Below are 55,819 nucleotides of genomic sequence, written 5' to 3'. Positions count from 1 at the left end.
CCCGCTCTACAAAGCGAAAATCCGGAAATTCTTTCACTCGTTTGCCAGCCTGCCCCTTTCGCCGCCTTTTCCGTTGGAGAATCCAGCCGGGATGGATGATTATTCGCTCATCATCGTCGGCAGCGACGAGGTGTGGAACCTCCGCCATCCCTGGTATGGCGGGTATCCGGTGTTTTATGGAGAGGGCCTGCGATGCAGGCGCCTTGTCTCCTATGCCGCAACTTTTGGAAGCCTGACGTCATCGGAGCGGCTGGAGGGTTGGGCGGAAAAGCTGCGAAGGTTTTCTCATATTTCGGTCCGGGACCTCCATTCAGAGCGGATCATCCGCGAGACATTGGGACTGGAGCCAGAACTCGTTCTTGACCCGTGCCTGCAATTTCCGCAGATGCTGAACGCGAGCAGAGATGGCCGGGAGGCGGCATCATATATAGCCGTCTACGGGCATAGTTTCCCCACGTGGTTCCAGGATGCGATGCGCCGATGGGCACGAGACCGGGGCTATCCGCTTGTCAGCATCGGCTATCGGAACGATTGGGCCGACGAGCAATGGATTGATGCCGGGCCGGAGGAATTCGCTGGGTTCATCTCCGAAGCAAAGGCTGTCGTGACGAATTTCTTTCACGGGTGTGTGTTCTCGCTCATCAATGAGAAGCCGTTTGCATGTGTCCTCTCCGACTACCGCTCCAACAAGATTCGCGATCTAACGCAGCTCGTGCGAGCCGAACATCATGTGCTGACCGAAGATGCGATCCCGTCGCTAGACGTTATCCTTGGCAACCCGCTTCCTACGGGCATTTCGCAGCGAATATCCTCCCTGCGTCATAGATCCAGCGCCTATCTCAGCCATGCCTTGCAATAGCTCCGGTCAACATAGTCGGCTCGCGTCCGGTATTGCTCCCAAGGATATTATGGGCTCCGGCCTCTGCATCGGCTGCGGATCCTGCGTCGCAAAGTCAGCGCGACCTGATGTGCGCATGGAACTTGACCGATACGGCCAGATGAAGCCGAAAGGCCCGAGGACTTGGTTGCGGGGTCGCGATGAAGATTTGGCCCGAACCTGCCCGTTTTCCCCGGTGGCCCGGGACGAGGAGCAACTGGCGGCCGAATATTTTGCCGGCGCGAAAAACCAAGACCTTCTAGTGGGTCGTTACGAGGCTGCCTTGGTCGGCCATGTCGAGGAAGGGGAATACCGTTCCAACGGCAGCTCCGGAGGTATGGTCACCTGGGTGGCGGCGGAATTGCTGCGCCTGGGGCTCGTCGACTGTGTCGCTCACGTCAAGCAGAGCGATGATCCGCAATCGGAAGGGCGCCTGTTTCATTATTCGCTGTCACGTAATCTGCAGGAACTTCAGGCAGGCGCCAAATCTCGATATTATCCAGTCGAGCTTTCCGGAGTGCTTCAGTCCATTCGCGGGGCCCCCGGTCGGTATGCCGTGGTTGGCATTCCCTGTTTCATCAAGGCGGTGCGACTGGCCTGTGCCGACGACCCAATATTGAAGGAGCGAATTGCCTTCACGCTTGGGCTGTTTTGCGGCCATATGAAAAGCGCGCGCATGGCCGAGAGCTTCGCGTGGCAGATGGGCGAGGACATTCGGCACGTCAAACGCCTCGATTACAGGATAAAGTCTCCGGATCGGCCTGCGAATTGGTATCGGGCTCAACTGACGCTCGAAAACGGTGAGACGTGTGCCCAAGATTGGTGGCATCTGGCCGATGGGGACTGGGGTGCAGGCTTTTTTCAGAACTCCGCCTGCAATTTCTGCGACGACGTCGTTGCAGAAACGGCCGATATCGCTTTCGGGGATGCGTGGAAGGAGCCATACTCATCTGATGGAAGAGGAACGAACGTGGTGATCGTTCGCTCAAAAGCACTTCTAGATGTTGTAGAAGCGGGGATAGATCAGAAGAGGCTCGCGCTGTCGTCTGTCGACGCCGATTTTGTTATAGCTACCCAGGCTGCGGGATTCCGTCAGCGCCGCGAGGGCCTCTCATTCCGTTTGACCTGGCCTCGTAACGGTATGCGCCCGCGCAAGCGCGTCAGTGCCCGCAGCGATGGACTGTCTCGTCAGCGCAAGGCGGTCTACATCATGCGTTACGGGATCAGTCATTGGAGTCATCGCGTCTTTTCAATCGCCCAGTTCCTACATAGCCCCAGACTTTACATTCTGTGGGCTCGTGCTGCCTTGGCATGCTATCAGGGAGTGGCCTATTCCCGAGGACCGATCGGCAGGATAGCTCGGAGCCTGGGTTTAGCCGGCTCCGAGGGACGCACGTGATTCAAGACCCAGCAATCGGGCAGCTGATCTCGCGACGCGCGACACATATCCGCTATCCTGGCGGGGTGCATAACGTTCGACCATTTCTTCGCAGAAACCGGCGAATTCTTCGGGCACCAAGGGGGGACTGGTATGGTGCGGCGCGATACCCCGATGCTCCGGCGTGAAGCAGAATGTCACCGTTACGTCGAAGTCTTCGAGGGCCTGCATCTGTCGGTCGAACCAATCGAGAGCATTAGGCCGGAATCGGTCCGCCCAGGAAAGCCCAGTGCGCACAGATTTCACGCCCAGCCGTCTCATCCAGGCAGCCGCCTCCTCCAGTCGCGGGTCTTCGAAGTGGAACCATTGCACCAGCCCGAAATCCGGCGTGTGTTTGGCAAACTCCTCAAGCGCCGGCTTGGGCGTTCCGTCTTCGCGCAGAATTCCCATATAGTAGTGCCGATAGTAGGAGGAGCCTTCAGCTTCGCGATGGCGCGTTGTTGCCTCCCATGACCGGGGGAGGTCGTAGAGGCTGTACCATTGGCAGCGCTCGACTTTACCCTTGAGCAACTCGGCAGTTCGCTGCAGACCCCACAACTGCACTTCCTCCGCGCCGAAGGTCGAGACACCGACTTCGCTGACCCAGATGGGCAGATCTGTGACAGCGCGAATTTCGTTGATTTTCTCCGGCCACTCATGAATCTGCCACAGGTTCCAGTCGAGGGGGAAACCATGCAGCGCGACGGCGTCGAGGTGATCGAGCACGCCGTAATTCTTCATGCGGCTGATAAAGAAGGGGTCGATTGGAGATATTCCGCCGAGCACCTTCGTCAGTTCCGGATTCTTGGCTGCGATGGCATCGGCCGCGAGGATTGCCATCTGCGCAAACAGGCTCCATTCAGGATCGATCTCAGGATCCCAGTGCGATTTGTTGTTGGGCTCGTTCCAGATCATCGTAGCTTCGATCATTTGACTTCCCCGGAAAGGATTTAACGAACGGGTTATAAGGGCACTTCGTTGAGCGTGATCATTTTGGCGCCCCAGTCGCCGACTACAAACGTTGTGACGGAGGCGGGCGCGATATCAAATCTCGGCCAGGCATCGATCGGCAGTCCCAGAACATGACTCACGGCCGCCTTGATGACATCGGCATGAGACACCAGCGCAATGCGCCTATCGTTGCCGCGGCCGGCCAAAGTCTCTATAAGGCCGAAAATCCGAGCCTGGACGTCCAGCATCGTCTCGCCTCCGGGCGTGCGGGTGAGGCTGCGTGTGGTGTTCCAGCGGCGCCACAGGGGATCGTCATTGAGAACGTCGAAGGTCTTTCCGGACCAGTTTCCGAAATTCACTTCGTCCAAAGCATCGTCTGATTGCGGCAGAGACAGGCCACAGGCTGATGCTATACCGACTGCCGTCTCCCGTGTTCGTTCGCGCGGGCTGGTGTAGATCTCATTGATGTCCTCGCGGCGCAGCCTCTGCCCGAGCCGCTGAACTTGCGAGCGGCCGGCTTCGCCAAGCGAAACTCCAGCTGTGCGGCCCGCCAGGAAACTCCCGACATTGTCGTGCGCGGCGTGACGTATCAGGAAGAACGTTGCCGTCATTCCGCGGCTCCGCGCAGAACATCCTCCTGGTCATCGATGAAATCCTGCGTTCGGCGACGGGCCTCGTAATCGGTGAATTGTTGTGGGGGCGATTTCATGAAATAGCTCGACGGCCCTGTCAGGGCTCCGCCCACGCCTCGGTCGAGGGCCAGTTTCGCGCAGCGTATTGCATCGATGACAACGCCGGCGGAATTGGGGGAGTCCCATACTTCAAGCTTGAGCTCGGCATTGAGCGGCACGCCCCCGAAGGTAGTGCCCTCCAGACGAATATAAGCCCATTTCCGGTCGGTGAGCCATGGGACATGGTCACTTGGTCCGACATGTACATCGTCGGCAGGAAGCGGAATATCCAATTGGCTGGTGACCGACTGGGTCTTGGAGATTTTCTTTGATTCCAACCGCTCCCGCTCCAGCATATTGAGGAAATCGGTGTTTCCGCCGAAATTGAGCTGATAGGTGCGATCCACACGGACGCCCCGGTCGCGGAAGAGATTGACGAGCATTCTGTGGACGATCGTTGCGCCCACCTGGCTCTTGATATCGTCGCCGATGATCGGCAGCTTTCGAGCAGCAAACTTCTGCTGCCATTCCGGTTTGGAGGCTATGAATACCGGAATGCAATTGATAAACGCGCAACCTGCCGCCAGTGCCTGTTCGGCGTACCATTTCGTTGCTTCTTCCGAGCCAACCGGAAGATAGGAAACCAGCACTTCGGTCTTGGTTTGCCTGAGGATTTCGGTTACGTCCGTTGGGGGCTCCGGAGATTCCTCGATCCGATCCTGAAGATACCTCCCTATCCCATCCATCGTCCTGCCGCGTTTAACCTCGACTCCAATCGGGTCGACATCCGCGAAACGCTGTGTGTTGTTTGGCTCGGCGTAGATCGCTTCCGCGACATCACGCCCTACCTTTGAAGCCGCGACATCGAAGGCGGAGGATATTTCAATATCGCGCACGTGATATCCACCGAGTTCAATGTGCATGAGGCCTGGAACCGGCTCGTTTTCCCGCACGTTATCATAGTAGGTAAGTCCTTGAACCAATGACGAAGCGCAATTGCCAACTCCCACCAATCCAACGCGAATGGATTTTGAACGCATGGTTCCCTCCAGGGGCTGCTTGCTGAGGCATCTACAAAGCTAACAAGCGGGAACTGCAACGGTTCCCGGCCTTCCCGTTTTTTTCGACCGCGTCTGACGATGAGCAAACCAGCTCAGGCATTGTGGCAAGAAGGAGGACCGGATGCTGGTCTATGGTGATGTCGAACACATCGAGAGCGCAGCAGCAGTGCGCGCATCGATTTCAAGAATGATGATGGCCTGCATCGAAATGCAGCCTAGCCGGCAGCGCCACGAAACCCTGGTTCGAGCGTTCATTCTGACTGGAGAATTGGTTCAGGGACTGGCTGATCAGGAATTCGGGAAAATAGGCGCGGACGATCTGTCCGAGCTTCAGGACGCGGGCGCGAAACTTCTGCGAATGCAGGCACGGGAGATCATGCAATCGTGGCGAAACGGATTTGCCGGCAGTTTGTCCTTTCCAGAGGATTGGACAGCCAAACTCGCATCACTCACCAGCGCCGATCCGGTGCGGATGAAGCGTGCAGAGGGCTACGCCTTTTATGCTTTGTATCCCGAGAGCTATATCGAGGCGGCGTCGATCTCGAATTTGACGCCTAATACAGTCGTCATCGGGATACGAAGCATCGGGACCGGACTCGCGGCCCTGGTTTCCGCAGCCTTGGGTGCCGGGCCTGCCTATTCGCTGCGGCCAACTGGCCACCCCTTCGAGCGGCACGTGCGCGTCACACCGGCTTTGTCCCGGCGCATGCTTGCAGACCCTGAAACCGATTTTGCCATTGTCGATGAAGGGCCGGGTCTATCCGGGAGTTCGTTCGGCTGCGTAGGTGACTGGTTGCAGGCTAACGGTGTGGCGCATGATCGGCTTCATTTTTTCCCGAGCCACACAGGTGAGCCGGGCCCGCATGCAAGCGAGACGCATCGGACCCGTTGGCGAGATCGGCCACGCCATGTCGTCAGCTTCGACGATCTTATCCTCAGGGCTCGGAACCCAAGACATCGTCTGCATACATGGGCCGCCGATGTTGTCGGAGTTACCCAATCGTCCTGGCGCGACCTGTCCGGTGGCGCATGGCGCGGGGTTCGGTATCGCGATCCTTCACATTGGCCGCCGAGCTACATGCAGATGGAAAAACGGAAGTTCCTAATGGAAGGCGAAAGGGGTGCTTGGCAGGTCAAGTTTGCCGGGCTTTGCGGGAGTGACGTGGAGAAGGCAAGAAGAGGCTCTTTGCTGAGCGAAGCCGGCTTCATTCCAAAGATTGTCGGCACCTGTTACGGATTTATCATCGACGAATGGCTGGATGGAACGCCTCTCGGCCATAGCGGTGCAAGCAGGCGCGACATCGTCGATCACCTCGGGCGTTATCTAGGTTTTCGTGCCCGTCACCTGCCGGCACGAAACGGCGGAGCCTCGATCCAGAAGCTTTCCGAAATGGCTATTTTCAATATTGCGGAAGCGGCGGGATCGGACACAGCAGAAAAATTGAGGCGCATGATAGGCACGCCCGAGCGCCTGTCCGGACGATTGCGACGGGTCGATACCGACAACCGGCTTCACCCATGGGAATGGCTGACCACCACCAGCGGGCGCATCATGAAGACGGACGCACTCGACCATAATGCGGCCCATGATCTGATTGGGTGCCAGGACATTGCCTGGGACGTCGTGGGTGCTTGCGTGGAATTCGAACTCTCGAGCAAGGAGCGCGACCGTCTGGCCTATATCGTCGGGGGGAAGGGGGCTGCGATTTGCGCGACGATGTGCTCAAGCTTTTTGAGGCATGTTATCTCGGTTTTCAGATAGGTCTGTGGTCGCAGGCCAGGGTCAGTGTCGATGGTGCCGAGACGGAGCGGATTGAAAGCACCATCAAACGTTACCTGGACCGCCTGCCTCAATTGATCCGACCCTGACTTCGGGAAGCGGTCTGATCGGGAATTTGTCAGCAAAGTGACGGAGGCGGTTCCGCCATCGGGTGGCGTGTTCCACGTTCCACGAGATAGACCTCCCGTTCCGGATTAGCACGAATGACAAACCCAGCGCTTCTCAGCATCGCTTCGACAGCCGCCTTATTCGGAATGAACCAGTTGGATGGATCGCCGGCGTAACGTTCTTCCACGAAATAGACTTTCGGAAAGCCGCGCTGCTCGAAGATTGCCGTGTTGAAGAAGTCGTAATTTTCGCCAAGCGCCGGGACTTCCTCTTCACCCCGCTGCATGCATTGAAACAGCATCTGGCCGCCGACAACATGCTCATGCAGCAGGTCAAGTGCCAGCAGCGGATGCCGCAGGTGATAAAGGACGCCCATGAAAAGGACGAGGTCAAATCTCTCCCTGAGTTTTTCCACCTCGTACACGGACATCAGCTTGAACTCGATATCCTCACCTGTCTGTCTGGCTGCGAACTCGGCTTGCCTGAGATAATGCGGGTCGGAATCGATTCCCACGACCCGCCCGGCATTTCTTCTTTTCATTTCAAGCGAGTAGAACCCTGCGTTGCAGCCGATGTCCAGAACGCTGCACCCCCGGAGATCTTCAGGCACAACCTGCTGAAAGTGGGCCCATTTGAAGGACGGGTAGTCGCCAAGGAAATGATCCGGCGCGGTCTGAATCCCTCTAATTCGCAGATTGTGAAACCATGGCCTCAGGGCTGCGATGTCGCTTTCCAGTCGAGCCTTCTCGTTCATTCCGTACTCCGATCCGCAACGTCGATCATTCCTTCGACTGCGCCGACGAGTTGTGTGTTCGGTTACGTTTGAATTTTCTAATTGCCGAGCGTATCTGCTCGACGGAGCGGGGGCCGATCCCTGCGAGCTGCAGGAGTTCAGCGTTCTTCATGTCTACCAATTGGCTCATTCGGTGAATTCCACTTCTGGCGAGAGAACGGGCGATCCATCCAGGCAGACAGGTGGTCAATAAGAGATCTTCGGTATCTCCCCGTCCAATCTTCGTCCGCTTTTGAGATACCTGCGGCATGTTCAGCTTTAGCCGGGTTCGTCAGATTGTGGTCGAACCCTCTCGATGGTTTTCGGTTCCCGCTGGAGAAGAAAAATCCGGCAATCGTGTGCGAAATTCTCCATTGTCGGTCCACTTGAAACGCCCGGGAACCAACGCCCGCGATGAGCAGGTGTTCTCTATTCTTCTCTCGGGCATTGGGACACGAAGGAAGGAGGCCGGCGTTTTCGCCTGAAATCGCGACGGCGCCAAGACTCTCGCCGAACGCGGGGCGAAGCTGCGACCTTTATCGTTGCGCACTCACGGTGAGCCAGCGAGTTGGCTTGCCGTCGTATCCGCCGCCGTCGCTTTCCTCGACGGCGAGGTTGCGCCAGTCGCCCGCCGTCAGAAGCGTAGAGAGCCAATCGGCGGAGGGATAGTTGTAATAGCGCCCGAAGCCGTCGTGACCTTCGGCTTCTCCCGCCTTGAAGCTTGCGTGGAGGATGCCGTCGGTTCTGAGCGTGCGACGGATGCGGGCGAAGACGTCAGGCAGGTCCGACCTCGGAACATGGAGAAGGCTTGCCTCGGCCCAGACGCCGTCGAAAGCGGCTTCGGCGTTGAGATCTTCGAATAGCATGACCTTAACTTGCCTACCGATCCGCGCCTCGGCCTGTTTTGCGAGTTCAGGCGAGCCGTCGGTTGGCGTCACGTTGAAGCCTTGAGAGAGCATGTAGGCGCTGTCTTGGCCGCCGCCGCAGCCAAGTTCGAGAATAGCGGCGCCGGGCGCAAGTCGGGCAAGAAAAGCGTCGAGCTTCTGTTTCGGCAGGCTGCGCGCGCGGCTGGCGTATATCTCTGCGTTATTGTCATAGAAGGCGGAGGTGCTGTCATGGGGCATGTGGTGCGGCCGGTCCGGATCTTCGGTTAGATTGGAGATGTCTTTCGGCAAGCCGGTCGGCACCGATGATGTCGATGACGAGGATGCCGTCAGGTATTTCCCTGTAGAAGGCGACGTGGCGCATGTGGAGGAGGCGGCGAAGCCCGTTGCCGAGGTCGTCGCACTCGTCGCCCATGGAGGGCACGCGCGATAGAAGTATGAAAATCCGGTCCCAGTCGAGAAGATAGGCGTCCGCCTGCGATTCGCCAAAATGCAGGCTGGCATATTGGTCAATGCCTGACAGCACGGCGTCGGCCGTCCGGGTCAGCCTATAGGTGGTTGTCACGCAGCTTCGCCTTCGTTTCCAACAGGATCTCGGGAATGCGCCGGTCGCTGATGCCGCTCTCCTCGGCCTGCCTCAGCAGGTCACGCAGTTCCTCGTCGTCAAGTTTGCGATGGTTCTGGTCTTTAAGGACGAGCTCGGCCAGGAACGCGCCGGCGCTGCTATATCTGCCGCTTGCGACACGGCGCGCGACATATTCCGCCAGATTATCCGGAAGCGCGATCGTCAGTTTCGCCATTGAATTCGGTGCCGCCCGCTCATGCCGGTTTCAACTGTCCCTGATGTCGGATTACCATCTCCCACATCGTGATAGAACTGTTGTCCTTTCTCGTCGAGCGCTTGGGTCACATTCGAGATAGTCTTTTTATCGGTGGAGGACGCACCGGAGATCCGAAAAAGGCGCCGGATTTCGGTCGATGATCGAACGCTTTCACTGCGATGGCTATTTCGGTTACCGATAGTTTCGAATACAAGGCGCGGAACTTGTCACTGTGACAAGAAAATAGGTCAGTAATGTTGACATAAAATACGCGGCGTGATGTGCTGGCGGCAATAGAAAATACGAGGAAACCCCATGCTGAACTGGGAAACCATGTTTGCGTCGCGCTCATCGCGCATGCGCGCATCCGAGATCCGTGAGCTTCTGAAGCTTCTCGACCGGCCTGACATCATTTCGTTCGCCGGCGGCATTCCGGATCCGGCGCTGTTTCCGGATCAGGAATTCAAGCAGGCCTATGCCGATATCTTCGCAGGTGCCGCCGTCAATTCGGCGCTGCAATATTCGGTCAGCGAAGGTTACAAGCCGTTGCGCGAATGGCTGGTCAAGCAGATGGCCGCGCTCGGCATTCCGTGCGAGCTCGACAATGTCTTCATCGTCTCCGGCTCGCAGCAGGGGCTTGATTATCTCGGCAAGCTCTTTCTGTCGCCGAATGATACCGCGCTCGTGACATGGCCGACCTATCTCGGCGCGCTGCAGGCCTTCAACGCCTATGAGCCGGCCTATGACCAGCTGACGCCGAGCGGCAACCGGACGCCCGAATCCTACCGGGTGGCGGCTGCGGCTGCCGGCGGCAAGGTGAAGTTCGCCTATCTCTCCGCCGACTTCTCCAATCCGACCGGCGAAACCGTCGATCTCGCCGGCCGCAAGCGGGTGCTGGCGCTTGCCGAAGAGCTCGACATCGCTGTGATCGAGGACGCCGCCTATCAGTCGCTGCGTTTCGACGGCGATCCGATCCCGCCGATTCTGGCGCTGGAGATCGCCGAGAAGGGCCATATCAACGATACGCGTACGATCTATTGCGGCAGCTTCTCCAAGACGCTCGCGCCCGGTCTTCGCGTCGGCTTCATCGTCGCCAATGCGCCCGTCATCCGCAAGCTGGTGCTGATGAAGCAGGCGGCCGACCTGCATTCCTCGACGATCAATCAGATCGCGATCACCCATGTCGCCGAGCGCGGCTTCGATGCACAGGTCGCCAAGATCAAGGCCGCCTACAGCCATCGCCGCGACTGCATGCTGGCGGCGCTCCAGAAATATATGCCGAAGGGCACCAGTTGGACGAAGCCGGAAGGCGGCATGTTCATCTGGATCACTCTGCCGGAAGGCATGGACGGCGCCAAGCTTCTGGCGAAATCGCTCGAAACCGCCAAGGTCGCCTTCGTTCCCGGCAAGGCCTTCTTCGCCGACGGCTCCGGTGCCAACACCTTCCGTGTCAGCTTCTCCTGCGCCAACGAGCAGATGATCGAGGACGGCATTGGTCGGCTGGGCAAGCTGATTTTGGATGAGATTGGCGGGTGATTGCTTAGAGATGAGGAAACGCAGCGGCGTTTACCGCCCGTCCTCATTCCTGTGCTTGTCACAGGAATCCAGCCACGTCGCGTCCGCGTCGTGATTAACTATTACTCGTGAAAGCCTCTCTCGTGCCCAAGGACCTGGGCACCCTGGATTCCTGTGACGAGCACAGGAATGAGGGAGGTGAGGGAAGTGCTTCCATCTTCTCCAAAGGGAGGCATAGGCGGTCTATCCTCCCGTTGCCACGGTAAACAGCCAGGCAGAACCCCAATCAAAAGATCGTCGTCCAACCCTCGTTGGCCGTCTCGCTCTTGCCGTAGCCGACGCGGTCGGCGACTGCTCCGTCGGTGTTGAGCAGGATGATGTCGCCGCCGCGGTTGGCGAGCTGCGGGCCGCCGGCTTCGGCGTCGAGCGCAAAGGTGCGGATCTCGCCTGCGGCAAGCCTTCCAGACAGCGTCTGCGTCCGGCCGTTTTCGTCCTTCAACTTCCAGCCGTCGAGCGATACAGATATATCGGAGCGGTTGATGATCGTCACCGTCTCATTCTCGATGCCGCCTTCGCCGTTCACCGGGTTGATCAGCGCGGCGATGATGCGCAGCGACGAGGCGACGATCGGCTGCGGCCGGCGCGTGCCTTCGCCGCGACCCTGACCGCCGCGGTTTTCCGAAACCGGATGACCGGTCTCCGCATCGGTGTTCCAGTTCTGCGACTGGAAGCAGAGGAAGATCGCCGCCCATTCGTCGGTATCGGTAAAGTGGACGAGCAGCGCCCCGTCCTGGTTCGGGCCATTGGTGGCCTTGAAGCTGCCGCCGTCACCCTGGTTCATGTGGATGTCGTGGATACCGTTGCCCGGCTCGAAATCGAAATATTGGTCGGGCTTGTTGTGCTCCGGTCCCCAGGCTTCGCCGAAGGCGTAGAAATGGATATCGGGATTGGCAATGCCTTCCTCGACGATCGGCTCGATGAATTCGCGCAGATCGTTCTTCGGGCCGGAGAGCTGGAAGGGTGCGACGTCCATGTCCTCGCGCTCGATCAGGCCGCCGCGAACATAGTCGATCGCGAGCTCCGGACGGTCCTTGCGGATGTCGGTCAGGCCCATCGGCAGGGTTTCGAGCGCCTCCGTCAGCGCCCCGTGCTTGAAATCGACGATGTTGGCATAGAGCAGGTCGTGGGGCGATTGCTTGGAGCGGACGTTGACCGCAATGCGGTAGCTGACGCCATTCGCCTCGATGCGAATCTCGATATGCGGATCGTTGTCGTCATCGAGGGCGAGTGCGCTCGCCGTACCTTTCAGGACCTTGTAATTCTTCAGCATGGCGACCCTCCTGGCGATGCGGGATCTCACGCTAGCACGGTGAAGGTGCATCTTTTGTGACGTGTCACTTTCACCGCGCAATGCCGTTCTCGCGTCCGGGTCCTATTGCTGGAGATGCGGGCCGAAAAGCTCGAGGTCGGCTTCGCTCAATCGGTCGCTTGCCGTGTTCAGCTGGTGCCAATAGGGATAAATCACCGGCGGCAGGCTGACGGCGTCGAGGCGCTTGCGTTCCTCCTCGGTGAGTTTCAGCTCGGCGGAGGCAATATTGTCGCGGAATTGGGCTTCGGTGCGCCCGCCGATGATGACCGAGGTGACCGCCTTGCGGCCGATCAGCCAGGCAAGGGCCACTTGCGCGGCCGAGACGCCGCGCTCTTCACCAATCGCCACGAGCGTCTCGACGATGCTCCAGAGGCGGTTTTCGTCGCGGATCGGCGGTTCGGTCCAGCCGGCGAACTGGCGCGTGCCTTCGGGCGCGGCCTGGTTGCGGCGGTGTTTGCCGGAAAGCAGGCCGCCGGCGAGTGGGCTCCAGACCAGCACGCCGAGACCCTGGTCGATCGAGATCGGCAGCAGTTCGTATTCGGCATCGCGCGCTTCCAGCGTGTAATGGATCTGCTGGCTTACGAAGCGCTGGTAGCGGTGCTCGTTGGCAATGCCGAGCGCCTTCATGATGTGCCAGCCGGAATAGTTCGAGCAGCCGACATAACGCACCTTGCCGTGCCGGATCAGGGTATCAAGCGCCTCCATCGTCTCTTCGAGAGGCGTCTGGCCGTCCCATTCATGCACCTGGTAAAGGTCGATGACATCGGTCTTCAGGCGCTTCAGGCTCGCCTCGCATTCGCGGATCAGGTGGTAGCGCGACAGGCCGCGGTCGTTCGGGCCTTCGCCCATGCCGAAGCGGGCCTTGGTGGCGAGCAGCACGCCCTGCGGCCGCTTTCCCGCGAGGGCCTCGCCGATGATTTTTTCGCATTCGCCTGAGGAATAGACGTTGGCGGTGTCGATCAGGTTGACGCCGGCGTCGATACAGATGTCGATCATCTTCTTCGCCTCGGCGACGCCGAGATCGCCGACCATCTTCGCCCAGCCGACGCCGCCGAAAGTCATCGTGCCCATGGTCACAGTCGAAATCTTCAGGCCGGAACGGCCGAGCAGACGATATTCCATTGAAACTCCTCCTTCATTGAAACGGGATCGACGTACCTCAACGCGATAGAATCACAATGGCGGCGTGTTCACGCCTGCGTGAGGGGCGGCGAGATTGCGGGCGCCCTAGGCTAAGATCAATTGCGCGGGGCTGGGGCGCGGCAGATCGTACAATATGTGATCGGCTTGTCGACGGAAATCGTTCCGGCGTGGGGGCGGCCCGGCGGGTGGAGCCTCGCGTCAGCTCTCGTCCATGTTCTTCTTGTGAATGTTGTCGCGGAGCGACGCGATCGTATCGCGGATTTTGTTCACGGTTTCGGCGTCGAGTCCGACGGCCTTGCCGATGCAGTCGAACACATGGCCGGCACGGCTCTTGAGGGCCTGTCCCTTCTTCGTCAGGCGCAGAAGCACCTGGCGCTCATCGGCAGGGTTTCGGTTGCGGGTGACGAGGCCGACATTTTCCAGCCGCTTCAGCAGCGGGGTGAGGGTGCTGGAATCGAGGAAAAGCGTCTCGCCGAGATCCTTCACCGTGCGATCGTCACGCGCCCACAGAGCTGTCATGACGAGGAATTGCGGATAGGTGAGATCCAATTCGTCGAGCAGGGGACGGTAAAGCTGGTTGAAGGCGTGGCCGGCCGAATAGATTGAAAAGCAAAGCATTTCATCGATCTGTGGCACGGCGGCGAGATCATTCGATATGGTGTCTTTCATCACGCTCTCCTTTGGCTTCAATATAATTTGTGCGCGATCTGTTTGCAAGCTATTGACGCGTCGGAAGGGATGGCCTAGATAAATCGTGTACAAAGAAATTGCCTACAAATTAAATGACAAACTTAAGAGCCGAAAAGCACGTCAACCCCGCTTCGGCTCCTCTGACACTCAACCGACGAAAGGAAATGACCAATGTTCAAGTTTGCTGCTGCCGTCGCCCTGGCGGGCGCTCTGTTCTCCGGTGCTGCCGTTGCCCAGCCGGCCAAGCCGACCGTCGTCCTCGTCCATGGCGCCTTTGCCGATTCGTCCAGCTGGAACGGCGTCGTTGAAATCCTGCGCAAGGACGGCTTCCCGGTCGTGGCCGCCGCCAATCCGCTGCGCAGCGTTGCCAATGACGCTGCCTATGTCTCCGACGTCGTCGGCAGCATTGCCGGCCCCGTGGTCCTCGTCGGCCATTCCTATGGAGGCCAGGTGATCTCGACCGCCGCCAACGGCCATGACAATGTCAAGTCGCTCGTCTATGTCGCGGCCTTCGCGCCGGAGGCCGGGGAATCGGTTGCCGATCTCGCCGGCAAGTTTCCGGGCGGTACGCTGAGCGGTGCGCTGGCAGCCCCGGTAAAGCTTAGCACCGGCGGCGTTGATCTCTATATCGACCAGGCAAAGTTCCATGATCAGTTCGCCAGCGACGTGCCGGCCGAACAGGCGGCGCTGATGGCGGCCGGCCAGCGCCCGGTCACCGAGGCCGCGCTGACCGACAAATCTGGCGAGCCGGCCTGGAAGAAGCTGCCGTCGTGGTTCGTCTACGGCACCGGCGACAAGAACATCCCGGCCGCAGCTCTTGGCTTCATGGCCGAGCGGGCAGGGTCCAAGCGGACCGTCGTCGTCGATGGCGCCTCCCACGTCGTGATGGTGTCGCATCCTGACAAGGTCGCCGAACTGATCGAAGAGGCTGCGAAGTAACATTCGATCCAAGGACCACGGCGCGAGTGAGCCGTGGTCCGACAGCTGCAAGTCCATCATGGGCTTGAAAAGACCGCAGGCGTGCTCGCAGAATGCGCGTATGCTCAGAACCTCGGCCGACAAGCTCAAAGATCACATTCATGGTCGTCTCCTTTCGCGAAGCGAGGGGCCAGCCTGGAAGAACCTGCTTGTGCATCTCCTGTCGCATAGCGGGCGGGAGGAGGGGCTGATCGTTCCCGCCGTTGCCGAGCCGCTGCTGGTCTTGATCGTTTCAGGCTCGGCCGTCATAGAAGAGCGCGAATTCGCCGGTGAGTGGCAGGCTGCCCGAGCCGATGTCGGCGATTTCTACCTGACCAATTCGGCGACGCCCTATGAGATGCGCTGGACCTCCATTTCAGCCGAACCGTTCCGCGTGATGCATGTCTATCTCGGCCTGCCGCTGATCGAGGCGGCGGCCGCGGAAGTCCTGCACGCCAGCCACACCAGGCTTTGCCTGCGCGACGTATCGGCCGGGCGCGACCCCTTGATCATCCATCTGCTGCAACTGATCCTCAGCGAATTGACGGAGGCAAGCGAGCCGAGCGAGATTTTCGTGCAGGGGGTCGCCCAGGCGCTGGCCGTCCATCTCGTGCGTTCCTACGCGGATGCGGATCAGCCGCCGCGGCGCCGGGTTGGCATTCCGGCGTTCAAGCTTCGCAGGGTGACGGATCTGATGGCACGCGGGATTGCCGAAGCCTTCAGCCTGGAAGCGCTTGCGGCCGAAGCCGGGCTCAGCCCGTTCCATTTCAGTCGGGTCTTCAAACAGTCGACGGGTTATTCACCCTCAGAATATTTTATCCGCATGCGGATGGACGAGGCGCGAAGGCTGCTTCGGGAAACCGACCGGAGCATCATCGAGATCGGCCTCGACGTCGGCTATTCCAGCCCCAGCCATTTCGCCACCGTCTTCCGCAAGGCCGTCGGCATGACGCCCTCGGAATATCGCGACGGCTGAAGATTGCCGCAAGATCGCGACATCGGCCGCAAAGGCCCGAGCGCGAAGGCCGGTCGCTTTTCCTAGATTGTTTTCCGTCAACAGCGGTCGGCTCCGCATTTGGGGCGGCCATATGAAAGGGAAGCAAACATGTCTATTGATGGTAAAGTTGCTCTTGTCACCGGCGCGTCGAGCGGCATCGGCGCTGCCACCGCGCTGAAGCTTGCAAAGGCAGGCGCCAAGCTCGGACTCGCCGCCCGCCGGCTCGACCGGCTTTCTGCACTGCAGCAGCAGATTGCCGATCATGGCGGCCAGGCCGTCGCTCTCGAGATGGACGTTGTTGATCAGGCCTCAGTCACGGCCGGCGCTGAAAAGCTTGCAGAAGCCTTCGGCTCGATCGACATCCTCTTCAACAATGCCGGCCTGATGCCGATCTCGGATCTGGAGGTGCTGAAAACCGAGGAGTGGCATCGCATGGTCGATGTCAACATCAAGGGATTGTTGAACACGACTGCCGCGGTTCTGCCCATGATGATCAGGCAGAAGGGCGGGCATATCGTCAACACCTCGTCGATCGCCGGAAGGAAGGTCTTCCCGGGTCTTGCCGTCTATTGCGCCACCAAACATGCGGTGACGGCGATCTCGGAGGGCATGCGTCTCGAGCTTTCCAAGAAACATAATATCCGCGTGACCTGCATCCAGCCGGGCGCGGTTGAATCGGAACTCTTCGAACATATTTCCGACGGCAATTATCGTGGCCAGATGGAAGCGCTCAAGGAGCAGATGGAATTCCTGAAGGCCGACGATATCGCCGAGACGGTGCTCTTCGCGCTGCAGGCGCCGGCCCGCATGGATATAGCAGAGCTCTTCGTGATGCCGACGCAGCAGCCCTGGTGACATGGGCGGCGGAGCGTGCTGCCGCCTGTCACATCTCTGTCAACGACCCCTAATATGGGAGGGGTGACGCAATCCCGAGGACCCTCCCATGAAGACGATCGTTTCCGCCGCTGCCCTTCTTGCCGCGAGCCTGCTTGCCGTTCCGGCTTTTGCCGCAAACCTCGTGCTCTACACCAGCCAGCCGAATGAAGACGCGCAGGCGACGGTCGATGGCTTCATGGCCGCCAATCCCGATATCAAGGTCGACTGGGTGCGCGACGGCACGCCGAAGATCATCGCCAAGCTGCAGGCCGAGATCCAGGCTGGTAACCCGGTCGCCGATCTTCTCCTGATCGCTGACATGGTAACGCTGGAGCGTCTGAAGGAAGAGCGCAAGCTGCTTGCCTATAAGTCGCCGGAAGCTGCGCAATACGACGCCCGTCTCTATGATGCCGACGGTTATTATTATTCCACCAAGCTGATCACCACCGGCATCATGTACAACACCTCAGCTGCGATGAAGCCGACGAGCTGGAAGGACCTGACCAAGCCGGAGGCCAAGGGCCTAGTCACCATGCCGAGCCCGCTCGCTTCGGGCGCGGCGCTCATCCACGCGCAGACGCTTGCCGCCGTTCCCGGCCTCGGCTGGGACTATTACAAGGCGCTCGCGGAAAACGGCGCGATCGCTGCCGGCGGCAACGGTGCCGTGCTGAAGTCGGTCGCCTTGGGTGAGAAGGCCTACGGCATGGTCGTCGACTATCTGCCGATCCGCGAGAAGGCCAAGGGGGCGCCGGTCGAGTTCGTCTTCCCGAGCGAAGGCGTTTCGGCCGTCACCGAGCCGGTCGGCATCCTCGCCAGCAGCAAGAATGCCGAGGCCGCCAAGAAGTTCGTCGATTACGTGCTCTCTGAAAAGGGCCAGGAAGGCTTCCTCAAGCTCGGCTACATCCCGGCCCGCAACGGCATGAAGCTGCCGGAAGGTTTCCCGGCGCGGGATACCATCAAGGTTCTGCCGATCAAGGCGGCCGAAGCCCTGAAGAATACCGACCAGGATCTGAAGACCTTCTCGGGCATCTACGGCTCGAACTGATCTCTTCATGCCAGGCTATGTTAGATCAGGGAACAGCCAGCCCGCCTGGCTGTTTCCTTTTATCGTCATTACCGTTTTCGTCCTCAGCGTGCTGCCGCTCGCCCGCCTTGCCATGGCAGGGATCGCGGCATTTGCCAGCGGCGGCGTCATCGATGTGTTTGCGGATCCGGCGCTCTGGCAGGCCACCTATTACACCCTCGTCACATCCGTTCTCGGCACGATCGTCTCGCTTCTGATCGGCTGCCTCTTCGCCTTCCTGCTGACGCTGACGGATATCCCGGCGAAGGGCGTACTCAGCTTCTTCTTCGTGCTGCCGATGATGATACCGCCGCAAGTGACGGCGCTCGCCTGGGTGCAGATGTCGGGGCCGTCGAGCCCACTGCTGAAGGCACTCGCGATCGCTCCGCCGCTCGGCGCGCCGCAGCCGCTCTATTCGGTCGGCGGCATCGCGCTGCTCTATGGCGTGCAGCATGCGCCTCTCGTCTATCTGGCGCTCAGGGCCGGGCTGATGACGCTGCCGCGCGACGGCGTGGAAGCCGCAAGGCTTTCCGGCGCCTCGAGTCTCAGGGTGTTCCGCGACATCATCCTCCCGCTGTCGCTGCCGGGCATCATCGCCGGGGCGGCGATCTCCTTCGTCTCTTGCACCGGCAATTTCGGCATCCCTGCTATTCTCGGCATCCCGGCCTCGATCTTCACGCTGCCGACGCTCATCTTCACCAAATTCTCAGCCTTCACCAGCCGCACTTTCGGCGATGTCGCCGTACTCTCAGCCATCATTGCGCTGATCTCGGTCGCAGGGCTGATGATCCAGGACCGGGCGCTCAGAGGCCGCGACTATCGCGTCATCGGCCTGTCGGGGGCAAGTGCCGCCTTCGAGCTCGGCCCCTGGCGCTTCCTTGCGGCGCCGCTCCTCTGGGCGATCCTGTTCTTCATGCTCGCCGCACCCTTCTTCGCGCTTGTCGCCGGCGCGCTGGTGCCGGCCTATGGTGTGCCGCTCACCTTCAAGACCATGTCGCTGCATGCCTTCGAGGAAATCCTGTTTCGGCAGGCGGTGACTCGGACGGCCTTCATCAACTCGCTCTCGCTTGCCGGCGGTGCCGCGCTTGGTCTCCTTCTGCTGACGGTGCTTGCTGCCTATGAGCTGACGCGACGGAGAGATACCGTCTCTCGCATCGTCGCCAGCCTGATCGAGATACCCTATTCACTGCCGGGTATCGTCGTGGCGGTTGCCTTCATTCTGGTCTTCGCAGCACCGATCCCCGTCCTTAACGTCTCGCTCTACGGGACGATCTGGATCATCCTGATCGCCTATTTCTCCTCCTTCTTCGCCGTCAGCCTGAAACCCGTCGTCAGCGCCTTCCACCAGCTCGATCCGGCGCTGGAGGAGGCGGCGCGGCTTTCGGGCGCCGGCTTCTTCCGCAGGCTTTTCGACATCGTCGTACCGCTGATTGCGCCCGCAGCCGGCGCTTCCGTCATCCTCGTCTTTCTGATCGCCTGCAATGAGCTGACGATCTCCGCGCTGCTCTGGTCGGCCGGAACCCAGACGCTCGGCGTCGCCATCTATAATCTCGACGACAGCGGCAGCTCCGACCTTGCCTCGGCGCTCTCGGTGCTCATCGTCCTTATGGTGATCGCCATGATGCTGCTATTGGAGCTGCTGGCGAAACGCCTGCCGAAAGGGGTGGTGCCATGGCGAAGCTGATCCTCAACCGGGTGGCCAAGGATTTCGGCACCGGTCGCGCCGCCGTCAGCGATTTCTCGCTCGATGTGCGCGAGGGCGGCTTCCTGGCGCTGCTCGGGCCTTCCGGCTGCGGCAAGACAACGGTGCTGCGCATGATCGCCGGCTTCGAGACGCCCTCCGACGGCTCCATCCATCTCGGCGAGCGGTTGCTTGCCGATGCCGCTCAGTCGCTGCCGCCGGAGAAGCGCAAGATGGCGATGGTCTTCCAGTCCTACGCGCTCTGGCCGCATATGAGCGTCGCCGACAATGTCGGCTATCCCCTGAAGGTGCGCGGCATTTCGGGCGCGGCTTACCGGGCTAAGGTCGGCGAGGCGCTCGCTACCGTGCGGCTCGCCGATTACGCTGCACGCCGGCCGGCCGATCTCTCCGGCGGCCAGCGCCAGCGCGTGGCGCTCGCCCGCTGCCTGGTGACATCGCCCGACGTCGTGCTGCTCGACGAACCGCTCGCCAATCTCGACCGTCACCTGAAACAGGAGATGGAGGAGACCTTCCGCGAGTTCCACCAGCGCTCCGGCGCGACGATGATCTATGTCACCCACGACCAGAGCGAGGCGATGGCGCTGGCGACCGACGTCGCCGTCATGTCCGAGGGGCGGCTGCTGCAGGTGGCGCCGCCAGCCGAGATCTATGCGAGGCCGGAAGGGCGCATCGTCGGCGGGCTGATCGGGCGCGGCGCGATCCTGACGCTGCCGGTGATAGGTGGCGAACGCCAGTTGGAGTGGGACGAGCTGCAGGATGCGCTTCAAGCCGCCAATACCGATGGTGCCGATATTCTCGTGCGGCCGGAGGATGTGATCATCGGCGGCGAGGGGGCGCTCGCGACCGTCGAATCCGTGCTTTTCGAGGGCGAGCGCTACGCCGTCAAACTGACGCTCGGCAACGGCCAGACGCTGCGCGCCTACAGCCGCGTCGTGGTCGAGACTGGTGAAGCCGTGCGCGTCGTCATCCGTGCCGGATGGCGGCTTTGATGGAATTGGCGCGAGCTCTTTATCGTAGAGATAGCAGCATTGAAGCCTTACGACTCGTCAAGTAAGAGCATGCCTTTGTCAGTCCAGCGATCACCCAGAGGAGTTGACTCAACGAGCCCGTAAGCAGCTAGAACTTCGATCGCCAGTTCACCGGCATGCATTCCCTTGTGGTTCAGATAGCCATTGTGATCGCTTATGTATTGTTCGCACATCCACGCCAGTGCGCCGAGGATTTCTTTCTCTTGGGTGTCATGATTATTGCGGCTCCGAGTACGCAGAATACTTAAATAATATTAGACGTTATATGACCTCATTGATCTCCGCCACACCCCTTTCGAGCCGACGCGTGATAGTCCAGCACGGCGGTTGTCCGCAATTTTCTTGGTCCCGCCACCTTTTCCTGCGGTAATTGCCGGATATGGTACTGGCCGCAACCGGACCTTTGCCATGTCGCTTCGCCTCGCCACCTTCAACGTCGAAAATCTGCTGACCCGTTTCGATTTCACCGGCTTCCGCAACCAGCTGCGCCAGGATCGCGTCATCAAGCTTTTCGAGGTAAACAGCGAGGGCGTCTATCAACAGCTCGAGCAGGCGCGGGTGATCGCCGCCACCGATGATACAAGGCAGATGACGGCGCTCGCGATCGCGGATGCCGACGCCGATATTCTCTGCCTGCAGGAAATCGACAACATGGCCGCCCTCCAGGCGTTCGAATACGGCTATCTCTTCCGCATGGTCGGTAACGGCTACCGCCAGAAATTCCTGGTCGAGGGTAATGACAGCCGCGGCATCGATGTCGCCGTCCTGATGCGCGAGGAAACGCGCGACGGCCAGAAGATCGAGCTCAGGGATATAAGAAGCCATGCGATGACGACCTATCGCGATTTCGATCTCTTCGACGAGGAACTGGCGCTTACCAACCGCATCGACGACAAGATCTTCAAGCGCGATTGCCTGGAGCTCGATCTGCTGATCGGCGGCCGGCCGCTCTCGCTCTATGTCGTGCATTTCAAATCGATGGGCAATCCGCGCGACGGGTTGGACGGGCGCCTGTCGACCATGCCGCTCCGCCGCGCCGAAGCGCGCGCCGTGCGCCGCATCATCGAGGACCGCTTCGGGGCCGGCCATACGGCCTCGAAGAGCTTCGCCATCTGCGGCGACATGAACGATTATCAGGAACGGGTCGACGTCATCGGTCGCCGCGGTACCGACTACCGGTTTGAGCATCGGGACGAGGGCGAAAGCGCACTTGATGTCTTCAGCCATGACGGATTTGCGGAAAACGTCGTACGCCGTCGTCAGCCCCTCGATCGCTGGACGCTCTATCACGCGCGCGGGCCGCAGGAGCAGCATCTCTGCCAGCTCGATTATATCTGGCTTTCGCCGGCTCTTGCCGCGCATAGTGCCGGCCGCCTGCCTCAGATCATCCGCAACGGCCAACCCTACCGCACCATCTTCCCGCCGGGGCAGGAGGTGGAGCGTTATCCCCGTACCGGCTGGGACCGGCCGAAGGCCTCCGACCATTGCCCCGTCGTCATGACACTGGATCTCCCATGAAAACGAATTTGAACATAAATTTTCCAAGCAGTGATTTTTCAGATGATTTCGCCGGGTGGCCGCCGGAAGCTACGGTCTTCCCGATCGCCGGCGTGGATCTCCGCGTCCTGCCCGGCACCCATCCCTTCGTCGCCGCCGAGGAAACGGCGATCCGTGAGAACTGGGTGAGGGAGACCACCGCCAACCCCGCGCTCTTCGACGGGCGCCTGATCTTCCTGGAGCGGCTATCATTCGGCGAGGAGGGGATTTCAGGTGAGGGCTACGTCACGCCCTTTTCCGCCTTCATGTACTGGCGCCGGCAGCCCCAGCGCCAAGGCGGACTGCATATCTTCGCCTATCCGGTGCTCGAAAGTTCCGACGGCGCGCTGGTGGCGATCCGAATGGGTGCGCACACCGCCAATCCTGGCCAGGTCTATTTTGCCGCGGGCTCGCTGGAGCCTGAGGATGTCGTTGACGGGCGCTGCGACATCGAGGCCAACATGCGCCGCGAGGTTCTCGAGGAGACCGGCCTCGATCTTTCCGATTCCGTGGCGGGGCAGGGCCTCTTCGCCAGCCACGCCAGGCGTACCGTGACGCTGCTCAGGCTGTTCCGCTTCGACCTTACGGCCGACGAGATTGTCGAGCGGATCGAAGCCCACATGCTGGTTGCTGAAGACAAGGAAATCGCGGGTGCGGTGGCGATCCGTTCGGCCGATCGTGACGCCTATCCCTATAACATCTCCATGCTGCCGGTGATTGACTGGTATTTCGGAAAGAGTGGCGCATAGGGCACAATCGGAGGCCGGCGACGCACCTTCGAGGCCGCTTTCGGCGCGTCAGGATTAGGTCGCAGAGGTCGCGCCTTTTTCCAATACGTTATCCTGAGGGGCTTCAAGTGTTGGCGCGGCATTCTCCACCGCTCCTCATCCTGAGAGCGCGCGCGGCCGATGGCCGGAGCGCCGAAGGGCAGGCCTTAACGTGGCTTTTTGAATCCCGCCGGCGCCGCGAAAACGAAATCGATTTTCATTAACGATCCCGCACAAATTGCGGACTGCCGACCTCTCCTGTCGGAGATGGGTTGTTCTTACCCGAGTTAGCGCCTTGCACTCGGTCGCTTGGTCGGGCAGGTTGGCGGCGCGAGGATCGATTCAAGGAGGCCGATGTGGCGCGAAGCTACAGCGTCTATGACGTGTTCACCGATCGAAAGCTTGCGGGCAACCCGCTGGCGGTGATCTTCGACGGCGAAAATCTCAGCGACGAAGCAATGCAGGCGATTACCCGGGAGATCAATCTCTCCGAGACGGTTTTCGTGCAGCCTTCAACCAATCCCGCCTATGCGGCGAAACTCAGAATCTTTACGCCGGGCCGCGAGCTGCCCTTTGCCGGCCATCCCACAGTCGGCACCGCCGTGGCGCTGGCCGAGCGGGCTCACGGCGCAGCGGCGCTCGATCTGGTTATGGTGCTTGAGGAAAATGTCGGGCCGGTGCGGTGCGCGGTGCGGCTTCGCGAGGGCGAGGCCAGTTTTGCCGAATTTGACCTGCCGCGTAAATCACAGCAGGCCGTCATGCCGCTGGACAAGCTCGGCATCGCGGATGCGCTGTCGTTGAAGGTCACCGAAATCGGCTTCGAAAATCACGTCCCTTCGGTCTGGAGCGCCGGCGTTCCGTTTCTGCTCATCCCAGTGCACGATGTCGGCACGGCGCAGCGGGTAGACTTCGATCCGCAGCTTTGGGAAAAGATCGTGCCTTTCGTCGACGGCGCGCTTGCCTCGGCCTACGTCTATTGCCGTGGCGGGGTCAACCACGTGGCGAAGTTTCATGCGCGCATGTTCGCCAGCGGCATGGGCATTGTCGAGGATCCGGCCACTGGCTCCGCGGCCGCCGCACTCTCGGGCGCTATCCGCCATTTTGACCGGCTGACGGACGGGCACCACCCGATCATGATCGAGCAGGGCGTCGAGATGGGCCGCCCGTCGTTCATCCACCTGCATATCGACGTCGAAGGCGGGGCAATTTCCAACGCGCGGATCGGCGGCCAGGCGGTGCGGCTGGCGAGCGGCACACTCGACCTCTAATTTGATGTGGGAGTGCATCTGGCAGGACGCGCTATCGCTTTGAATAGGCGCATAATCCCTCCGGAAATCGGTTCCGATTCGCCGGATTACATGCCGCATTTCGCGCTTGCGGAAAAAATTTGAGATTAGCCAAAGAATTTTCGCCAATACGCTGGACAAGCTAGCCGATCCTGTTTATACGCCCCGTCACACCGCGCAGCCAAGCGCGAACGGGTGATTAGCTCAGTTGGTAGAGCAGCTGACTCTTAATCAGCGGGTCGTAGGTTCGAGCCCTACATCACCCACCATTCTCCTTGATAGAATTCGCCTATTTGAATTCAGATCGGATTTCCGGTTTGATGGAATCGTTCCCGAAACGATATGCCGTGATCGACACTCGCCGCACTGATGGCTTGCGCTATCTCCCTTCTTGAAGCCGGAGCTTTCCATGAAAAGTGTCATCTTCGCCGTTGCCTTGTTGCTTCCGTCGGCGGCGTTTGCTGGCGGGGCAATAGAAATCAAGGCGAGCGCACACAGCTGCGGCGAGATTGCCCAGATTATCCGTCAAAGTAAGAAGGCCTTTGTTCGCGTCGGCTTTGGCGGGCGCAGCTTTCGCTATCCGCCCACGCAGTGCAGCCGGGGCGACAAGCGCAGCACGGCGAGCTTTCGTGATGCGGAGGGGAGGCAGTGTGTCCTTGACTACGCCTGCGTCTACGACCCAGCCTCGCTTTATAATTTCCCCTGACACCGCGACAGCTGTCTTGACTCTTTGGGATGCGGGAACAAAATACGAACGAGCTCGCTTGAATGCAGAGGCTATTTCTAGGGAAACATCATGGCAGAGCAGCTCGCTTTCAGTGAGACCGAAGTAGCAGCCAACCGGCTGCATCCGGACGGGGATCTGGCTGCTGTCCTGCGAGCGCAAAATCGCGCGCTCGCGGCAATCCGCAAAGAGCGTCCCCTACAATGAAGCACCAGAAGGGCATCGACCTTGTCCGGCCTGGCGCGGACACCGGCTACACAGTCAACGAAGGCAGCCGACGAGGGTCTTCAAGATCGGCCTCCACCAAACAGGGGGGCGCAGCCACGCTTCCGTATGCCGGTGGTCGGCTGACATTGGCCGAGTTCAACAAGGAGGACAGCCTCGGTGGAAGGTGCGCGGCATGCCGTCACGTAGGCTGGATCGACCAATCGGAGCTCGCGCGACGGTTCGGCACCGGTGTGATGATCGGCGTACTGACGCCAAGGCTGCGGTGCGCGTCGTGCGGCAATAAGGGTAACAACAGTTGGGTTGCGGATAGGCTTGGAGTCGCATAACTCGGCACCACACGTTGAGGCGATGGTCGTTTTTCAATCCAGCGGCTAAGAATTGCTGCTCGGCGTGGTTTGGATTCGCTACTGGCTGTCTCGGCCGGCCGCCCAACTTCAGCCCTCCCATTCAGGAGTTGTCCATGAAAAAACTCGTTGTGGCCGTCGTGCTATCGTTCCCGTCTGTAGCCTTTGCCGCCGAGACGGTGGAAGTCAATGCCAGGGACCACAGCTGCACGGAACTCAGACGCGTCATTCAGCAGGACAAGCGGGTATTCGTCCGCATGGGCTTCGGCGGCCGCAGCTTTCGCTATCCGCCGGCAAGGTGCAATCTGGGGGACAAATACGACACCGCGCGGGTGAGAGATGCAGACGGCAAGATCTGCCTCCTCGACTATGAGTGCGTCTACGATCCTCAGTCCTTTTACAACAGAATTCCCAATTAGCCTTTGCGCTAAGCATCGCCCGGCTAGTGGAGCCCGCCATGTGCGGATCTCTGGCCCGTGCCGCGATACTTGCATGATGGAGCGCGATTCCGGCGGCTGCTATAACACCTGCGGCAACGAAGACCGCTGTCCCTCAGGGTCCGACAGCAAGAAGAGCAATAATGGCGGGTAGTCGGACTATTTGGACGTCGGTGACGAGAACAAGAAAAAAGGCCGGGCGAAACTCGCACCGACCTTCCTCGATCTGTCTCGATGACGGCTGCCAGTACATCCGTGGTCAGCCATCAGAGACAAATTTAATAATCCTTAAATAAGTGCCGATTGCTCTTCTTCAAGAGCCGGCCGTCGAAAAGAAGCTGGTGCCGGACGCGTCGCTCTAAGAACCATGTCGCCCAGCCAAAGTGTCCTTGATCCATAGATCCTCCTTGGCGTGTCCTGCCGGATACGCCAAGGAGGCATCTAGCGCAGCTTCTTTCGACCGGCAGCGGTTACTGCTGGGCAGGAGCGGCCGGCGGTGTGGCCGGTGCAGGTGCCGGAGCAGGCGTTGCACTGTTATCGGTCGGAGCGATCGGCTTGGCCGGGGCCGGCTCGGTCTGGGTCGTGGAGGCTGTCGTATCCGGCGAAGTGCCGGGGGTGCTGCTCCACTGCGAATAGGCGAATGCAGCAACAGCGATCACGGCCAATGCAGCAACCCAGACGACCCACGTATTGCTATTGCGCGTAGTCGGAGTGGTGCGCAGGTCCAGGTTCGGGTTCAGCGGGCGGTTCGGATCGTTGGCATTATTGGGGTCGTACGTCATGGTACTTTCTCCTCTTTCGGTGTGAGAGAAATGGACGAGTTGGACTTTTGTTCCATTATGGGGCCGAAGCGTTTGTATTGACGGGGTTTTTGCCGCCCGGCGGTTTCCACCGAGCTCGAAACAAGAGCGTTCGGTGGGGATATTGAGCAACGAGACAGGTGTTGGCGGCTGTAGATGCAAGGAGCAGCGCGATGGCGCGTGCTCTGAGGTTCTGCCCGTTTCGATTGCGGTTTTCAGGTTGAACCTTGAAAAAGGCGAAGATGATGGGCGATGACGCGCCACGGCTGGATTCGAGTGGATGAGGGGAGGAGACGTGGTGCCAAGAAGCCCCATTGCCGGGGTGGCCGGTGTCCCGTCGAGGACGAGAGGTATTTTGCCGGCGGCGGCACGGTCGTCACACAGGCATCATGGCCACGGACGCAGGGACAACCGTCGTGCAAGCATCTTCCTTGACAGGAGGGGATCGGTTTGCCAATGCTTTGGCTCTGGGGTTGCGATCACCCCACGAGGCGGCATGCTGAAGAATCGCGTCCGGTACAACCGATCAACGGAGGGACGCGTCATGCCGTCATTTCTAGAAATATCTCCCGATATGCTCAGCCGCCTCATCGGAACACGCGGTACGCCCTGCATCATCGACGTCCGCACGGACGAGGATTGCAGCGAGGCTCAATCTCGGGCCGGAGGCGCTCGGTCTGCTTGCCGTTTCGCTCGGCCTCTCCAGGATGTATTCCGACGATCGGAGCAGCTCGAGGCAGGCATGATTCTCCATGACGCCTTATTCCGCTGGTGCCGCGAGGCGACCGAGGAAAACCACAACTGGCCCATTCCGAAGAAGAGGGCATGAGATGGTCGAGATGACAGGAAACGCGCCCACCAGTGAAAAGGCGGAGAAACACGCAGGTTCAGAGCATCATCACGGCGTCTCGTTCGGCGAGGCTTTCCGGGTCTGGCTGCGGATCGCGGCCTTGAGCTTCGGCGGCCCGGCCGGTCAGATTGCGGTTATGCACCGGATCATCGTCGACGAGAAGCGATGGATCGGCGAGCATCGCTTCCTGCACGCGCTGAACTATTGCATGCTGCTTCCCGGTCCCGAGGCGCAGCAGCTAGCCATCTATATCGGCTGGCTGATGCACCGCACACTGGGCGGCCTGGTTGCCGGCATTCTGTTCGTGCTGCCGGGATTTCTTTCGATCCTCGGTCTCAGTTACATCTATGCGGCCTATGGCAACGTCGCCATCATTGCCGGCTTGTTCTTCGGCCTGAAGGCGGCGGTGCTTGCCGTCGTCGTACAGGCTGTCATCCGAATCGGCGGGCGGGCATTGAGGAACAAGGTCATGATCGCGATTGCGGCCGCGGCCTTCGTTGCCATCTTCTTTCTTCATGTGCCGTTCCCGCTGATCGTACTCTCAGCCGGTATCGTCGGCTTTTTCGGCGGCAGATTCGAGCTTGCCGCCTTCAGAACCGGAGGAGGGCACGGGGCGGGCGGCGGGCCAGTGCTGTCGGATGCCGACTCGGCGCTGGGCGAGGATATTCCGGCTCATGCTCGCCCGAATCTCCCCTGGTCATTGCGTATGTCGGCCATCCTGCTTGCCCTCTGGCTCATTCCTGTCGTTGCACTCTACGCAGCCCTTGGAGCAGACAGTGTCTTCACCGAGATCTCCCTGTTCTTCAGCAAGATGGCTGTCGTGACGTTCGGCGGAGCCTATGCCGTCCTTGCCTATGTCGCGCAGGAAGCCGTGCAGCATTTCGGCTGGCTGAGACCTGGGGAGATGCTTGATGGTCTCGGCATGGCCGAAACGACACCGGGGCCGTTGATCATGGTAGTCCAGTTCGTCGGCTTCATGGGCGCCTACCGCGATCCCGGATCGCTGGATCCTATGCTCGCCGCCACGCTTGCGGCCGTACTGACGACATGGGTGACCTTCGTGCCCTGTTTTCTCTGGATCTTTCTCGGCGCGCCGTTCATCGAAAAACTACGCGGCAATGTCGCTCTGGCAGGTGCGATGTCGGCGATAACGGCGGCCGTGGTTGGGGTCATTCTCAACCTGGCAATCTGGTTCGGCCTGCACACGCTGTTCGCCGAGGTCGCCGTCATTCGCCTTGGGGGGCTGTGGCTCGACATTCCCGTACTGCAGTCGGCCGTGCCGGCGGCAATGGCGCTGTCAATTGCCGCCGCCATCGCGATCTTCCGATTCAGGGCCTCCGTCATTGCGACCCTGCTTAGCTGCGCTGCTGTCGGAATGCTCTGGACGTTGGCAATGAATTGATCAGGCCTCTGCTCCCTCGGCGGGGACGCGCGTCGCAAGCATCTTGTCGATGCGCATGCCGTCCATGTCCATCACCTCGAAGCGCCAGCCTTCGAACAGGAAGGTTTCGCCTGCTTCGGGGATATGCTGGAGTTGATGCAGTGCAAAGCCAGCGAGGGTATGGAAATCGGCGTCAGGTCGATCCTTGAGGCCCAGACGCTCGAAGGCATCGAAGGCTGGCATCATCGCGTCGATCAGCAGCGAACCGTCTTCCCGAACGACGATGTCGGGCTCCTCGTCGGCGCCCGGCAGATCGCCGGCGATAGCTTCGAGCAGGTCGGTCTGGGTGACGATGCCCTCGAGACTGCCATATTCGTCGACGACGATGGCGAGGCGCACGGGGGACGCCTTGAAGCTGTCGATGACGCGAACCACCTTCGTACCCTCGTGCAGCACCAGAGGCTGCTTGATCACCTCCAGCGGTCTGACCTTGCCGCCGTCGAGGACTTGGTCGAGAAGATCCTTCTTCAATACCATGCCGATCGGCTCGTCGATCGAGCCGCGGGCGACCAGCAGCTGTTCATGGCTGCATTCTCGGATCGTCTTCAGGATCTCCGCCTCGCTGTCGTCTGCATCGAACCATTCGATGTCGAGACGGGGCGTCATGATGTCGGAGATTGGCCTCTCGCCGATGTTGAATACCCGCTCGACGAGCTGCTGCTGCACCTGGTTCAGAAGACCGGCCTCCTGGCTCTCGGCGACCAGGAGCTTCAGCTCCTGCGGTGAGTGGAACGAGGATTCACCGGCTCCCGCACGAAGCCCGACGGCTTTGAGTACCAGATTGCCGAGGCCGTTCAGTGTGAAGATTGCCGGTTTGAACAGCACGAGGAAAAGGCCGAGCGGACGCACGACGGCAAGCGAGGTGGCTTCGCAGCGCTGAAGAGCCAGGCTCTTGGGAGCGAGTTCGCCAAGCACGATATGCAGCGCGGTGATGATGACGAAGGCGATGACGATGGCGACCGTATGCGCCCCGGTCGTCGCCCACGGCTCGGGCAGCCAAGAGAGCAGCGGTTCTATCAGGTGGGCAAGTGCGGGCTCGCCGACCCAGCCCAGCGCCAGTGAGGAGATGGTAATGCCGAGCTGGGTGGCGGCGAGATTGGAGTCGAGATTGTCAACGGCGCGCTGAAGGGCCGAGGCGTTCATGCGCCCTGCCGTGACGAGCTCGGCGACACGGCTGCGCCTCATCGACACGAGTGCGAATTCGGCGGCGACGAAGAAGCCATTGGCGGCGACGAGAAAGAATACGGCTAATATCCCGACATAGTCGAGGAGCCCGCCCGCGGATTCGGACATGTTGTGCCTACCTCTGAATTGACGCGAGTCCGAAACTACACGCTCGCACAATGCTGGCAAGGCGCAGCCGCCATTGTTGACAGGAGCAACGTCCATATCGGGCGATCGTCATTGGAATCCTGGTGGAACAACGCTGTCGAGAAGGTAAGCTCACCTCGTTTATTTCTTTGGCGCTTCGAAGAGCTCTATCGGGTTTCCGGCCGGATCTTCGAGCAGGATCTGCTTCCCGCCCATTCCCTGTACGATCTCATTGCGAAATCGTGCGCCCGCCTGGCGCAACCTGCCGACCTCCGCCTCAAGGTCCTCGACTTCGATTTGCATCCGATTCCATCCGCCAGGCTCCGGCTTTCGTCCATCTGGCATAGCCTGGGGCGCTCCGCCTGGTCCCGTCATGCCACTGACGAGCAGACGAAAGCCGTCCCTGGTCAAGATGGCGAAGGTGGGCGCAGGGCGAAACGCGAGGGCGAAGCCGAGATGCTGCCTTTAAAAATCCACGGCTGCGTCAACGTCGTCGACGATGTAGCGCATGCTGATGCCGGACATGGTTTCCTCCATTGTGCCATGGTTGCCTCGAACGAGCCTGCGAGTAGCGTTTGCAGACGCTTCCTATCCTGAAATCTGCGCTAAAATTCCTTGAAAATCGAATCCGCTCTCCAATCAAATGCCGCGCGTACGATGCCGAACGCGGCCCGCGAGCGGAATCTCAGGAACTTCGGCCTGGATGCGTATAGGTTAATCTGAAGTATAAACCTTCCGGCGCACGCTACGGATTTCATTACTCAGCGGCGTCATTTCCAGCATTATTGCCGGGCTTTGATGGTGATTGGAGGAGGGGCGGCTTCCGGTCGCCCTTTCGCTTTCGAGAAAGGTTTGGCGACGTCTCTCCAGACTCCTCTTTCCTATGCGTGCACAGGAATCCAGCTCTGGATCCCTGTGACGAGCACAGGGATGAGGGTGGGCGGCGGCGGTTCGGCTGAATCAACCACTTGTACGGGATGTGCCGTTTGCCGGTGATCTCCATCCTCCGCCCGCTTCGTTCCACCGAAAGCATTTCTCGTGTTATTCCCGCCGAAGCAACGGCATGATCCGCTCTCCGATGACGTTGAGAATGCCTCTGGCTTTGCCTGGCGTCTCATCCTCTGCCTTATGCGTCAACGGATGCAGCGCATCGATCGGTAGCAACGGATCGCATTCCGTGCAGACGCAGCGATAGGTTTTTGATTGCCGTCGCCCTCATGCCGCCTGCCTGCTCCAGCTGGCGAAGGGATCGGGCAGGTTGCGCCAGCGTTCGGGTGTGAAGGCCTGGCTTTCCACCAAACAGGCATCGAGCTCCCCCCTGATCCAGGCCTCGTCCATCGGATCGGCGCCGATGAAGACGATTTCCTGGCGGCGGTCGCCCCAGACCGGATCGAGATAGGGGCCGATGGCGCCGAGGAAGCCCGGCTCCTGCGGCCACTGTTCGCGTGGGACGGCCGCCCACCACAGGCCCATCTTGCCGGTGCGCACGAGAGCGCCCGCCTGGCTGATCTCGCCGACATGATGCGGGCGGGTCGCGAGCCAGAAGAAGCCTTTGGCGCGCACTACACCCGGCCATGTCCGATCGAGAAAGGCTTGCAATTTTGCCGGATGGAAGGGCCGTTTCTCGCGGTAGACGAAGGAGCGGATACCATATTCCTCGGTCTCCGGCACGTGCTTGCGGAAGCCGTGCAGCTCCTTGTACCAGAGCGGATGGGTCTCTGCCCTCACGATATCGAAGCGGCCGGTGCCGAGCACCTGGGCGAGCGGCACCTGGCCGAAATCGACCTCGATCAGCTTCGCATCCGGATTGAGGCCGATGATGATCTTGCGCGCGGCGTCGCGGGCCTCCTCGCTTGCCGTGCCGATCTTGTTAAGCACAACGACGTCGGCGAATTCGATCTGTTCGACCAGCAGGTCGACGATGGTCCTATTATCTTCGTCGCCCGCCGTTTCGCCGCGGTTGGCGAGAAAATCAGCCGAGGCGTAGTCGGCGAGCAGATTAGCGGCGTCCACAACGGTCACCATCGTGTCCAGCCTCGCAACATCGGAAAGGCTCCGGCCGTTCTCGTCGCGGAATTCGAAAGTGGTGGCGACGGGCAGGGGCTCGGCGATGCCTGTGGATTCGATCAGCAGGTAATCGAAGCGGCCCTGAGAGGCGAGGTCCCGCACCTCCTTCAATAGGTCGTCGCGCAGCGTGCAGCAGATGCAGCCATTGGTCATCTCGACCAGTTGCTCCTCGGTGCGCGAGAGATTGGCGCCGCCATCGCGCACCAGTGCGGCGTCGATGTTCACCTCGCTCATGTCGTTGACGATGACGGCAACGCGCAGGCCTTCGCGATTGGCAAGCACATGATTGAGAAGGGTCGTCTTGCCAGCGCCCAGAAAGCCGGAGAGCACGGTGACTGGAAGTCTCTTGTCCATGGAAGCCTCGTTGTTGTTTATGTTATATCATTACATGCATAGTGCCGAAAAAGGCGGAACGGGGTCATCAACCTCTTTCCGCCTTAGCTCTCCCCGGAGCGCCGTCTGCCGGGATGAAGGCGCTCCGAACATCTGCGGTGGTGCGTGATTTTCCGAAATCTAGTGCACTTCGGTGATCAAGCGCCGGAGAGGCAGGCCTTCATGCTGTCGGCGATGCCGCGCATGAGGGTGAAATAGAGATCGGGACCGGCTTTGAGCGTCGCCGCTTCCGGGTCCAGAACGCCGGACCTGGCGCTCGTACCCTCGATGACCACCTTGACGAGGCGCGGTTCGAATTGCGGTTCGGCAAAGACGCAGGTTGCGCCGAGTTCGCCGACCTTGCGGTGGATTTCCGAGACACGCTCGGCGCCGGGAATGGTTTCCGGGCTGACGGTGATCGAGCCCGCGACACGGATCCCGTAGCGGTGTTCGAAGTACTGGTAAGCGTCGTGGAAGACGACGAAGGGCTTGTCCTTGACGGGGGCGACGGTGGCGGCAATCTCCTTGTCCAGCGCCGTCAGCCTGTCATCAAGCACCTTGGCATTGGCTTGATAGGTCAGCGCGTTGGCAGGGTCGGCGGCGACCAGAGTCGTGGTGATCACGGCAGCCATCGCCTTCGCATTCATCGGGTCGAGCCAGAGATGCGTGTCGAAGGCGCCATGGCCGTGCTGGTGCTCTTCATCGTCATCATGATGCGCATGGCCGCTATCACGGCCGGGCTCAGCGGCATGGCCGGGCTCAGCGGCATGGTCGTGACCATGCTCATCTCCGGAGGCATGCTCATGCTCCGGAGAGGCGCTATCATGTTCGGCGTCATCGTGCGGCTCGAAGGCGCCGCCTTCGCGGAAGGGCAGCTTGGTCAGGCCAGGCGCATTGTCGAGCTCGATGACGCTGGCGTTCGAGCCCAACGCCTCGAGCGGCTTTTCCAGGAAAGCCTCCAGGTTCGGCCCGACCCAGAAGACGACCTTGGCCTCCTGCAGGGCCTGCGCATTCGAGGGCTTCATGCTGTAGGTGTGCGGGGAGGCGCCGCCATCGACGATCAACTCCGGCTCGCCGACGCCCTGCATGATTGCTGAAACCAGTGAATGGATCGGCTTGATCGAGGTGACGACGACAGGCGCATCTGCCGCCCGCATCGTGCCGGCAAAAAGGAGGCTGGGGATGGTAAGGGCCGCGATGGCGAGGGCAGCCGGCATTTTGAGGGCCAGGTTGTTCAGGTCAGGCCTCAAGGCGCGTTTCATCATATGCTCCGCTTGAATTGCAGTTGTTATGTTATTACATCAATTGCGTTATGCTATAACGTGTGCGATAGCATGACGCAACAGGACTTTCGGAAAATTTGATGCTCTCTCCCGCAAATACGAAGGGCGAACGGCTGGTTTCGCTTGAGAATGTCGGCGTCCTGCGCGACGGCCGCTGGCTGGTGCGCGGCGTCGATTTTTCCGTCTCGCGCGGCGAGATCGTTACGCTGATCGGGCCGAACGGCTCAGGAAAATCGACGAGTGCGAAGACGGCAATCGGCGTATTGAGGCCCGATGAGGGTAGGGTGGAGCGCAAGGCCGGCCTCAAGGTCGGCTATGTCCCGCAGAAGCTTGCGATCGATTGGACGCTGCCGCTCTCGGTGCGCCGGCTGATGACCCTGACCGGCCCGCTGCCGGAGCGCGACATGCAGGCAGCGCTCGAAGCCGCCGGCATCGCCCATATGATCGGCGCCGAAGTGCAGCACCTCTCCGGAGGCGAGTTCCAGCGGGCGCTGATGGCCCGGGCGATTGCGCGCAAACCCGACCTGCTGGTGCTCGACGAGCCGGTGCAGGGGGTAGATTTCTCCGGCGAGATCGCGCTTTACGACCTGATCAAATCGATCCGCAACGCCAGCGGCTGCGGCATCCTGCTCATCTCGCACGATCTTCACGTCGTCATGGCCGAGACCGACACGGTGATCTGCCTCAACGGCCATGTCTGCTGCCGCGGCACGCCCGAGGCTGTCAGCCGCAGCCCGGAATATGTGCGCCTGTTCGGCAGCCGAGCAGCCCAGACGCTCGCCGTCTACAGTCATCACCACGATCATACGCACCTGCCGGATGGGCGCGTGCTGCATGCGGACGGGTCCGTCACCGATCATTGCCATCCGGAAGACGGGCATCACGCCCATGACCATGATCATGGGCACGGGCACGGGCACGGACATGGACATGAGCACACTCATGACGGCCATCACGGACACGATCACGCACATGAACACGCTCATTCCCGTAGCGGGGAGGGCCGCCATGCTTGACGATTTCTTCGTGCGCGCCATCCTTGCCGGCGTCGGGCTGGCTTTGACGACCGGGCCGCTCGGCTGCTTCATCATCTGGCGGCGCATGGCCTATTTCGGCGATACGATTGCCCATTCGGCGCTGCTCGGCGTGGCGCTGTCCCTGCTCTTCGAACTCAACCTGACGCTGGCCGTCTTTGCCGTCGCCGCCCTCGTGTCGGTGCTGCTGCTCTTCCTGCAGAAGCGCCAGGCGCTGTCGGCGGATGCGCTGCTCGGCATCCTCTCGCACGCGACGCTGGCGATCGGTCTCGTCATGGTCGCCTTCATGAGTTGGGTGCGGGTCGATCTCGTCGCCTTTCTGTTCGGCGATATCCTCGCCGTCTCCTCGACCGATATCGCGCTGATATGGGGCGGCGGGGTTTTCGTGCTCGTCGCGATCGCCTGGCTCTGGCGGCCGCTGCTGGCTTCGACCGTCAACGCCGAGCTTGCCGAGGCGGAAGGGCTGAAGCCCGAGCGGGCGCGGCTCTTCTTCATGCTCTTGATGGCTGTCGTTATCGCCATCGCGATGAAGATCGTCGGCATCATGCTGATCACTTCGCTGCTGATCATCCCGGCTGCGACGGCGCGCCGCTTCTCATCGACGCCGGAGATCATGGCGGTGCTCGCCTCGCTGATCGGGGCGGCCGCAGTCGTCGGCGGCTTGTTCGGCTCGCTCACCTATGACACGCCGTCAGGCCCGTCGATCGTGGTCGCGGCGCTGATCCTCTTCATTCTCAGCCTGCTTCCCCTCAGGCGCCGCGCGGTCATGCAAGGACAAAGCTCATGACAACACCGCAGCTTACCAAGAACCAGTCGCTGGTCTTCGAGGTGCTCGAAAAGGCCGAGGGGCCGCTCAGCGCCTATACCATCCTCGACAAGCTGCGCGACCACGGTTTTCGAGCGCCGCTGCAGGTCTACAGGGCGCTTGAAAAGCTGCTTGAATATGGCGTCGTGCACCGGCTGGAAAGCATCAATTCCTTCGTCGCCTGCGCCCATCCCGACGACGACTGCCACAGCCACGGCATCGTCGCCTTCGCCATCTGCGAAAGCTGCGGCCAAGTGATGGAGTTCCACGACCATGAGGTCGACCACCGGCTGATGGGCTGGGTGCGCGGGCAGAAGTTCAAGCCGGAGAAAACGACCATCGAGATCCGCGGTCTGTGTGAGGCTTGTGCGGCGTGAGTGAGATGAGGGCCGCGTGGTGCGCTGGCGGGCACGGATTGCCGCGCTATCTTGACTGCGGAGCTGTTGCCAAGCCCGGACAAGCCCATGACGAAAACCGAACTTGCGGACCTCTATCGCGGCTACATCGCCTGCCTCAACAGACAGGACTGGCTGAATCTCGGGCAGTTCGTCGCGGACGACGCAATCCATAACGGGCGACGGCTTGGGCTGTCGGGTTACACCGCCATGCTGGAGCGGGATTTCAACGAGATTCCGGATCTTTACTTCAATGTTCTGTTGCTTGTCTGCGACCCGCCTTACGTGGCGGGCCGGCTCGGTTTTGAGTGCACACCAAAGGGAAGATTCCTCGGCCTCGATGTGAACGGCAAGCGACTGTCGTTCGGTGAAAACGTGATCTACGAATTCCGCGGCGGCAAAATCAGCGAAGTGTGGTCGGTGCTGGACAAGGTGGCGATTGAAGCTCAGCTTGCGGGCGGGCGCTGATCGCTCGCACTCACATCACGGCAATGCGCCGGCCGAATGCCGTATGGTCGTTTTGTTGCCGGCGGCGGTCGGCTCGTTTTCCTCAACAAAGTCGCAAGAACGTGCAGGCTGCGGCAAATTCGACGAAGAATTGTGTGGCGGACGGACTGTCCATTGCGTGCGTGATGTAAGAATCGGAAACACTTTGTGACTAAGTCCCTCCAAAAGCAGCGTTTTTCGACTTGCTGCGCAACCAGACTTGAAGGATATTGCGCAGACGTTGAGGATGCCGTCATGATCAGAATGATAGAAGACCCTGCCGAACTGGCTGGAGAAGACATCACTGGCAAATATATTCTCCGTAAGCTGAACTATCATTGGTTCGCATACGGAAAGGCGGCCGTCGTGACCGCCTGTAAAGGCACGATCCTGCATCTCGATCGGGAAGAAACGGTTTATTCCGAACGCTGGGGCCGTCGTGCCTACACAGGGACCGGTAAACGCTACCCCGGCGGCATTTGCCCCATTTCGGCGGTCGCCTTCGTTTGCGATACGCCCGATGACGTCAATGCCGTCATTCAGCTGGATGTCGAGGCGCAGGACGAATTCTATCAGTTGATCGCCAAGACGGAAGCCAAGGTTCGGGCGCTAGCCGCTTCTTCGGGAGAGAACCAGTTTCTGGAAGCGGCCGAATAGAGCGGCCTTTCAACATTATCCGATGCTGCAGCAGCCGCAGTCTCCGGTAAGACAGCCGCGAAAAACAATGACATCTGCTTTGGGAGGCGGAATTCATTTGCCGCGTTGGCACGGTTGTTACGCGCGTCCCACTTCCTACATCAGACGCAGGACTGTCAGACTTTTGCGGCCGCTTTCGGCAGAGGGCGCTTGCCCGGTGAAGTAGGAAAACGGTCATGACACAGGAACGCAGCCGGCCCGGTCGATCCTTTGCGGCAGCTCCGCCGCTTGGATCGCTCGCCATAACCGTCGCAGTGATGGTCGTCGTGCTGTTCTGGCCTGCCGGCACGCTCGCTTGGCCGCGCGGCTGGATCTTTCTCGGTCTCTTCCTCGCACTGACTGCAATCGCGATCGTCTGGATCTGGCGGACGAATCCGGAGCTGTTCGCGGCACGCAGCCGATATCAGAAGGGAACCAAGCGCTGGGACGCCGTCGTCGCGACGCTGACGATCATTCTCTTTGCGGCCATTCTTCCGGTCGGTGCGTTCGACGACGGGCGCTTCCATTGGGCGCCGCAGCCCGATTGGGTCGTTCTCCTCGGCTATCTCCTGACGTCCGTGGGATATCTGGGCCTGACCTGGGCGCAATCGGTAAACCGGCATTTCGAGCCAACGGTGCGCATCCAGACCGACCGCGACCACCAGGTTATCGACAGCGGGCCCTACGCCGTCATCCGCCACCCGGGCTATGCGTTCGCCATTGTGCTTGCTTCCGGAATGGCGCTGTCGCTCGGCTCGCTTTACGCACTGATCCCGGTGGGGCTGCTCATTGCCGTGCTTTTCGGCCGGACGCTGGGAGAGGAGGCGGAGTTGCGCAAGGGGCTTGCGGGATATGAGGAGTATGTGGCGCGGGTGCGCTGGCGGTGGATTCCGAGAATTTGGTGAGGGCGTGGGTGTGCCGTAATGCGTCCGGTTACTTGCCCCCAGCTTGCGCTTCGTGCCTTAGCGACGAACGCCTTGAGCGCAAGCGAAAGGCATATTTTTCCTGGAAGAGGCGCCGTCAATCACCCAATCACCCTGAGATCCCGCGCAAACCGCTGCCAGTTCGCCACATAATTCTCCGCCGAACGGCGCATGGCTTCGACAGCCTTCTCATCCAGCACCCGCACCACGCGGGCCGGCGCGCCGACGATCAGGGAGTTGTCCGGGAATTCCTTGCCCTCCGTCACCAGTGCATTGGCGCCGACGAGGCAGTTGTTGCCGATCTTGGCGCCGTTCAGGATGCTTGCACCCATGCCGATCAGCACGTTGTCGCCGAGGGTGCAGCCGTGGAGGATGGCGTGGTGGCCAATGGTGCAGCCTTTGCCCGTCGTCAGCGGAAAACCCATATCGGTATGGGCCATAACGCCTTCCTGGATGTTGGTGCCGGCGCCGATGGTGATCCTCTCATTATCGCCGCGCAGCACCGATCCGAACCAGATGCCGACATTCTCGCGGAGCTCGACATCTCCGATCACATGCGCATCCGGCGCGATCCAATGGAGGCCGGCGGGCGGCAGTTTCGGGGTCAGTCCGCCAAGGGCATAGATCGGCATGATATCCTCCGCTCAGATGACCTCGACCGACAGCGTCGCGACACCCTCGATGCCGCAGGTGATGCGGTCGCCCCTCGCAACCGCGCCGACGCCGGCCGGCGTGCCGGTCATGATCACGTCGCCGGGCGCCAGTATGAAGAGCTTCGACAGTTCGGCGATGATTTCCGGCACCTTCCAGATCATTTGGTTGAGGTCGCCGTCCTGGGCGCGCCTGCCGTTCTGCTCCAGCCATATCCGGCCGTCTGCGGGATGGCCGACGCGGCCTGCCGGCACGATGGCGGAGACGGGCGCGGAATGTTCGAATGCCTTGGCGAGCTCCCAGGGACGGCCGAGCTTCTTGGCCTCAGCCTGCAGGTCGCGCCGGGTAAAATCGATTCCGACGGCATAGCCGTATATGCAGTCGAGCGCATCCGCGGCCTCAATGTTCGCGCCGCCCGATTTCAGGGCCAACACGCATTCCACTTCGTAATGCACGTCGATCGACAGCGGCGGGTAAGGGAAAGGGTTGCCAGCCGGCAGCAGATTGTCGGGGTTCTTCTGGAAGAAGAAGGGCGGTTCGCGAGAGGGATCGTGCCCCATCTCGATCGCGTGATCGGCATAATTGCGCCCGACGCAATAGACGCGGCGCACCGGAAAGCGCTCGTCGCTGCCTTCGACCGGCAGCAAAACCGGTGCGGGACGCGGAACGACGGTGGCGGGATGGGGCATGGGGGCTTCCTGTGAAACGAGTCTTTGCGCGCATCTTAGACGGAAAACAGTGCGGCGGGGAAGCGTGCTTGACAGATTGACGCTGTCGCCGGCGGACGATAACCTCGTGTCCATGGACAGGATTTTCGCAGCATCCACGACGTCTACGACCACCATTTGGCGGTGGGTGGCAGACGCGTGAACTGAAGTCCGTTCATAGCAGAAGACACCAACCCGCCGGAACGAGCGGGTTTTTTGTTGCCGCTCGTCTCCCGCATTCGAGGACGAGATCGTGGACGAACTCCAGAAACAGATGCTTGCCGAGCGGGCGCTCGCCGCCGCCGGCCGCTCCTTCGCCAGCCGCTATGCCGGGGCGGCCTTCGCCTATGTCTCCGGTTCCATCATGCGCGGCGAGGGGACGGCGTTTTCGGATATCGATCTGGTCGTCGTCTTCCCGTCACTCGAAAGAGCCTGGCGGGAGTCCTTCACTGAAGACCGTTTTCCGGTCGAGGCCTTCGTCCACGATCCCCAAACGCTGGCGCATTATCTCCATGCAGACGCAGAGAGCGGCTATCCGATCATGGTCAATATGGTTGCGACGGGCAGCATCGTGGGGCCTAATATCGAGCACGCCCGCGCCATCCAGGCAAAGGCAGCGAAAGTGCTGGCGGCAGGGCCGAAACCTCTCGACGGCCCAAGCTACGATATGCTGCGCTATCAGGTCACGGATCTCGCCGACGATCTGCGCGGCGCCCGCCCGCCCGAAGAGATCGGCGCTATTTCAGCTCTTCTCTACCAGAAGCTGGCCGACCTGATCCTGCTCGGGCGCGGCGCATGGACCGGCCGCGGCAAATGGGCGCCGCGCCTCATCACGAAACTCGATGCGCAACTAGCTGCGGAATTCGACGCTGCGTTCAGGTTGGCGGTACAGGGTAACTGCGCCCGATTCCTTGCCTTGGCCGACCGGGAGCTCGACTTGCACGGCGGGCGCTGTTTCGATGGCTTCAGGCAGGAGGCTCCGGTGGCGGCGCGGCGGTCGGAATAGGTGCGAGTGCTCAAGAAAGCTTCATCCTGAGTTGCCCCGAAGGACGTTTGAGCGATGCTTCGAGGCTCCGCCCTCTCGGGCAGCGCGTCTCAGCATGAGGAGCCTTGGAGAACGCCGTGATTGCCCCTCACCGTGACCCTCTCCCCGCTTGCGGGGGAGGTGACGTGCCTCGCGAGAGGACGCGAGGACGGATGGCTGCGGCGCCAGAAGCGGTCACTGGGATGCCATTCCGCTCGTCCTCAGGCTTTGGTCGTCTCCGCGCTGGTCGCGGGCCTCAGCAAGATGATGAGAAGCAGGCCGGCGACGATGAGTACCGCGCCTTCGAGATGATAGCGTTGCAGCTGTTCGCCGAGGAGCAGGTAGGCGAGCACGGCGATAATGACCGTCTGGATGTAAAGCAGCACGCCCGCGCGCGCTGCACCCAGGGCCTCGATGCTGCGATTGAAGAGATAATACATCACCGCGCCGCCCGGGATCGCGACATAGCCGAGCGCGATAAGGCCGCTGGCATTCAGTGTCGAGCGCTCGTCGGAGACAAGCTCAAACAGGTAGAAAGGCAGCGCCGTTAACGCCGCCGCCCCAAGGAGGAGAACCAGGAGCGCAAGGCGGTTCAGATCGAATTTCGCCCGACGGAGCAGGACGGTATAGAGGCTGAAACAGAACGCGCCAGCGACGATCCACAGCTCTCCCGGATTAAGGTCGAGACGCAGGAGCGCCGTCGGGCTGCCCTTGACGATGATGACCACGATCCCGAGAAAGGCGACGATCGAGCCGATCACCTGCCAGCGTCCCATCGGCTCAGCCAGAATGAAACGGGCAAGAATCATGGTGATGATCGGGATCAGGGCGATGATGATACCGGCGGTCGTGGCATCGGCATGTTCGAGGCCGACAAAGATCAGCCCCTGGCAGATCGCAAGCCCCATGCCGCCGATGGCGAGCAGCTCGAGGCCGCGAGCCCGCGCGAGTGTCACCATGGCGCCGAAATGCCGGTGCACGATCGGCATCAGGATCGCCCAGGCGATCAGAACGCGCCAGAAGCAAAGCGCCCAGGGCGGCATCTCCGAAGAAACCCATTTCGCGGCGATATAGACACCGGCCGACAGCAGCCAGCAGAAAACCCCCACGGAATAGGCGCCTGCAAGCGAACCGCCCGCCGCCTGTTCCGTCCCGACCGTGTCGCGATGGACCGCCAAGACATGTATCGCCATGGCCCCGTTATGCCACAATTCCCGAGGGGTGGACAGATGAAGGCGGCTGCACTTCGCCTCATGCGCAAGACGTCGTTCAGCGTCGGCCGGCCAGCGAGGATTAAAACGCAGCATTTCTCAAGAACTGAGCGCCGGCTGCTTGGGACCGATCGCCGACGAGCCTCGGCCGCTTTGCGCCAAAAGCCGCCATTCCGCCCCATGCGGGTGATCAGATCACGAATTCCTCCTCGTACGTCTTTGGCTCGGGAACGACCGTAACCTCCACCGGAATGATCCAATTGGCCGCGTAGCTCTCGCAGTCGGAACGCTGGAGGTCGGGCTGCACGCACCCCGCCCCATCGATCGCGCGACATCGCAGTACATATCGCCCCACTTCTTCAGGGGTCCACATGTACTCCCACAAGCGCCATGCAAAGGGACGTTCCGTTTCGAGGAGCCTTGCCTCGCGCCAGCCACTGCCATCTCCAGTGCAGACCTGCACCTGCCGGACAGCAGCCTCTCCGCTCCAGGCGGCTCCGAAAATCCGGTACGGCTGGCCGACGATGAGATGCGCCCCCTGGACGGGACGCGCGATCTGCGCTTTGACCTCCATCTCCGCAAGGGGGACCAGCCTGGGTTCCCCGAGGTTGCGCTCCCAACGGAAATAGTCGCGCGCCTGCCAGTAGCCAAGGAACGGTTGCTCCACAACCGTGATATCAGTAATCCACTTGACCCAAGCCATGCCGAACCAGCCACCCACGACCGCGCGTAGCGGGTAGCCGTGATCGCGCGTCAACGGCTCCTCGTTCATCGAATAGGCAAGGATCGTGCTGTCAGCGATGGCCTTCTCAAGCGGTAAACTGCGGGCAAAAGCGATGGGGCCGGGAGAAGCCGTTTTCTTGTTCGTGTCGACGACGCCGCTGTCGGCGCCTGCGAGCAGAACCTCACATGCGGTTCGCTTAACGCCCGCCATTTCCAATATCTCGCGCAGAAGAACACCTGTCCACGCGGCATTGCCGACGGCTCCGTTCTGCCACTGCAACCCCTCCCTCGGCGGCACATAGTAGACGCGCCCGTTCCCTGCGCACTCGACGACGGCGTTGAAAGTCGTGCTCCGCATCGCCTTGATGCTGTCGAGGTCAAGTTCGATCGGCTGCTCCACCGCCCCCCCAACGCGCAATCTCCAGTCTCGCACATCGAGGTCAGGTGAGGGGAAATGATTTCGCACGAAGAACTGCTCGGTTGGGATCAGCCAATCGGAGAGCGACGCAAACGGAAACTCGATGTTCGGTGGGGATTTCTGTCGAACTATTAGACTGGGTTGCTGTGTTGTCGGCATCGTTCTCGTCTCCCCTTCGAAGAGCACAACGTCGGCTCTCGGTCGCGCGAATTCTGGTTCGATCACACCGCGACCCGCATTCTAGCACATACCGCACGTTCCTCGGATCGACCTCGAACGGCAGCAAAGGGCTGCGAGCGGTCGGAGCGTCACGGCAATTTTGTACCAATCGCGGACGCCCAGTCGCCAACGGAGCAACCTAACCAAGAGCACCTTGCTCAGCACAGATCCTGTCGATCAGCGCATCGAGTTCACCCCTCGGTGGTGGGTTTTTGGCAAGCCGCTGCTTGAGATGCATGATCGGGTCGGCCAGGATTTCATCCAGCCTCTCGGCGCACGTGAAGTCTCCGGCCACGCGCTTGACCTTCGAATTGTCGAAAATGGCAGTCCAGGCCTTGTCTCCGAGGAGGGGGCCGATCCATTCGGGATTGTATTTGATCAGCGTGTCCGTCGGCACGTGGACGATCTTTGCCTCGACGCCCAGCAATCTCGCGATGGTCTTCTGGATATCGTCCCAGATATGGGCGCGATCCGAGGTGATGTGGAAGATCTCTTTCAGTGCCGCCTGCTTGCCGAAAAGGCCGACAAAGGGCACGGCGAGATCAATCGAGCGGGTGAGCGTCCAGGGCGTGTGGCCGTCGCCCGCCACGATGATGGGGTCGCCGTCCAGCATGCGTCTCGCCATGATGTCGCTGTCGCCCATCATGATCGGCAGGCCGGTGCGAACGGTGTGGCTGGGGCGGATAATCGTCCAGGCGAGATTATCGGATCTCTTCAGCAGTTCCTCGCAGGCGATCTTGGCCTGGCTGTAGGGCCAGTAGGGATTGATCGCCGGCGTCTCCTCGGTGATCACGTAATGACGCGGCGGTTTTTCATAGACCGAGGCCGAGGAGATGAATATGTACTGGCCGCAATTGCCCGTGAAGACCTCGATGTCCCGGGCGACGTGATCCGGCGTGAAGGCGATGAACTGGCAGACGACATCGTAATTGGCCTTGGCGAGATCGGCATAGGCGCTCGACCCCAGCTCCCCGACGATCGAGGTGACACCGGCGGGCAGGGCGGCTTCTCTCAAGCCGCGATTGTAGACGCTGACATGGTGGCCCGCGGCGACGGCGCGTTCGACACAGGGGTAGGAAATCTGGCCGGTGCCGCCAATGAAGAGAACTTTCAAAGCCATGGGGAGTGACCTCTGGGTCTATGGGCGGGGACTGTGATCACCCTTCATAGCGCGAAAGAATGTCATCGTCTTCCGCAATCTCCTGCATCGCCGAGATCTTGAATGGGCCGGATAAAGCTCTCTGCGGCGGCATGTTTGCCGCCGCAGAGACGTGATAGCGCCTATGCATGCGCCTTGCGATAGGCTGCGACTGCAAGCCAGATCGAGGAGAGCAGGAAGTAGAATGCGCCGAAACCTGCGTAAGGCACGATATCCAGGATCGTCGGCGTGGCCGTGCCGAGCGATCGGCCGATCATGAAGCCGCCGGCAAGGGCGGATTGCGCGCCGCTCAGGATCATCACCCATTGGGCGCCCTCGGTGCGCCAGCGCCTCACACCGGTGTAGAGCTGCAACAGGCCCGAGAGGATCGCCCAGGCCCCGAAGACGGCGAGGACGGCATGGGTGCTCCTGCTGAGCGCCATGATGACGGCGAGCGCCGTGACCGTGCTGACCACGACGTTCAGCGTCTGCGGCGGGTTGGCCCGCAGGCCGCCATTGACCCGGGCGTCGAGCAGATTGGCCAGCGCATCCCATAACGGATAGATCACCAGCAGAAGGGCCGCAGCGCCGGGCTGTCCGGCAAATGCAATGGCGGCGGCAATCCAGATGACCGAGAATGCGGCGCGGATGAAATAATAGGATCGTAGCCAGTCGGACTGGTTGGAAGACTGAGTTTGCATAGACAGGTTCCTTGTGTTGTCTACCTACTAGTAGGCAGGCTGATGGATCGAGTCAATGTGGTCAGCAGACACCTTCTTGTGAAGGGAGAGCGAAGCGCCAGAACTTGACAGTCTTCCTACCAGAAGGTAGGCGTGGCTATGAAAGCAATGGCTTCGACCTCCGACAAGATCCTCGATATCGCCCAGTCTCTCATCGTGGCGGGCGGCTATAACGGCTTCAGCTATGCCGACATCTCGGATGCGATCGGCATCCGGAAGGCCAGCATCCACCATCATTTTCCTGCGAAGGCCGAGCTGGTCGCGGTGCTGGTGGAGCGCTACACCAAGCAGGCGGAGGCGGGTTTGCAGTCGCTACGCGAGCAAGCAGCAAGCCCTGCCGATCAGCTGCAGTTCTACGTCGACTACTGGCGTTCCTGCATCGAGAACGCCTCGCAGCCCTTCTGCGTCTGCGCGATGCTCGCGAGCGAAATGCAGATGCTGCCGGACGAGGTCGGCTCACGCGTCCGAGCACATTTCCATGCTCTGGCGGCATGGCTGACCTCGGTGTTGCAGGCCGGAGTCGAGCAGGGCCAGTTCCGGCTGGACAAGCAGCCGGAAGAGCAGGCGCAAATGCTGATGGCCTCGGTTCATGGAGCGATGCTTTCGGCGAGGGCTTTCGGCGATCCCGGGCTGTTCATCGCGGTGGTTGGACCTGAGATTGCGAGGCTGCGGGCGGCATAACGATCTCCTCCCGCCAATCTGGAGGATGTCGGCAGCGCTCAAGCGAGCCTCATCCTTGTACGTTGCGGTTGCTGTATAATGAGGATGTGCGGAGGGGATGCGTGTCATCCCTGGGGTTTGAACTCGTGCCTCAGGATTAAGAGCGTTCGAGAGTGCCGCGCCCGACTTGGCGAGAAATGCTGTGCCGTCATTCCCCGCCTTCTGTCAGCGCATCCCGCACGATCGCATAATAATTGGCAAGCTCGGGGATATCAGCGGAAAGCCTGTCAAAGACCGGATCGGACGGCACAAGCGTGGCGGCATATTTCGTCTCGATGAAAGCCTGGTGGGCGGCCAGCGCTTCGGCGTCGGCCTTGTGCACAACGGTGAAGACGGGCGAGGGGACGGTGCGGCCTTTGACGATGATGCGGTCAAGTTCGACCACGGTGTAGGTGTTGGCGACAAGTCTTGCGGTTTCTTCGCCGAGCAGCAGTGCCACGCCGTAATTCTTCGAGGCGCCTTCGAGGCGCGAGGCGAGGTTGACGCTGTCGCCGAGACAGGAATAGTCGAAGCGGCGGGTCGAGCCCATATTGCCGACGATGCATTCGCCGGTGTTGATGCCGACACCCATTTTGAGGATATGCGGCTTGCGGCCGAGTTCGGCCGCCTCCCGCTCCAGCTCGCCGTTCAGCCTCGAAATCGCCGCCTGCATGGCGAGCGAGGCGCGCACGGCGTGAAGCGCGTGGTCGGGATCGTCGAGCGGCGCGTTCCAGAAGGCCATGATGCAGTCGCCCATATATTTGTCGATCGTACCGCCATGATCCATCACCACATCGGAGAGCGGCGTCAGCAGCCGGTTGATCAGTCCGGTCAGCTGCTCCGGATCGTCCTTCAGCGTCTCGGCGATGGTGGTGAAGCCCCGCACGTCGGAGAACAGCACCGAGAGCGTGCGCCGCTCGCCGCCGAGCTTCAGCTGCGAAGGGTCGTTCGACAGGCGTTTGACCAGATCGGGCGATATGTATTGGGCGAAGGCGCGGGTGATCTGGCGCTTGTTGCGGCGCTCCTCGGCAAAATCGAAGGCGGCCTGGCCGAAGACGACGGAGATATAGGCGACCGTCGGGCCGAGCGGCGAGACGAAGACATGGGCAAGCCGGATGCCGGCGGCGCTGACGGCCGCGAAGGCGAGGAGGGCCGCGGCACTGGTCACGACCGTCAGCCATCCGGTCGAGCGCCAGACGGTCGTGGCGGCCAGCAGCACCGATATCAGGATGCAGGCGGCGACCGTCGGCAATCGGGCCTCGGCGATCGACAGGCCCCGGCGGATATTGTCATAGATCGTCGCCTGGATCTCGACGCCGGAAACGAGCTTGCCGGTATGGACCGTATAGGGCGTCGCAAAGGCGTCGACGCCGCCCTTGTCGATAGCGGGCGCATTCTGCAGGCTGAGGCCGACCAGTACCACACGGTCCTTGAAAAAATCCGGCGGCAGCAGGTGCTGAGGATCGAGCGCCTGATAATAGGAGACGGTGGGATAGCTGCGGGCGGGACCGAAGGTCTGAATCAGCCGGCCGGCCGGCAGGGTCTCGGGCGCCACGCCTGCGGCCTTGGCCAGCATGGCGGCAAAGCCGTCCTCGTAGCCCGGGATGCGCCGGAAGGTGCCGTCGCCGCTGAGATCGATCGAGGCGATGCCGGTCACAGCACCCGCTTCGGTAAGCTGCGGCAGCGGTGTCGCGCGGATCAGCTGTGAGGCCTGCGGCGTCTCGATCAGCGTCTCGTCGCCGGCCAGCACGACATCGGGGCCGACCGCCCTGGTGATCGCCGCGTCATTATCCGGGCTCGAGGGCTCGGCCATGATGATGTCGAGGCCGATGACGCGGGCGCCGGCGGCACGCAGCTGAGTGATGAGCTCGGCATGCAGGCTGCGCGGCCAGGGCCATTGCGCATTGATATCGGCAAGCGAGGGTTCGTCGATCGCTACGATGACGGGTCCGCCGGGCGGCGGACGGGGATCGTCGACGGTCGAGAGATAGTCGAAGCTTCTGAGCTCCAGCAGCGACCAGGCGGGCAGGCGCGACAGAAACGAGATGGCGATCAGCGTCGTCAGCGACAGAACCAGGAGCCTGAGATGGCGGCCGCCGGTCTGTCGTGCCTGCCTAGGCTTGTCCGGCGCTCGCATCAGAAGCGGACTTTGAGCGTGCCCTTGAAAGCGCGGCCCCAGCCGGGCACGCCGGGCGTGATCTCGAAGTCCTCGTCGAGCAGGTTATAGGCGGCCGCTTCCAGCTCGATGCGCTTGTCGAACGGCTCCCAGACCAGGTGGGCGTCGAGGCTCCAATAGTCGTCGAGCTTAGTGCCGAACCTATCGCCGTCGCGCTCGCCAATATAGTTGGCGGCCAGCGTTGTCTTGACCTTGGCTTCGTTGACCCAGGTCAATGCAATCTGCCCGGAATTCTGCGGGATGAAGGGAAGAGGGCCGCCATAGATCGGCTCAAGCGGATCGCGGTTTTCCGAATCCATATAGGCGTAGGTAGCCGAAAGGCCGAAACCATGGCCGAGCACGACATTGGCAGTGACGGCAGCGCGATCGATCCTGGCGCGCGAGATCGGCAGGCTGGTATCGGAGGGAAGCGAGATCAGCGGAAAATCGACCGAGAAATCATGCAGTTCCTGATGCTGGTATTCGACCGAAGTGAAGAATCGGTCGGTCCATTCGGCATCCCACTGAAGGGCGATCGTATCCGTATAGCCTTGCGGATTAGTGGAAAACTGATTGGCCTGCAGTCCGAGTATGCCGATCGGAGCAAGGGTCGGCACGGTGGTATCAAAGCTTTGCCGCATGAAGGCGGCACGCAGCCAGTGGTTTTGAATCGGCGTCCAGGCAAGGCCGAAGCGCGGCTCCAGCCGGCTGATGTCGATGCCGTCGCCCTCGAGATGCGTGGCGAACAAGGCGTATTCGCCTTTGAGATCGGGCGTGATCTCGTGCAGCACATCGACATAAGCACGGCCGATATCGATGGTGTTCTCGGTGTGATCGCGAGGAGCTGTCAAACCCAAGAGCGTCGTATCGACCGTGCTGCTGACATCCATCCAGCCGCCTTCGATACCGTAGCGAAATGTCAAAGGTCCGGCGCCTATGGAATGGCTCAGAGCGCCGATATAGGTTTGGGATTCGGTCTCTTGGGTGACGTCGCTAAAGGGAATGATGAAGGGAACGCCTGTCCGGAAAAACAGTGGGTCCACGTCGACATCAAGCGCGTTGTTCGTATCCGATTTGCTTCCAGAATAAAGCAGTGCTCCGTTCAACACGTTTTCATACGCAAACGTGTGGCTCCAGCCGACGCCGGCATATGTGGTTTCGGCGACGGTCTCCTGCGTTGTGTAGAGAGGCAGCGGGAAACGCACGCCGAACACGAGTTCCATGAACGCGGTATTTGACGATAATGCGCTCAGTGAGCCATCATTCTTGCCGTGGTTGACAAAGGCCACCACGCGATCATCGGGCGTGACGGTCGCGGTGAGATAACCATTGGCGCTCAGCAGCTTGTTATCAGTCTGAACGCCGCCGAAATCCCGATAATCGCGATCGAGCGCCAGCTCTTCCCAGGTCAGATTGCCATAGAAGCTGATCGGGATCGTTTCGTTGGAATAGCCCTGGATATCGGCTTCGCCGATACGTCTGGTATGGCCGTCGACGCTGTTGATGCCGCCGCCGAGCGATCCTTCGATGAACGGCACGTCGAACAGCGATGCCGAGCGCGAACGGCCAGAGAGCATGTGCGGTGAGAGCAGCAGGCCCTGGATGAAGGACGAATAGCTCGACGCGTTGCCGCGATACTGGATGATATTGTCGTCGCTGAAGCTCGTCGCGTTGACGAAAGGAAAGATGCTGCCCTTGATCGCCTGGTCGATATAGCCGGTGCCTTCGAAGGGATCGAAGACGGCATCGCCGTAATAGCGGCCCCAGGCATCCAGGCCCTGCAGGCGGAAGGCGTTGTTGAGCGTCGAGCCGGCGCTCGCATTGGCGCCGAGCGAGCTGTAATCGCCGCCGCGGGCGCGCGAACGGTTCAGATATTCCTGAGCGTTGCGGATCGCGCCGTCGGCGTCGTAATCGTCGATATCGACGGCCGTGCGAAATGCCGAGATAGCCGGGTCGTTCTTGTCGAGCCGGTCGGCGTTATCGAGCGCCTGCTGTGAAGGGATGCGGTCGCCTTTTTCGTAGTGAGCGGCGGCGAGCATCAGTTGCGACTGCGAGTGCGCTGGATTGGCTGTGCTGGCGGCGAGCAGGTCCTGCAGCGCCATTTCGCGCTCGCCAATTTGCAGGTAGTAGCGGCCGCGGGCGAGCAAGGCGAGATCGAAGGCTGGATCGAGGGCGATCGCCGTGTCGATCTCGCGCTTGGCTTCCTTCATCCGCCCCTGGTCGAGATAGAGGATCGCGAGGTTCGCGTGCAGCAGCGGGTCCTGCGGATCGAGCTCGATCGCCTTGTTGAAGGCCTTTTCCGCCTCGCCATTGGCATCGCGCGAGCTTTGCAGCAGGCCGAGCGAATTCAGCGTACCTGACCCGCCCGGGGCAAGGGCTATGGCGCGGTTCAGATCTGCGAGCGCGCCGTTCATGTCGCTCTGATAGACCGCCTTGTAACTCGCGCGGGCGGATAGCGCCATCGGATGGTCAGGGTCGAGTACCAGCGAGCGTTCTATCGCTTCCTTCATCTGCTCGCGGTCATCTGTCAGCTGCGCCAGCTGGGCGCGGACCGCCGGAAGCGTCGGATCATCGGGATAGTGCTGTTCCGCTTCCCTGATGATTTCGATCGCCGCGCGCGGGTTTTTCAGGAAGCCCGTCGTATAGGCTTGCATGAGCGCGCCATAGGGGCCGGTCGCGTTGGCCGGCGGCTGTTCGGCATGGGCGGGATCGGCCAATGACCGGGCGAAATAGCCTCCATATTGCGCCATGCTGCGGCGTGTCGGGTCGAGATGCGGCAGGGCCTTGTTGAAGAGCTTGGCGGCATCGCCGTAGCGTTTTTCGGACCCGGCGATGGTGGCTTCGATCAGGTCGACACGCGCCTGCTGAGCCACCGTCAGCTTTCGGCCGCGGACATTCTGCAACGTTGCGGCCGCGGCTTGGCGTCCGTCAAAGGCGCTCTGCACTTCCGCCAGTTGCAGCCAGTCTTCAGTCGTGCGCCGCTCCGGCTGCAGCGCCAGCAGGCGGCGGCGCTCCGCGGCCATGCGGTCGGCCCGCAGCGGCGATGTCGGAATCAGGTCGAAGCCGTCGCGCAGGTCCAGATAGAAGAGCATCTGTTCGCGGTCATCGGGATTGACGCTGATGATCTTGGTCGGCGCCTGGCCGATGGTGGCGACCGCGCCTTCGCCCTCGCTCACCTCGACGCTGCCCTGCGGGTTGCTGAGCGCCACCCGGCCTTCCAGCACGATCATCGAGGTCTTGGCGCCCTCGACTGTCATCGTCCAGTCGGTGCCGCGGATCGCGGCTGCGGCGGCCGGTGTCTCCACCGTCAGGCCCTGGCCGCCGCGCTCGGCGCGCGCCCAGATGGTGCCGGATTGGAGGTTGAGCACCGTATCGCCGCTCGCCGCCATCTTCTTGACCTGCAGCGAGGAATTACGGCCGAGGCGAACCTGGGTGTGGTCGGAAAAAACGATAGCAAGCTGACCGTTTGCATTGGTGCGCAGCACGTCGCCGGTCAGAAGATCCTGGTTGATGTCGACAACGCGCCAGTTTGACACGTCGATGAAGCGGACTTCCTCGCCGGTCTTGCGAGCGATGACCGAGCCGGCAACCGGCGTGGCCCGCGGTACGGGATCGGCCATTGCCGGCAGCCCAAAACTGGGCACGCCAAAAGCAAGCGCCAACCCGACGCGACAGATGTTACTGGAATAACTCCGCATGTCCTCGACCCCGTACCCCGCTTCCCCTTTGTCGGTGTAGAGAGGAAAAGTCAAGCATGTTGCACACGTGTTCTTGCTTTCATCGCGAAGTGTAATATCAGGGAAACACTTTTCAGGTGGAGTATTCACGTGAGCGAATTTGAAAATGCCACTGAGGTTATGCTGAGCAATCCGACGAGCGGGGACGTCAGCACCGAGTATTTCGACCACATCAAGAAAATCAACGACATATTTTATGATCAGATCAAGATATCCGATCAGAAGGCAGCCTACATCTTTACTTTCATGCTCGCCTTTCTGGTGAGCTCCAGTGAGGTGAGGGCGGTCTTCAGCGTGACGCGCTATACCGGCGGCACGTCGGGAAGCGTGCTGTTTTCCGGCCTGCTGGCGGCGGCCTCGGTTTTTTCCATCCTGTCGGCGATTCTCGTCGTGCTGCCGCGACGTCTCGGTACCTCGACCTCGCTGTTCTGGGGGGCCTGGCCGAAACATCGCGACATGTTCTTCGAGGCCGCTCTTCGCCGGGACGAGCGCTACCTCTTCGACCAGTACTTCGAAAACGCCAATATCCTCTCCGCCATCGCCCGCAACAAGTACCGCTGCGTCACCTTCGCGTTTCGCGGGTTGATGGTGAGCGTGATCGCCTATGTGCTGCTTTTGATTGCGGGGTGAGGGGAGCCTTGGTTCCTCGCGAGAGCCTCGCCCCCAAGGTGACCTGCAAGAGCCTCGAAGGGCGGGGCGGCTGTGCCGGCGGTCGATGACTGCAAGTGGCAGCGCCGAGAGTGCCCTTCGAGACTTCGCCCTCACGGGCTACACACCAGGATGGGGAGCGTCGGAGCATGCCGCCTTTCCTCGACCTCAAGAACCAGCTTCAGCTCGATCTTTTAGGCCGTCCTATCACGGCAACCGCGGGTACAGAGCGCAAGGCCGGAGCCTGGGCGGGCAGGCCGGACATTCCTGATATCACCGAAAATTGAAGCCTCGCGCTCCGCCGGGCGTCCTGCGCAGGCCAAGCTGTGTTACAGTTCCTTCGCCTGATGGCGCGGGGATTTGCCGATGCTGACGACGACACTTGCGGTGCTCATGGGTCTTTCCGGCGTTGTTCCGGCGGCGGGCGTCGGCGGAAACGAGGTCGACGTGACGCTGGTGCTTGCCGTCGACACCTCGCGGTCGATGGATTTCGAGGAGATCAGTATTCAGCGCCAAGGTTATGTCGAGGCGCTCAAGCACAAGGAATTTATCGATGCGGTCAAGAGCGGGCTCACTGGTCGCATCGCCATCAGTTATTTCGAATGGGCGGGGTATGTCGTCCAGGATTCGATGATCGACTGGCAGGTGATCGAGTCCGAAGTGGATGCGATCGCCTTCGCCGACAAGCTCGATGCCCGGCCGATCGCCACGCAAAGGCGCACATCGATCTCGACCGCAATCGACCACGGCGCCAGCATGATCACCGCCGGTCCCTTTCGTGGCCGGCGTGAGGTGATCGACGTTTCCGGCGACGGCCCGAACAATTCCGGCGATCCCGTCACTCCCGCCCGCGACAAGGCGGTGGCATCAGGCATGATCATCAACGGCCTCGCCATTATGCTGCGGCCCTCCGATGCGCAGGGCGGGCTTGACAAATACTACGCCGATTGCGTGATCGGTGGCCCCGGCGCTTTTGTGCTGCCGGTCCACAAGATCGAGGATTTCGCCATCGCTGTGCGCCGCAAGCTGGTGCTGGAGATCAGCGGCCTGCCCCCGCCGGTGACGGTGAGGGTCGCCGGCGAGGCGCCGACGGCGGATTGTATGATCGGCGAAAAGCTGTGGCGGGATATATTTGATCGGTGAATTGGTGGTTTGGGCGGGGCGCTGCGGGTCCTGGGGATGGGAGGAGATGCCGTGTGGCACCCCCTTTCTCCTGCCGGTGAAGGAAGCGACAAACATCCCGCGTCCTCCAGCGAGGCGGGTGCTCCCTGCGCCTGCCGTCACCTAAAGCGGCAACGCCTTGCCGGCCTGCTCGCTGACCATGTATTCCGCGTACCAATCGGGCCAGTTATCGTCGTATTTGCCGCCGTTTCGCTTCTCGTGTTCGCCGTGGGCTTGCGCGGCGCGGCGGAGCGCGGCTGCGAGGTCGCTCGAGGTGGAGAAGGCGGTCTGGTCGGAGTCAATGCGGCCGGGCAGACGAGTGGTGACTTCCTGAAAGAGCCAGCCGTTGCCGTCGGGATCCCTGAACGAGGCGAAGGAGCGGTAGCTGCGTTGCTCGGGGTCGCGGCCAGCGATGCGCAGGCGTCCGAAGAGATAGGGCTCATCCTTGCCGGCATAGACGCCTGATGCGTCGTGGAAGATCTCGCCCACCTCGACGCCACGGGCGACGAGATCGCGTCGCGCCTCCTCGATGTCGGAGACGATGAGGTAGAGCCCCTGCGCGGAGCCGGGGGTGGCGGCGGTGACATTGCTGCCGAAGATGATCGCGCAGCCGGAGCCCGGCGGGGTAAACTGGATTACCCGGAAATCGGCATCATTGGCGAAATCGGCGTCGAGCCTCCAGCCCAGGCTCTCGTAGAAGCGTTTGGCGCGGTCGACGTCGGAAACGGGGATGACGACCACTTCGAGCTTGGTGTCGAGCGGTCGAGTCGTCGTGGATTCGGTTGGGGATTCACTGTGCATTGCATTGCTCATCTTCAGCTCCCTCAAGGTCTGGACGCATTAAGAATGGCGATACATGTCGGGGTCGAGTGGACCACAGCGCGGGTTGGGCGTCGAATCAATTCTTCTGTTGGGAGAAGACGGCGGGCCGATCCCGCCGCCTGTGACGCGGGCTTCTATGCCGCAAGAGCGGCGCGGGTCTTGCCGATCATGAGGGCGGCGCGCGCCGCCTCGCGGCCTTTCTCGACGAAATGGGCGCGGTAGATCTGCGTGTGATGCTCTGTTTCCTGATAATGATGCGGCGTCAGCGAGACCGACAGCACCGGCACGCCTGTATCCATGCCGGCGCGCATCAGGCCATCGACCACTGCCTGGGCGACGAATTCGTGGCGGTAGATCCCGCCATCGACGACGAAGGCGGCGGCGATGACGGCGGCATAACGGCCGGAGGCGGCAAGATCGCGCGACAGCAGCGGCATTTCGAAGGCGCCTGGAACATCGAACACGTCGATCTGCTCGGCGGGAACAAGCTGTTGGAAACCTTCGAGCGCACGGTCGACGATATCGGCGTGCCAGCCGGCTTTGACGAAGGCATAACGGGTGGGTGTCATAGTCATCTCCTTTGGCGTACAGACACGTCACCCAAGGCGATCACGAGCATCCGCCGCCAGCCCGGGAGGGCAGCGGCATCGCACGTTCTCTTTCATCCGGACTATGACCGTCGGCTCAGGCATCTCACCTGATCTGCTGACCCTTCCCTAGAGAAGGCGCTCGCGGGCTCGCAATCGAAACTGCATACCGCCGGTAGGGACTTTCACCCCGCCCTGAGAACGGCGCGACCATAGGGGCACGGCGGCGGTCTGGCAATAGGGAGATGTTTTCATGGGTGGAGCGGGTTGCAACTGCAAGGGAGCCTCATTCTGAGGCGCCCCGCAAGGGGCCTCGAGGGCGAGGCGGGTGCTTTGGCGGCTGATGGATGCATGCAAATCGCCCTTGCTGAGCGTACGCTTGCGCCTACATGCTTCCCCGAGGACATCCACGTCGATAACAGCACAATCGTCTTCCCTGCTGAAGCGGGGCGGCAACCATGGGAGGGAGATATGCAAGAGTCTTTCGTCGTGCGCCGCGAGGCGCATATTGCGGCGCCGCCGGCGGCGGTGTTTGCGCTGATGACCGATCCAGAGAAGATTCTGCGCTGGATGGGGACGGAGGCCGAGGTCGAGCCGCAGCCGGGCGGGCTTTATCTCGTCAACGTCACCGGCGCCCGATTTGCGCGCGGCTCGTTTCGCGAGGTGGTGCCGGTGCATCGCCTTGCCTACAGCTTCGGCTGGGATGGCAGCGAGGTGGTGCCGCCGGGATCGA

At 61.1% G+C, this 55,819-nt stretch carries 53 protein-coding genes, 1 tRNA gene, 2 pseudogenes and 1 riboswitch (2 of these 57 cut by a window edge); of the genes and pseudogenes, 30 read left to right on the top strand and 26 right to left on the bottom strand.

Annotated elements, in window-relative coordinates; genetic code table 11:
* Together J2J98_RS13810 and J2J98_RS13805 are read left to right on the top strand one after the other, a co-directional pair.
* Window positions 1–859 carry the 3' portion of a polysaccharide pyruvyl transferase family protein gene (locus J2J98_RS13810; RefSeq protein ID WP_138393485.1) on the top strand. Its footprint begins 200 nt before the window's first position, so the window shows 859 of its 1,059 coding nt (coding positions 201–1,059); its start codon lies off the left edge, out of view; it ends in the stop codon at window positions 857–859.
* A gap of 115 nt (window positions 860–974) precedes the next feature.
* Entirely contained in the window at window positions 975–2,276 is a 1,302-nt protein-coding gene (locus tag J2J98_RS13805) for a Coenzyme F420 hydrogenase/dehydrogenase, beta subunit C-terminal domain (protein ID WP_207601349.1), read from the top strand.
* Here the strand turns inward: J2J98_RS13805 and J2J98_RS13800 are convergent.
* From J2J98_RS13800 to J2J98_RS13790, 3 genes are read right to left on the bottom strand one after another with little or no spacing between them, the layout of a single operon-like run.
* Window positions 2,250–3,224 (bottom strand): hypothetical protein, encoded by a 975-nt coding sequence (locus tag J2J98_RS13800; protein ID WP_064705496.1) that lies wholly within the window; start codon window positions 3,222–3,224, stop codon window positions 2,250–2,252. The two genes, J2J98_RS13805 and J2J98_RS13800, sit on opposite strands and share 27 nt — an antisense overlap.
* A gap of 32 nt (window positions 3,225–3,256) precedes the next feature.
* Window positions 3,257–3,856, bottom strand: a complete 600-nt coding sequence (locus J2J98_RS13795) for a histidine phosphatase family protein (RefSeq protein ID WP_207601348.1) — start codon at window positions 3,854–3,856, stop codon at window positions 3,257–3,259.
* Complete coding sequence (locus J2J98_RS13790; RefSeq protein ID WP_207601347.1) at window positions 3,853–4,956, bottom strand: inositol-3-phosphate synthase; 1,104 nt, start codon at window positions 4,954–4,956, stop codon at window positions 3,853–3,855. Before J2J98_RS13790 ends, J2J98_RS13795 begins: the two co-directional genes overlap by 4 nt.
* Before the next feature lie 142 nt (window positions 4,957–5,098).
* Between J2J98_RS13790 and J2J98_RS13785 the strand changes: the two genes are divergently transcribed.
* Window positions 5,099–6,739, top strand: coding sequence for a hypothetical protein (locus tag J2J98_RS13785; RefSeq protein ID WP_246569373.1), 1,641 nt, complete (start codon window positions 5,099–5,101; stop codon window positions 6,737–6,739).
* A gap of 136 nt (window positions 6,740–6,875) precedes the next feature.
* On the opposite strand, the gene J2J98_RS13780 is transcribed toward J2J98_RS13785, so the two are convergent.
* The 5 genes from J2J98_RS13780 to J2J98_RS13760 form a co-directional block, all read right to left on the bottom strand.
* Complete coding sequence (locus J2J98_RS13780; RefSeq protein ID WP_207601346.1) at window positions 6,876–7,619, bottom strand: TIGR04290 family methyltransferase; 744 nt, start codon at window positions 7,617–7,619, stop codon at window positions 6,876–6,878.
* 25 nt (window positions 7,620–7,644) lie between these two features.
* A complete protein-coding gene (locus J2J98_RS30860; protein ID WP_425504998.1) occupies window positions 7,645–7,770 on the bottom strand; it encodes a hypothetical protein in 126 nt (41 codons plus the stop codon).
* 403 nt (window positions 7,771–8,173) lie between these two features.
* A complete protein-coding gene (locus tag J2J98_RS13770) occupies window positions 8,174–8,761 on the bottom strand; it encodes a class I SAM-dependent methyltransferase (protein WP_207601345.1) in 588 nt (195 codons plus the stop codon).
* Window positions 8,751–9,086, bottom strand: a complete 336-nt coding sequence (locus tag J2J98_RS13765; protein WP_064705491.1) for a type II toxin-antitoxin system RelE/ParE family toxin — start codon at window positions 9,084–9,086, stop codon at window positions 8,751–8,753. Before J2J98_RS13765 ends, J2J98_RS13770 begins: the two co-directional genes overlap by 11 nt.
* Window positions 9,070–9,321, bottom strand: a complete 252-nt coding sequence (locus tag J2J98_RS13760) for a ribbon-helix-helix domain-containing protein (RefSeq protein WP_064711598.1) — start codon at window positions 9,319–9,321, stop codon at window positions 9,070–9,072. The genes J2J98_RS13765 and J2J98_RS13760 overlap by 17 nt, the downstream gene beginning before the upstream one ends.
* Window positions 9,322–9,657: 336 nt before the next feature.
* Here J2J98_RS13760 and J2J98_RS13755 point away from each other — a divergent pair, with 336 nt between their 5' ends.
* Window positions 9,658–10,878: an aminotransferase-like domain-containing protein gene (locus tag J2J98_RS13755; RefSeq protein ID WP_207601344.1), complete on the top strand. Its 1,221-nt coding sequence runs from the start codon at window positions 9,658–9,660 to the stop codon at window positions 10,876–10,878.
* A 265-nt stretch (window positions 10,879–11,143) separates the two neighbouring features.
* Here J2J98_RS13755 and J2J98_RS13750 read toward each other — a convergent pair whose 3' ends face one another.
* From J2J98_RS13750 to J2J98_RS13740, 3 genes are all read right to left on the bottom strand, one after another.
* A complete protein-coding gene (locus J2J98_RS13750; protein WP_207601343.1) occupies window positions 11,144–12,187 on the bottom strand; it encodes a DUF2278 family protein in 1,044 nt (347 codons plus the stop codon).
* A gap of 102 nt (window positions 12,188–12,289) precedes the next feature.
* Window positions 12,290–13,348 (bottom strand): aldo/keto reductase, encoded by a 1,059-nt coding sequence (locus J2J98_RS13745; RefSeq protein ID WP_207601342.1) that lies wholly within the window; start codon window positions 13,346–13,348, stop codon window positions 12,290–12,292.
* Window positions 13,349–13,567: 219 nt separating this feature from the next.
* Window positions 13,568–14,038, bottom strand: coding sequence for a MarR family winged helix-turn-helix transcriptional regulator (locus J2J98_RS13740; RefSeq protein ID WP_138393236.1), 471 nt, complete (start codon window positions 14,036–14,038; stop codon window positions 13,568–13,570).
* Between the two features lie 192 nt (window positions 14,039–14,230).
* Here J2J98_RS13740 and J2J98_RS13735 point away from each other — a divergent pair, with 192 nt between their 5' ends.
* From J2J98_RS13735 to J2J98_RS13680, 13 genes are all read left to right on the top strand, one after another.
* Window positions 14,231–14,998: an alpha/beta fold hydrolase gene (locus tag J2J98_RS13735; protein ID WP_064694585.1), complete on the top strand. Its 768-nt coding sequence runs from the start codon at window positions 14,231–14,233 to the stop codon at window positions 14,996–14,998.
* Window positions 14,999–15,098: 100 nt separating this feature from the next.
* Window positions 15,099–15,992, top strand: coding sequence for a helix-turn-helix domain-containing protein (locus tag J2J98_RS13730; RefSeq protein ID WP_207601341.1), 894 nt, complete (start codon window positions 15,099–15,101; stop codon window positions 15,990–15,992).
* Window positions 15,993–16,121: 129 nt separating this feature from the next.
* The gene (locus tag J2J98_RS13725; RefSeq protein WP_207601340.1) at window positions 16,122–16,868 is read left to right on the top strand and encodes an SDR family oxidoreductase; all 747 of its coding nucleotides are present in this window, start codon (window positions 16,122–16,124) and stop codon (window positions 16,866–16,868) included.
* A gap of 88 nt (window positions 16,869–16,956) precedes the next feature.
* On the top strand, window positions 16,957–17,934 hold the full coding sequence (locus J2J98_RS13720; RefSeq protein ID WP_138393239.1) for an ABC transporter substrate-binding protein: 978 nt from the start codon (window positions 16,957–16,959) through the stop codon (window positions 17,932–17,934).
* A gap of 7 nt (window positions 17,935–17,941) precedes the next feature.
* On the top strand, window positions 17,942–19,636 hold the full coding sequence (locus J2J98_RS13715; protein WP_207601339.1) for an ABC transporter permease: 1,695 nt from the start codon (window positions 17,942–17,944) through the stop codon (window positions 19,634–19,636).
* Window positions 19,624–20,643, top strand: coding sequence for an ABC transporter ATP-binding protein (locus J2J98_RS13710; protein ID WP_207601338.1), 1,020 nt, complete (start codon window positions 19,624–19,626; stop codon window positions 20,641–20,643). The genes J2J98_RS13715 and J2J98_RS13710 overlap by 13 nt, the downstream gene beginning before the upstream one ends.
* Before the next feature lie 447 nt (window positions 20,644–21,090).
* Window positions 21,091–22,200, top strand: a complete 1,110-nt coding sequence (locus J2J98_RS13705) for an endonuclease/exonuclease/phosphatase family protein (protein ID WP_207601337.1) — start codon at window positions 21,091–21,093, stop codon at window positions 22,198–22,200.
* Window positions 22,197–22,967 carry an NUDIX hydrolase gene (locus tag J2J98_RS13700; protein ID WP_207601336.1) on the top strand — a complete coding sequence of 257 codons (771 nt, stop codon included), beginning with the start codon at window positions 22,197–22,199 and terminating at the stop codon, window positions 22,965–22,967. Before J2J98_RS13705 ends, J2J98_RS13700 begins: the two co-directional genes overlap by 4 nt.
* Window positions 22,968–23,341: 374 nt before the next feature.
* Window positions 23,342–24,253, top strand: coding sequence for a PhzF family phenazine biosynthesis protein (locus tag J2J98_RS13695; RefSeq protein WP_207601335.1), 912 nt, complete (start codon window positions 23,342–23,344; stop codon window positions 24,251–24,253).
* Between the two features lie 211 nt (window positions 24,254–24,464).
* Window positions 24,465–24,540: transfer RNA gene (locus J2J98_RS13690), tRNA-Lys, on the top strand.
* A 140-nt stretch (window positions 24,541–24,680) separates the two neighbouring features.
* Window positions 24,681–24,977 carry a hypothetical protein gene (locus J2J98_RS13685; RefSeq protein ID WP_207601334.1) on the top strand — a complete coding sequence of 99 codons (297 nt, stop codon included), beginning with the start codon at window positions 24,681–24,683 and terminating at the stop codon, window positions 24,975–24,977.
* 90 nt (window positions 24,978–25,067) lie between these two features.
* Complete coding sequence (locus J2J98_RS30680; RefSeq protein ID WP_259664909.1) at window positions 25,068–25,202, top strand: hypothetical protein; 135 nt, start codon at window positions 25,068–25,070, stop codon at window positions 25,200–25,202.
* Window positions 25,203–25,683: 481 nt separating this feature from the next.
* Window positions 25,684–25,986, top strand: a complete 303-nt coding sequence (locus tag J2J98_RS13680; RefSeq protein WP_207601333.1) for a hypothetical protein — start codon at window positions 25,684–25,686, stop codon at window positions 25,984–25,986.
* 488 nt (window positions 25,987–26,474) lie between these two features.
* Here the strand turns inward: J2J98_RS13680 and J2J98_RS13675 are convergent, their stop codons facing one another.
* A complete protein-coding gene (locus tag J2J98_RS13675) occupies window positions 26,475–26,786 on the bottom strand; it encodes a hypothetical protein (RefSeq protein WP_207601332.1) in 312 nt (103 codons plus the stop codon).
* 647 nt (window positions 26,787–27,433) lie between these two features.
* On the opposite strand from J2J98_RS13675, the pseudogene J2J98_RS13670 reads away from it, so the two are divergent.
* A pseudogene (locus tag J2J98_RS13670) lies at window positions 27,434–27,633 on the top strand (chromate resistance protein ChrB domain-containing protein); the annotation flags it as partial.
* Between the two features lies 1 nt (window position 27,634).
* Entirely contained in the window at window positions 27,635–29,056 is a 1,422-nt protein-coding gene (gene chrA, locus J2J98_RS13665; protein ID WP_207601331.1) for a chromate efflux transporter, read from the top strand.
* Here the strand turns inward: chrA and J2J98_RS13660 are convergent, their stop codons facing one another.
* From J2J98_RS13660 to znuA, 4 genes and pseudogenes are all read right to left on the bottom strand, one after another.
* Window positions 29,057–30,388: a hemolysin family protein gene (locus tag J2J98_RS13660; RefSeq protein WP_207601330.1), complete on the bottom strand. Its 1,332-nt coding sequence runs from the start codon at window positions 30,386–30,388 to the stop codon at window positions 29,057–29,059.
* 159 nt (window positions 30,389–30,547) lie between these two features.
* Window positions 30,548–30,931 (bottom strand): annotated as a pseudogene (locus J2J98_RS13655) (VOC family protein).
* 690 nt (window positions 30,932–31,621) lie between these two features.
* Entirely contained in the window at window positions 31,622–32,827 is a 1,206-nt protein-coding gene (gene zigA / locus J2J98_RS13650) for a zinc metallochaperone GTPase ZigA (protein ID WP_207601329.1), read from the bottom strand.
* A 176-nt stretch (window positions 32,828–33,003) separates the two neighbouring features.
* Complete coding sequence (gene znuA / locus J2J98_RS13645) at window positions 33,004–34,107, bottom strand: zinc ABC transporter substrate-binding protein ZnuA (protein WP_207603134.1); 1,104 nt, start codon at window positions 34,105–34,107, stop codon at window positions 33,004–33,006.
* 101 nt (window positions 34,108–34,208) lie between these two features.
* Between znuA and J2J98_RS13640 the strand changes: the two genes are divergently transcribed.
* From J2J98_RS13640 to J2J98_RS13615, 6 genes are all read left to right on the top strand, one after another.
* Window positions 34,209–35,144 carry an ATP-binding cassette domain-containing protein gene (locus J2J98_RS13640; protein ID WP_207601328.1) on the top strand — a complete coding sequence of 312 codons (936 nt, stop codon included), beginning with the start codon at window positions 34,209–34,211 and terminating at the stop codon, window positions 35,142–35,144.
* Window positions 35,137–35,949 carry a zinc ABC transporter permease subunit ZnuB gene (gene znuB, locus J2J98_RS13635; RefSeq protein ID WP_064705468.1) on the top strand — a complete coding sequence of 271 codons (813 nt, stop codon included), beginning with the start codon at window positions 35,137–35,139 and terminating at the stop codon, window positions 35,947–35,949. The genes J2J98_RS13640 and znuB overlap by 8 nt, the downstream gene beginning before the upstream one ends.
* The gene (locus J2J98_RS13630) at window positions 35,946–36,344 is read left to right on the top strand and encodes a Fur family transcriptional regulator (protein WP_064705467.1); all 399 of its coding nucleotides are present in this window, start codon (window positions 35,946–35,948) and stop codon (window positions 36,342–36,344) included. The genes znuB and J2J98_RS13630 overlap by 4 nt, the downstream gene beginning before the upstream one ends.
* Before the next feature lie 87 nt (window positions 36,345–36,431).
* Window positions 36,432–36,830: an ester cyclase gene (locus tag J2J98_RS13625; protein ID WP_064705466.1), complete on the top strand. Its 399-nt coding sequence runs from the start codon at window positions 36,432–36,434 to the stop codon at window positions 36,828–36,830.
* 273 nt (window positions 36,831–37,103) lie between these two features.
* On the top strand, window positions 37,104–37,505 hold the full coding sequence (locus J2J98_RS13620) for a hypothetical protein (RefSeq protein WP_207601327.1): 402 nt from the start codon (window positions 37,104–37,106) through the stop codon (window positions 37,503–37,505).
* A 215-nt stretch (window positions 37,506–37,720) separates the two neighbouring features.
* Window positions 37,721–38,428 carry a methyltransferase family protein gene (locus J2J98_RS13615; RefSeq protein WP_207601326.1) on the top strand — a complete coding sequence of 236 codons (708 nt, stop codon included), beginning with the start codon at window positions 37,721–37,723 and terminating at the stop codon, window positions 38,426–38,428.
* Between the two features lie 119 nt (window positions 38,429–38,547).
* Here J2J98_RS13615 and J2J98_RS13610 read toward each other — a convergent pair whose 3' ends face one another.
* Entirely contained in the window at window positions 38,548–39,078 is a 531-nt protein-coding gene (locus tag J2J98_RS13610; RefSeq protein ID WP_207601325.1) for a gamma carbonic anhydrase family protein, read from the bottom strand.
* 12 nt (window positions 39,079–39,090) lie between these two features.
* A complete protein-coding gene (locus J2J98_RS13605; RefSeq protein WP_207601324.1) occupies window positions 39,091–39,786 on the bottom strand; it encodes a fumarylacetoacetate hydrolase family protein in 696 nt (231 codons plus the stop codon).
* Window positions 39,787–40,057: 271 nt separating this feature from the next.
* On the opposite strand from J2J98_RS13605, the gene J2J98_RS13600 reads away from it, so the two are divergent.
* On the top strand, window positions 40,058–40,810 hold the full coding sequence (locus J2J98_RS13600; RefSeq protein ID WP_207601323.1) for a nucleotidyltransferase domain-containing protein: 753 nt from the start codon (window positions 40,058–40,060) through the stop codon (window positions 40,808–40,810).
* A gap of 239 nt (window positions 40,811–41,049) precedes the next feature.
* Here J2J98_RS13600 and J2J98_RS13595 read toward each other — a convergent pair whose 3' ends face one another.
* The 4 genes from J2J98_RS13595 to J2J98_RS13580 form a co-directional block, all read right to left on the bottom strand.
* A complete protein-coding gene (locus J2J98_RS13595) occupies window positions 41,050–42,021 on the bottom strand; it encodes a DMT family transporter (RefSeq protein WP_207601322.1) in 972 nt (323 codons plus the stop codon).
* Window positions 42,022–42,229: 208 nt separating this feature from the next.
* Window positions 42,230–43,339 (bottom strand): sulfite oxidase, encoded by a 1,110-nt coding sequence (locus J2J98_RS13590; protein ID WP_246569372.1) that lies wholly within the window; start codon window positions 43,337–43,339, stop codon window positions 42,230–42,232.
* 199 nt (window positions 43,340–43,538) lie between these two features.
* Entirely contained in the window at window positions 43,539–44,519 is a 981-nt protein-coding gene (locus tag J2J98_RS13585) for an SDR family oxidoreductase (RefSeq protein ID WP_138393256.1), read from the bottom strand.
* A 161-nt stretch (window positions 44,520–44,680) separates the two neighbouring features.
* Complete coding sequence (locus J2J98_RS13580) at window positions 44,681–45,238, bottom strand: DUF308 domain-containing protein (RefSeq protein ID WP_207601320.1); 558 nt, start codon at window positions 45,236–45,238, stop codon at window positions 44,681–44,683.
* Between the two features lie 138 nt (window positions 45,239–45,376).
* On the opposite strand from J2J98_RS13580, the gene J2J98_RS13575 reads away from it, so the two are divergent.
* The gene (locus tag J2J98_RS13575; RefSeq protein WP_207603133.1) at window positions 45,377–45,958 is read left to right on the top strand and encodes a TetR/AcrR family transcriptional regulator; all 582 of its coding nucleotides are present in this window, start codon (window positions 45,377–45,379) and stop codon (window positions 45,956–45,958) included.
* Window positions 45,959–46,145: 187 nt separating this feature from the next.
* On the opposite strand, the gene J2J98_RS13570 is transcribed toward J2J98_RS13575, so the two are convergent.
* Together J2J98_RS13570 and J2J98_RS13565 are read right to left on the bottom strand one after the other, a co-directional pair.
* Window positions 46,146–48,113, bottom strand: coding sequence for an adenylate/guanylate cyclase domain-containing protein (locus J2J98_RS13570; RefSeq protein WP_207601319.1), 1,968 nt, complete (start codon window positions 48,111–48,113; stop codon window positions 46,146–46,148).
* A complete protein-coding gene (locus J2J98_RS13565; protein ID WP_207601318.1) occupies window positions 48,113–51,829 on the bottom strand; it encodes a FecR domain-containing protein in 3,717 nt (1,238 codons plus the stop codon). Before J2J98_RS13565 ends, J2J98_RS13570 begins: the two co-directional genes overlap by 1 nt.
* 129 nt (window positions 51,830–51,958) lie before the next feature.
* On the opposite strand from J2J98_RS13565, the gene J2J98_RS13560 reads away from it, so the two are divergent.
* The gene (locus J2J98_RS13560) at window positions 51,959–52,498 is read left to right on the top strand and encodes a Pycsar system effector family protein (RefSeq protein WP_207601317.1); all 540 of its coding nucleotides are present in this window, start codon (window positions 51,959–51,961) and stop codon (window positions 52,496–52,498) included.
* A 387-nt stretch (window positions 52,499–52,885) separates the two neighbouring features.
* Window positions 52,886–53,659, top strand: a complete 774-nt coding sequence (locus J2J98_RS13555; RefSeq protein ID WP_138393487.1) for a DUF1194 domain-containing protein — start codon at window positions 52,886–52,888, stop codon at window positions 53,657–53,659.
* Between the two features lie 141 nt (window positions 53,660–53,800).
* On the opposite strand, the gene J2J98_RS13550 is transcribed toward J2J98_RS13555, so the two are convergent.
* On the bottom strand, window positions 53,801–54,490 hold the full coding sequence (locus J2J98_RS13550) for a VOC family protein (protein ID WP_207601316.1): 690 nt from the start codon (window positions 54,488–54,490) through the stop codon (window positions 53,801–53,803).
* A 143-nt stretch (window positions 54,491–54,633) separates the two neighbouring features.
* Window positions 54,634–55,068, bottom strand: a complete 435-nt coding sequence (locus J2J98_RS13545; protein WP_064694549.1) for a 6,7-dimethyl-8-ribityllumazine synthase — start codon at window positions 55,066–55,068, stop codon at window positions 54,634–54,636.
* Window positions 55,069–55,148: 80 nt separating this feature from the next.
* Window positions 55,149–55,293, bottom strand: a riboswitch (FMN riboswitch).
* Window positions 55,294–55,557: 264 nt separating this feature from the next.
* On the opposite strand from J2J98_RS13545, the gene J2J98_RS13540 reads away from it, so the two are divergent.
* Window positions 55,558–55,819 carry the 5' portion of an SRPBCC family protein gene (locus tag J2J98_RS13540; RefSeq protein WP_064705450.1) on the top strand. Its footprint extends 185 nt past the window's final position, so only the first 262 of its 447 coding nucleotides appear in the window; the start codon lies at window positions 55,558–55,560; its stop codon lies off the right edge, out of view.

It is taken from the genome of Rhizobium bangladeshense, assembly GCF_017357245.1.
GTDB classification, from domain to species: Bacteria; Pseudomonadota; Alphaproteobacteria; order Rhizobiales; family Rhizobiaceae; genus Rhizobium; species Rhizobium bangladeshense.
This window is presented reverse-complemented; position numbering and strand designations above follow the sequence as displayed.

What these genes read in the sequence shown, in the direction of transcription:
- J2J98_RS13805 (WP_207601349.1), top strand. Translation starts at nt 975, where the DNA reads ATGGAACTTGACCGATACGGCCAGATGAAGCCGAAAGGCCCGAGGACT.
- J2J98_RS13800 (WP_064705496.1), bottom strand. Translation starts at nt 3,224, where the DNA reads ATGATCGAAGCTACGATGATCTGGAACGAGCCCAACAACAAATCGCAC.
- J2J98_RS13795 (WP_207601348.1), bottom strand. Translation starts at nt 3,856, where the DNA reads ATGACGGCAACGTTCTTCCTGATACGTCACGCCGCGCACGACAATGTC.
- J2J98_RS13790 (WP_207601347.1), bottom strand. Translation starts at nt 4,956, where the DNA reads ATGCGTTCAAAATCCATTCGCGTTGGATTGGTGGGAGTTGGCAATTGC.
- J2J98_RS13785 (WP_246569373.1), top strand. Translation starts at nt 5,099, where the DNA reads ATGCTGGTCTATGGTGATGTCGAACACATCGAGAGCGCAGCAGCAGTG.
- J2J98_RS13780 (WP_207601346.1), bottom strand. Translation starts at nt 7,619, where the DNA reads ATGAACGAGAAGGCTCGACTGGAAAGCGACATCGCAGCCCTGAGGCCA.
- J2J98_RS30860 (WP_425504998.1), bottom strand. Translation starts at nt 7,770, where the DNA reads ATGAAGAACGCTGAACTCCTGCAGCTCGCAGGGATCGGCCCCCGCTCC.
- J2J98_RS13770 (WP_207601345.1), bottom strand. Translation starts at nt 8,761, where the DNA reads ATGCCCCATGACAGCACCTCCGCCTTCTATGACAATAACGCAGAGATA.
- J2J98_RS13760 (WP_064711598.1), bottom strand. Translation starts at nt 9,321, where the DNA reads ATGGCGAAACTGACGATCGCGCTTCCGGATAATCTGGCGGAATATGTC.
- J2J98_RS13755 (WP_207601344.1), top strand. Translation starts at nt 9,658, where the DNA reads ATGCTGAACTGGGAAACCATGTTTGCGTCGCGCTCATCGCGCATGCGC.
- J2J98_RS13750 (WP_207601343.1), bottom strand. Translation starts at nt 12,187, where the DNA reads ATGCTGAAGAATTACAAGGTCCTGAAAGGTACGGCGAGCGCACTCGCC.
- J2J98_RS13745 (WP_207601342.1), bottom strand. Translation starts at nt 13,348, where the DNA reads ATGGAATATCGTCTGCTCGGCCGTTCCGGCCTGAAGATTTCGACTGTG.
- J2J98_RS13740 (WP_138393236.1), bottom strand. Translation starts at nt 14,038, where the DNA reads ATGAAAGACACCATATCGAATGATCTCGCCGCCGTGCCACAGATCGAT.
- J2J98_RS13735 (WP_064694585.1), top strand. Translation starts at nt 14,231, where the DNA reads ATGTTCAAGTTTGCTGCTGCCGTCGCCCTGGCGGGCGCTCTGTTCTCC.
- J2J98_RS13730 (WP_207601341.1), top strand. Translation starts at nt 15,099, where the DNA reads ATGCTCAGAACCTCGGCCGACAAGCTCAAAGATCACATTCATGGTCGT.
- J2J98_RS13725 (WP_207601340.1), top strand. Translation starts at nt 16,122, where the DNA reads ATGTCTATTGATGGTAAAGTTGCTCTTGTCACCGGCGCGTCGAGCGGC.
- J2J98_RS13720 (WP_138393239.1), top strand. Translation starts at nt 16,957, where the DNA reads ATGAAGACGATCGTTTCCGCCGCTGCCCTTCTTGCCGCGAGCCTGCTT.
- J2J98_RS13715 (WP_207601339.1), top strand. Translation starts at nt 17,942, where the DNA reads ATGCCAGGCTATGTTAGATCAGGGAACAGCCAGCCCGCCTGGCTGTTT.
- J2J98_RS13710 (WP_207601338.1), top strand. Translation starts at nt 19,624, where the DNA reads ATGGCGAAGCTGATCCTCAACCGGGTGGCCAAGGATTTCGGCACCGGT.
- J2J98_RS13705 (WP_207601337.1), top strand. Translation starts at nt 21,091, where the DNA reads ATGTCGCTTCGCCTCGCCACCTTCAACGTCGAAAATCTGCTGACCCGT.
- J2J98_RS13700 (WP_207601336.1), top strand. Translation starts at nt 22,197, where the DNA reads ATGAAAACGAATTTGAACATAAATTTTCCAAGCAGTGATTTTTCAGAT.
- J2J98_RS13685 (WP_207601334.1), top strand. Translation starts at nt 24,681, where the DNA reads ATGAAAAGTGTCATCTTCGCCGTTGCCTTGTTGCTTCCGTCGGCGGCG.
- J2J98_RS30680 (WP_259664909.1), top strand. Translation starts at nt 25,068, where the DNA reads ATGGCAGAGCAGCTCGCTTTCAGTGAGACCGAAGTAGCAGCCAACCGG.
- J2J98_RS13680 (WP_207601333.1), top strand. Translation starts at nt 25,684, where the DNA reads ATGAAAAAACTCGTTGTGGCCGTCGTGCTATCGTTCCCGTCTGTAGCC.
- J2J98_RS13675 (WP_207601332.1), bottom strand. Translation starts at nt 26,786, where the DNA reads ATGACGTACGACCCCAATAATGCCAACGATCCGAACCGCCCGCTGAAC.
- chrA (WP_207601331.1), top strand. Translation starts at nt 27,635, where the DNA reads ATGGTCGAGATGACAGGAAACGCGCCCACCAGTGAAAAGGCGGAGAAA.
- J2J98_RS13660 (WP_207601330.1), bottom strand. Translation starts at nt 30,388, where the DNA reads ATGTCCGAATCCGCGGGCGGGCTCCTCGACTATGTCGGGATATTAGCC.
- zigA (WP_207601329.1), bottom strand. Translation starts at nt 32,827, where the DNA reads ATGGACAAGAGACTTCCAGTCACCGTGCTCTCCGGCTTTCTGGGCGCT.
- znuA (WP_207603134.1), bottom strand. Translation starts at nt 34,107, where the DNA reads ATGAAACGCGCCTTGAGGCCTGACCTGAACAACCTGGCCCTCAAAATG.
- J2J98_RS13640 (WP_207601328.1), top strand. Translation starts at nt 34,209, where the DNA reads ATGCTCTCTCCCGCAAATACGAAGGGCGAACGGCTGGTTTCGCTTGAG.
- znuB (WP_064705468.1), top strand. Translation starts at nt 35,137, where the DNA reads ATGCTTGACGATTTCTTCGTGCGCGCCATCCTTGCCGGCGTCGGGCTG.
- J2J98_RS13630 (WP_064705467.1), top strand. Translation starts at nt 35,946, where the DNA reads ATGACAACACCGCAGCTTACCAAGAACCAGTCGCTGGTCTTCGAGGTG.
- J2J98_RS13625 (WP_064705466.1), top strand. Translation starts at nt 36,432, where the DNA reads ATGACGAAAACCGAACTTGCGGACCTCTATCGCGGCTACATCGCCTGC.
- J2J98_RS13620 (WP_207601327.1), top strand. Translation starts at nt 37,104, where the DNA reads ATGATCAGAATGATAGAAGACCCTGCCGAACTGGCTGGAGAAGACATC.
- J2J98_RS13615 (WP_207601326.1), top strand. Translation starts at nt 37,721, where the DNA reads ATGACACAGGAACGCAGCCGGCCCGGTCGATCCTTTGCGGCAGCTCCG.
- J2J98_RS13610 (WP_207601325.1), bottom strand. Translation starts at nt 39,078, where the DNA reads ATGCCGATCTATGCCCTTGGCGGACTGACCCCGAAACTGCCGCCCGCC.
- J2J98_RS13605 (WP_207601324.1), bottom strand. Translation starts at nt 39,786, where the DNA reads ATGCCCCATCCCGCCACCGTCGTTCCGCGTCCCGCACCGGTTTTGCTG.
- J2J98_RS13595 (WP_207601322.1), bottom strand. Translation starts at nt 42,021, where the DNA reads ATGGCGATACATGTCTTGGCGGTCCATCGCGACACGGTCGGGACGGAA.
- J2J98_RS13590 (WP_246569372.1), bottom strand. Translation starts at nt 43,339, where the DNA reads ATGCCGACAACACAGCAACCCAGTCTAATAGTTCGACAGAAATCCCCA.
- J2J98_RS13585 (WP_138393256.1), bottom strand. Translation starts at nt 44,519, where the DNA reads ATGGCTTTGAAAGTTCTCTTCATTGGCGGCACCGGCCAGATTTCCTAC.
- J2J98_RS13580 (WP_207601320.1), bottom strand. Translation starts at nt 45,238, where the DNA reads ATGCAAACTCAGTCTTCCAACCAGTCCGACTGGCTACGATCCTATTAT.
- J2J98_RS13575 (WP_207603133.1), top strand. Translation starts at nt 45,377, where the DNA reads ATGAAAGCAATGGCTTCGACCTCCGACAAGATCCTCGATATCGCCCAG.
- J2J98_RS13570 (WP_207601319.1), bottom strand. Translation starts at nt 48,113, where the DNA reads ATGCGAGCGCCGGACAAGCCTAGGCAGGCACGACAGACCGGCGGCCGC.
- J2J98_RS13565 (WP_207601318.1), bottom strand. Translation starts at nt 51,829, where the DNA reads ATGCGGAGTTATTCCAGTAACATCTGTCGCGTCGGGTTGGCGCTTGCT.
- J2J98_RS13550 (WP_207601316.1), bottom strand. Translation starts at nt 54,490, where the DNA reads ATGAGCAATGCAATGCACAGTGAATCCCCAACCGAATCCACGACGACT.
- J2J98_RS13545 (WP_064694549.1), bottom strand. Translation starts at nt 55,068, where the DNA reads ATGACACCCACCCGTTATGCCTTCGTCAAAGCCGGCTGGCACGCCGAT.